This is a genomic window from Desulfosarcina cetonica JCM 12296, assembly GCF_001311845.1.
In the GTDB taxonomy this organism is placed as follows: Bacteria; Desulfobacterota; Desulfobacteria; order Desulfobacterales; family Desulfosarcinaceae; genus Desulfosarcina; species Desulfosarcina cetonica.
The window spans coordinates 1-40614 of sequence record NZ_BBCC01000039.1 but is presented as its reverse complement, the minus strand read 5'-3'; the positions used below and the strand labels follow the sequence as shown (position 1 = coordinate 40614).

Below are 40614 nucleotides of genomic sequence, written 5' to 3'. Positions count from 1 at the left end.
CGGGTCCACATCGCCGACGGCACCGGCGGCCAGAAGCGCGGCCGGGATGCGGATAAAGGTATGGATCGTATCCCAGCCGGTATCCACACCAGGCATTTTATCGGCAAAGAACTCGACCACGTACATCACACCGGCCGCGCCGATGACCAGCGGGTTGGCCAGCACCTGCAAATCCGGCGGCAAGGTGATATTGCCGGTCGCTCCCAGAAATCCCAGGGTGGCGATGGTGGCGTATAGATTGATTCCGGCGGCCCAGGCCGCGCCCATGGTCAGGGCAATGATGTTGGTGATATGGGTAACGTTTTCCATGGTTGTTTACCTCCTCATGAGGTCATCCCGTTCAAACCGCCGCTCAAACATCCACCAGCCGCCGATTGGCCGTCGACCGTTCCAATATTTCGCGAAAAGCGGCCAAATCATCGGCAAGCCGCTGAACGACCGGCAGATGCATTATCGGCAGATCGTTGTCGCCCACCCGGTCCAAGGCCTCCAGCACCCACGCAAAGGTCATCCCGTCGGTATCCCGGGCCGGTTGTAGAGCGGCTTCCCCGGTCGCATCGTTTTCGATGCGCACAAGAATCCCGCCTTTTACCAGACGTTCGGTCAGATTGTCCACCAGCACCGCCGACAGCCCGATGGCGGCGGCGATCCGGGTGGGTGTCTCGGCCGGTTGTCCCTGATGAAAGCGGTGGACGACGTGGCGGCAGATCGCCAGGCAGAGCAAGCGGGTCTGCCGGATACTGAGCCGTTGCCCGCCGGCGGTGTCGTCCGCATGGTCCGAACGCTGATAGGCGTGAGAAATCTCAGCACCCACGAGCACGATCAGCCAACTGACCTGCAACCAGACCAAAAACAACGGCAAGGCGGCAAAGCTGCCGTAAATGGCGTTGTACTTGGCCACGAAAATCTGAAAATGGATGTACGCCGCCTGAACGGCTGGTAAGCGGTGCCGGCGATCACACCGGCCAGCAGCGCACCATCGAAACGCACCCGGGTGTTGGGCATAATCAAATACACCAGGGTGAACAGAATCCAGATCAGGGTAAAAGGCAGTAGCTTGAGGCCCAGATAGATCGCCGGACCGACCATCTGCAGCAGATGAAACCGGCCGGAAATGGCCGACACCTGGGACGTGATGTAAACGGTCAGGCTGCCGGACATGATCACCAGCAGCGGACAGATCAGCATGATGGTAAGATAGTCGCTGAGCTTGCGGATCGGATGCCTTGAACGCACCCCCCAAATATGGTTGAAGGCGTTCTCGATATTGCTGAGGACCTTGATTACCGCCCAGAAGAGCACCACCACGCCGATACCGGCAATCATGCCGCCTTTGGTGTTGTCCAGCATGTTCTGGGCAAAGGTGATCACCTGCTGAACGACCTCCTGCTGGGCCGAGAAGCTTTCCATCAACTCCTGCTGGAGACGGCGTTCAAACCCGAATCCCTTGGCGATGCCGAAGGCCATGGCCGCCACGGGCACCAGGGATAGCAGGGTGAAGAAGGTCAGGGCCGACGCACGCAAGGTTCCCTGGTGGCGACTGAAACCCTGAACCGAAAGAATCAGCGTCCGCAGCAAGCGAACCCCCATCCAACGTATCAGTGACAGCTGGTCGCGACGCAGGGACCAGAGGGTTCGCGTGAAAAAAGCGTGGCCGTTCTTTACCCGTGTTTTGAGTTTGTCCATGGTCGTGGGTGCATTTCAGGTTGTTGGCCAGGTAAGCGTTCACAGGTACCACATCTGCTTTGTTGCCGGACACTTGAAGTATGACCAATACGTCTGCGTGCCCGGCGCCGCACATCTGCGGCACCCTGTAAACGCTTACTGATCCGGAAGTTACAAAACATTGGTTATTTCAACCCTGTGAACGCGTACTTGGCCAGAATCGCGCCAATTCCGGCGAGCGGTTTCAAGGAACCCTACCCACCGGGCCATTCCGCCTGCCTGGCGTTGTATACAGTGCTCCCTGATCCAGATAAAGCGCCAAAACCGCCGCCGCATCCTGACGTTGGACGTCTTGAATCACCGCGATGCCCCGGCTTTCAAGCGCGGCCACCCATTCGGCCGGCTTGGGGCCCTCGTCAAAACCGATCCGGCGGGCATCGGCGTCGCGGGCACCACACACCAATTGGCGTACGCCCGACCAGACCACCGCGCCCAGACACATGGCGCACGGCTCGGTACTGGTCACCAGCCGCAGGGGGGCCAACCCCTCACCGCCGAGATCCCAGGTCCCCAGGATTTTCTGGGCAATCATGATGGCGGTGATTTCGGCATGCGCCACCGAGCAGTTCGCCGCCATGACGCGATTGACTCCCGGCGCCACCAGCCGGCCGGTGTGCATGTCGAAAATCGCGGCGCCGAACGGACCGCCGGTGCCGGCCGCCACATTGCGGCGGGCCAGCTCGATCGCAAAAGCCATCTGCGCGTCAAGGTCCGGATAGACCGCCGCCGGATCGGACACCACGGCATCGATCCAGGCCGGCAAGGCGACTTCAACCAAGGGAAACCGCATCGTCAGCGGGTCAGTTGGCGGTATTTGATCCGATGGGGCTGATCGGCCGCCGCGCCCAGGCGTTTCTTGCGGTCCGCTTCGTAATCCGAGTAGTTGCCCTCGAACCAGGTCACCTGGCTGTCTCCCTCGAAGGCCAGCATATGGGTGGCGATGCGGTCCAAAAACCAGCGATCGTGGCTGATCACCACGGCGCAGCCGCCGAAATTTTCCAAGGCTTCCTCCAGGCGCGCATGGTGTTGACGTCCAGGTCATTGGTCGGTTCGTCCAGCAGCAGCACGTTGGCGCCGGATTTAAGCATGCGCGCCAGGTGCACCCGGTTGCGCTCGCCGCCGGAAAGCACCCCCACCTTTTTTTGCTGGTCGGTGCCGGAGAAATTGAACCGCGCCACGTAGGCCCTGGAATTGACCTGCCGATCCCCCAGCGCCAGCGTGTCCTGATCGCCTGAGATCATCTCCCAGATGTTCTTTTCCGGATCGAGCACGTCGCGGCTCTGATCCACATAGGCCAGCTGAACGGTTTCGCCGGTGGTGAAGGTGCCGCTGTCCGGCTGTTCCTGACCGGTGATCATGCGGAACAAGGTGGTCTTGCCCGCGCCATTGGGACCGATCACGCCGACGATCCCCCCCGGCGGCAACGAGAATTCCATGTTTTCCACCAGAAGCTTGTCGGCGAACCCCTTGGACACCCCTTTGGCCTGGATGACCACATTGCCCAGACGCGGTCCCGGCGGGACATAGATCTCCAGCTCCTTGGCCAGGCGTTCGTTCTCCTGCCCGAGCAACTGCTCGTAGGCGGTGATGCGCGCCTTGGATTTGGCCCGTCGCCCCTTGGGCGCCATGCGAATCCACTCCAACTCCCGCTCGAGGGTCTTCTGGCGCTCGCTGGCCGACTTCTCCTCGCCGGCCAGACGGGCCTGCTTCTGCTCCAGCCAGGAGCTGTAATTGCCCTTCCAAGGGATGCCATGGCCGCGATCCAGTTCCAGAATCCAACCGGCCACGTTGTCCAGAAAATAGCGGTCGTGGGTGACGGCGATGACCGTGCCGGCGTACTGCTGCAAATGCTGCTCAAGCCAGGCCACGGTCTCGGCATCCAGGTGGTTGGTGGGTTCGTCCAAAAGCAGGATGTCGGGTTTTTTCAGCAGCAGGCGGCACAGGGCCACGCGACGTCGCTCACCGCCGGAAACCACATTGACCGGCGTGTCGCCGGGCGGGCAGCGCAGGGCATCCATGGCCATCTCCAGGCGGGCATCCAGGTCCCAGGCATCCAGCGCGTCGAGCTTCTCCTGCACCTCGCCCTGGCGCTGAATCAGCTTGTCCATCGCCTCGTCGGACATGGGTTCGGCGAACTTTTCGTTGATCCGGTTGAACTCCTCCAGAAGATCAACGGTTTCCTGAACGCCTTCCTGAACGACCTCGCGCACGCTTTTGGTCTCGTCGACCAGCGGCTCCTGCTCCAGGTAGCCCACCGTATACCCCTTGGAGAGGATGGTTTCGCCGTTAAATTCCTTGTCCACGCCGGCCATGATCTTCAGCAGGGTGCTTTTCCCCGAGCCGTTGAGGCCCAAAACACCGATCTTGGCGCCGTAGAAGTAGCTCAGGGAGATATCCTTGATGATCGGCCGCTTGTTGTAGAATTTGCTCACGCGGATCATCGAGTAGATGACTTTATTGGGATCGGTAGGCATCGATCGTTATTTCCTTTGTGCTGGTATGGGTCTTTATTTCAGAAGCGGCGGCGACTTCGCCGGCAATCGGATCTGTTCATGAATAATCGCTGGTAATGGCGGTTGGCAGTGATGATAACATCATTTTTACCAAAGTGGAACGTGCATTTTAAGCCGCGCCAGCCTGCAATGGCCGGTTATTCAACGTTCAAGGACGAGCCGATCAAGATAAACCCGCCGCGGTTCGGGCAGCCTGACGCTAAACAGGTTGAATTCGGTAATCCGCGACAGGTCCATGCGGCGGCCCTTGGGCGCCGTGGCAACGGCCTCAAGGGGGATGCGGATGCGGTTCCATCCAGGGTGCATCGCATAAGTTTGGTTGAAGCGATCCGCGTAGCGGTAGCCGGAGACATCATGCGGGTGATCGTTGATCTTGCAGACCAGGCGGATCGGTTTGTCATCGGGATTGTAGACACGGAAAACGATCCATCGCCACCCGCGCCAGTCGCCGGGAAAGTAGCTCAAACTTGCACCGCTGTATTGGGCCGTGTTGAGATCGATGCAAAGGGAGGCCCGCCCGCTGGCGACGATGGTGTGATCAACGGAAAGGCGAGCGTTGCCCGACCAGCGTTCCAACTCAAACGGCGCTTCGAAATCGGCCAATACCGGAAACGCACGGACCATGTCCCATTCATCCACCAGGCGCGGCCCACCGGCACCAACGCCAGCAGCAGCCAGCCGAGAATCGCCACCTGGGCCAGGCGTCGCCAGTGGGTAGGCAGGTGAAATCGGCCGGGAGCCCCAAAAAAGAGCGCCAGGAGACTACCGAGGATGTCGTGCTCCACATCCAGCCATCCGGGATAGCGGCCAACCGCACCCTGGGCGATCTCTACGGCACCGCCGACACTTACCGTCAACAAAACGACCACCACCACCTGCGTCACCCACCCCAGGGTTGCCAAGCGTGGCCATCCGCGCAACAGCAGCAGCGTCCAAACGGCGAAGGCAGGGATGTGCCCCAGATCCCAGGCGCGCTTGAAGGAACGCGCATGCACCAGATCCGGTCCGCCGACAAACAGCAAAATGGCGCAGACGATGGCAAAGAGAACCAAAAGCGACTGCCGTAGGTTGGCCACCGTGGGCATGGTTACCAGGTCACACTCATCATCGAACAGTTCAGGCCGCTGCCGATACCCATCAGGGCCACGTGATTGCCCGGGCGAATACGGCCGGTCTCGGCCGCCTGACCCAGGGTGATCGGCACGGCCGCCGGACCGATATTTCCCAGGGTGGGAAAATTGAGGTGGTGCTTTTGGGGGGTAAGCCCCAGTTTGGCATTGAGCACGTCCATGTTGCGCTGGCTGACCTGGTGGGGAATGTAGGCATCAATCTCCGCATCACTCCAGTTGGCCAGCACCTGGCTGGCAAAATCCCAGGTTTGTTTGGCCAGGTCCACTCCGAAAATCATCACCTTGGACGCATCGGCGGTCATGTAATCCCGCTGGCCGAGGCAAAGGCGGCAGTGCCGGGTGGCGGCACGCGTCACCGCGCCGTTGAGTAAATGGCCGCTGGTGGAAAGATCGCTCCGGCACAAAATCATGGCCACCGCGCCAGAGCCGAGGGTCAGGGTGGCGAACTGATCCCGGAAAGCCTCGGCCGCCGCATCCGGTTTGCGCAACCGGTCGAGGGTGGCCGCGACCACGTCACGGGAATTCTCGCCGTCCACGATCAGCCCGTAATCGACGAAACCGGCGTCGATCATCATGCCCAGGCTGGCCATGGCATTGACGAATCCCAGGCAGGCATTGCCGATATCATAGCTGATGCAGTGGTCGGCCAGCCCCAGGTTGCCATGCACCAGGCTGGCCACGGACGGCTCGATATAGTCCTTGGAAACCGAAGTGCTGATCAGGCAGCCGATGGCCTCGCGGGGAATGCCCGTTCGGGCCAGCACTTTTTCGGCCGCCAGGGTGGCCACATCGCTGGCCTGCTGGCCGGCTTCCCAGAAACGCCGTTCCCGAATGCCGGTGAGCCCCTGCAACATGCCCGGTTTCATGCCCAGCGCGCCATGGTGGCGGCCAGTTGCGATTCGATCTCGGTGGAGGTGACCACCTTGGTGGGGAGAACATATGCCACTGCTTCGATGGCGACATTGTTGAAAAACAGCGGTTTCATGGCATTCCTTTCGGCACTGGCGACGATGGGGGCACCCATAGCATGCTTGCGGCGCGGGGAAAACAGCCAATCGCTATGGCCGATCGGTACCGGCTACGGCCATCGTCGGCAAAATCCGCAGGAATCCCTTTAAATTCAAGACAAAATAGGATACCGAGAAATGACCTTGAACACCTCTTTGAACCGTTTCGCGAGAAAGCGCCTGCACCCATGAACCACCCATTTGCAACACTGCCCTTCATTCACCCGGTGGCCAAAAACGTCTATCTGGCCGGCGGACCGGGAAAAGCCCGCTTCCCCCATTGCAACGGCTTCCTGTTGATGGGGAATCGAACCGTGCTCATCGACAGCGGCATCGGCGCCGACCGGATCCGGCAGATCGATGAAAACATCCGCATCGACGCCTGATCATCAGCCACTCCCACCCCGATCACATTCTGGCCTGGCATGTGTTGCGCGATCGTCAGTTGTGGTTGCCGGCCGAAACCCCGGAAACAGTGGAGGATCTGGTTCTTTTGGGCCGCCGCTTCGTGGAAGGGGAAGCCGATGCCCGTTATTGGACCGATGTGGTGCGGGATCGTCTGGGCATCCATCCCTTGCGCCCGCCTGACCGCCGCTTCACCGATGGCGATGTCCTCGATTTCGGCGCCATTCAGCTAAGGGCCATTCACGCGCCGGGCCATTTAAGGGATCACTACTGTTTTCTGGAGACCACCACCCGAACACTGTTGACCACGGATATCGATTTCACCGGTTTCGGCCCCTGGTACGGCAACCCGGAAGGCGACATCGACCGGTTTCGGCAAAGTGTCATGATGCTGCGGGATATGGTCTGTGAATGGGTCGGATCCTCGCATAAGCGTCCGATCGCCGGCAAGAAGGCGGATGCGGCCTTTGCGCAATTTCTGGAACGGTTCGAACAACAGAAGATGGCCGTGCTGGCCCTGTGCCAGGGAGTGGATCTGGAGGCGATGATCCAAGCCTCGCCGTTTTACAATAACCGCATGCCCGATCCGAGGATGCAGCGCATCTTTGAGACCCAGATGATCCGCAAAAACCTGGCACGGCTGCTCGACGAGGGTCGCATTATCGAAAAATCGGGATATTATTTCAGCCGAGAGGAATTGAACCGCACCCGGTAGGGGCGAAAAATCTTTCGCCCCTACGCCACCGATGGCCGCTCAAACCGTCAGAATCATCAACCTCGGAAGCCGGTTCGTCGAAACGGCAGCTCAGCATCAGCATCTCATCCGCCATCTTGTGCTCGATCCGGTAGGGTAATTTCTCGAAGAGGCGGATCATGGCCGGGTTGTCGGGGTCGGTATAGGCGAACAGACCGGCGATGCCCTTATCCCGGGCTCCCTCGGCGAGCTTCTTCTGGATCAAGCCGCCCAACCCCTTGCCCTGCCATTCTCGTGACACCGAAAAGGCCACTTCGGCCATGTTCACGCCCGGATCGAGCAAGTACTCTCCGATGCCCACCACCCGGCCGAAGCCGAACTCGCCCACCACGGCGACGATGGTCAGGTTGCTGATATAATCCACCTGGGAGACCTCGCCCGCCTCCCGGGCGTCGAAGCGCTCGCGGCGGTGGAAAAAGCGTGCGACCACATCCTCGGGATCCAGGTCGTAAAAATGTTCCTGGATGCGCCGCGCATCCACCGGCTTGGCCGGGCGGATGGTCACCGATTCACCGTCGATCTCGAGGGTCTCTTCCAGGCGCAGGGGATAGACGCCGGTAATGGCGCCTTTCTGAACCTGCTCGGCGCCCAGGATGCCCATGCGTTTGGCTTGGCTGAAAAGTTCGTCGCGAAAATCCGGATGGGCGATGCTGATCATGGCCAGGGCGCGTTCCTGAAAACTCTTGCCGAACAGATTGACCACCCCGAATTCCGTGCAGACGTAATGCACGTCACTGCGCGGGACAACCACGGCCGTATCGCTGAGCATCGGCACGATGCGGCTCTTCTTGCCCTGCATGGCCGTGGCGGGCAACAAGAGAAGCGATTTGCCCCCCTCGCTCATGGCCGCCCCGCGCACGAAGTCGAGCATGCCGGTGACGCCCGAAAAATGGTTATAGGGCAGCGCGTCGGCCGCCACCTGACCGGTCAGATCGATGGCCATGGCCACGTTGATCGCCACCATGCGATGATGGCGGGCGATGATCGACGGATCGTTCACGTATTCCGACGGATGCAATTCGATGACCGGGTTGTCGTTGATGAATTCGTAGAGGTCGGCCGAGCCCACGGCGCTGGAGGCCACGATCTTGCCCTCGTTGTACCCTTTTCTGCGTTGGTAATCACCCCGCGCGAGAAGAGATGCATGATCGGGCTGGTCAGATACTGGGTATGAACGCCCAGGTCGTTCTTGTCCTTCAGCGCCGCCAGGGTGGCTTTGGGCGTGGTGCCCGGGCCGATCTGGATCGTGGATCCGTCGTCGATGAGCCGGGCGATCAACTGGGCGATGGTATCGGCCGCGTTTAATTCAGGCGTCGCTGCCAGGGTGATCAGGGGCTCCTCATACGGCACAAACAGATCCACATCGTTGACGTGCAGGAAACTGCGCCCCAGAACGCGCGGCATGCGCGGGTTGACCTGGGCGATCACCAAATCGGCGGACAGGGCGGCGGACAGGGTGATGTCCACCGACACCCCCAGGCTCAGACAGCCGAAATCGTCCGGCGGGGTGGTCTGGATCAAGGCCACATGAATGGGCAGGCGCCGGCTCTTGAACAGCCGGGGGACCGCCGACAGGTTCATGGGCGTGATGAAGCGTGAATGGCGGGCGATGGCCTTGGGCTTGGCCGACCCGGAGTAGAACTGGCGGATATTGAGACTGGCGCCCTTGCTTTTGCTCGCAATCAGCGACAGGGGCGTGGTCTCCAGGGACATGAGACGGATGATCTCCAGATCGGCCAAGCGCTCCGATGCATTGGAAAGCGTCCGCACCAGATGCTGGGGCTCGCCGCAGGAAGAGCCGATAAACACCCGCTGGCCGGGCCGGATCCGGTCGATGGCCTCGGCCGCCTTGCAGGTTTTTCGGACGTAGTCGTCTGCCCAGGAGGGGTGTGTTCCCATGGATTTCCCTTGACGGATTCGTAAGAAGCCCGATATCGGCGTTACGCGAATTCTTCGTCACTGCGGCGTACGCTTAAGTATGCCTCCCTCCTCAGAATTCGCAAGCCTTGATCTCGGGCTTCTTACGAATCCGTCGGATACGCAATTTCTTACGAGTTCATCACGCTTGCCCGTGTTGTTCGCCGCCGTACCGTTTTTTGACTTCATCGCGATCGATAACGCCGTTTTTCTCCGGCAAGGCGTCGACAAATTCGACATACTGCGGCTTCTTGTAGCGGGCGATGCGCTGACCGACGAAGTCGATCAGGTCCCTGGCGGTGAGCGACTGGCCCGGCGCGAGCACGCAGACCGCCTTGATGCCTTCCTTCCATTTGGGGTCCGGCACGCCGATCACCACGGCTTGGCTGACCGCCGGATGCTCGAGAATCACCGCCTCCACTTCCGCCGGATAGACGTTTTCACCGCCAGGCTTGATCAGTTCCTTTTCCGGTTTGCGCCCGGCAAACCACAGAAAGCCATCCGCATCCATGCGGCCCATGTCGCCGGTGTGATGACGCCCGTTACGAAAGGTGTGGGCATTGTCCGCCGCCAGATTCCAATATCCCTTGAAAACCATGGGGCCGGTGAGGGTGATTTCTCCCACCTCGCCGGTGGGCACCGGGTTGTCGGCCTCGTCGACCAGGGTCACAACGCCCATGGCAATCGGTCGGCCGGCCGCGCCAGGGCAATCGTCGTAAGGTCCCAGGGCCGCCAGGCAAGCGGTCTCGGTCTGGCCGTACATGCTGTAAAAGGTGCCGCCGGTGACCTTTTGGTAGCGTTCGATGGTATCGCTGCCATCGAGCCCCATCACGGCCCGCAGCGAGGAGATATCGGCCCCGGTCTTTTCCTGTTCATCCAAAATGGCGCCCAGAATCGGCGAAAAATCGAAAAAGACGGAGGCCCGTTTGGATTGGATCAGCGCGACCGCCTCGGCCGCATCGAAACGCTTCATGTTGACGTTAAGGACGCCCGTGTGGAAGGCGGCAACGGCCATGAAGAGACCGGCCACATGAAACAGGGGCAGCAAATTCAGGTGCACGTCATGGGTCGTCAGGCCGAAGCAGTGGTTGAAGTGCAGGCTGGCGCAGAGCAGATTGGCATGACTGAGCAGCGCGCCGCGCGGCCGGCCGGCCACCGCGGCGGTATGAATGATGACCAGGCCGGTGTCGGCGTCGACAGGCTTGGGGACAGAGGGCGCATCGCTGGTCAAGGCGTCAAAGGCCTCGAAGGGGCCGGCCTCGGTCAGATTGACGAATCGCCTGACCGAGGGCAGTTGATCGCGAACACCGCTGATCACCGGAGCGAATTCATCATCCACGAAAACCATCACCGGCGTGCCGTCGTTCAGGTTGAAGGCCACCTCTCCGGCGGAAAGACGCCAGTTGACCGGCAGCACGATGGCACCCAGGGCGGCGGCGGCGCCCACCAACTGAAAGAAGCCCAGGCTGTTCTTCCCCACGATGCCGATGCGATCCCCCGCCTGAACGCCGGCCTGCTGCAGCCCGGCGGCCAGCCGATCCACCTGGGTTTTGAAATCCCCAAAATGAATCGTCTTTCCCGTTTCGGCCTCGAACCAGGCCGGCAGACCGGCGTAGCAAACCGCATTGCGCCGGATGAGATCATACACGCTGAAATCGTAAAGCCCCATGCCCCCTCCTGAGCCAACCCATTTGTTTTTATTGTTTTTGATGGGTTATACCACAAATCCGCATGTCGATGCCAGCCATGGTTAGCTTCGGCACAGGCCGCGTTTCAGGGAAAGGTCGCCTCGAAGGTGGATACCTTGACCAGGCCGTCGGCCTTGAAAACAGCGGAACCGCCACCGACCGTTACCGGAATTTCGTAATTCGGGATACCGGTCCACCATTTTTCCAGGGCAGACCAGGCGTCGGTGCCTTTTTCCTTGAGCTTGAACCCGCCGGTCACCAGCAGGCTGAGCAGGGATTGCCGCACATCAAAATGGGCATGTACCCGCACCTGGTTGGTCATCCCCGGCGGAATCCACTGGGTGGCATCGGTGCTCACCGTGTTGAGTTCGAATTCTTCAAACAAGACGGAAAACTTCAGACTTTCCATCTGCACGGGAAAGGGGTTGGGATTTTTCAGATTGAAAGTAAAGGCCAAATCCAGGGGGGCGCCCACATCATCGGCCTTACCCTTGGTGGGCGCGACTTTCTTGGAGTAGTACCAGTACCCGAAGGCATGGGTGACCTCCATGTTGTCCAGGGTGACCACCGGTGCCTGAAAGTTCTTCTCGGTCGGCTTGGCCGGCATTCCGGCACAGCCCGAAAGCATGAATAGGATCGTCAGCACGCACCCCATCACCCGCCATATTCTTTTTCTCTGCATCTTCTCCCCCCCTTTAATTGTAAGTGTCTATCCGGAAATAGACACGATTTAGGCAAGCCAGCGCTTCCGGCGTTTATAGTGCTTGACCTCGCGAAAGCTTTTTCGACGCCCGAAGTCGGTCATGCCGAGATAGAAATCCTTGATGTCCGGATTCTCACGCAGTTTCTCGGCCGAATCGTCCATGACGATCCGGCCGGTCTCCATCACATAGGCATGGGGCGCCACATTGAGCGCCAGTTTGGCGTTCTGTTCCACCAGCAGAATCGAGATCTTCTCATCGCGGTTGAGTTGCTGGATGATGTTGAAAATTTCATGGATCAGCAAGGGCGCCAGCCCCATGGACGGCTCGTCCAGCAAAATCAGCTTGGGGCGGGTCATCAACGCGCGTCCCACAACGGTCATCTGCTGCTCGCCGCCGCTGATAAATCCGGCGGTTTCGTGGCGTTTTTCCCACAGACGCGGGAAATAATGATACACCTTGTCGAGCCCCTCCTTGATGGAACGGCCGTATTTTCGCATGTGGGCGCCCACCTTGAGGTTCTGCTCGACGGTGAGATGTTCGAACACCCGGCGGCCTTCGATCACCTGGACAATCCCCATCTTGGCGATCTTCTCGGCCCCCAGTTTGTCAATCCGCTCACCCATGAATTCGATGGAGCCATCCGTCACCGCACCGTTCTCGTGTTTCAACAGACCGGAAACCGCCTTCAGGGTCGTGCTCTTCCCGGCGCCATTGGCCCCCAGGAGGGCAACGATGCCACCTTCGGGCACCTCGATGGAGACCCCCTTCACCACAAGGATCACCTCATGGTATTTGACTTCGATGTTGTTGATCTTCAGGATCATGTTCTCTGCGGACAAGGGCTAACCCTCCATGGGACGCGAATTTACCAACCCAGCCACTCTTTTTCCCACTTCTCCGGCCAGCGCTTCTTCAGGTCAACCGCGTCGATAAGCGCAAACTGGCCATTTTTGTACTCGTAGATTTTGGCCTCGCTCTGGGAACGGTGGTCCGTGGCCGTAAACGTTGCCGGCGCGATGCCCAGGCCGATTTCATAGCCCCGCATGGTTTCGAATCCCTTTTTGAGAATCCCCTCGCCACTCAGGTCGCCGGCCTTGTCGGCAAGGCGCAACGCCTCGGCCAGGCCAAGGGCATTGGCCCAGGCCTGAACCGTGTGAATGGTCCTTTTCTCCTGGGGGATGCCGGGGTTGTATTTCTTGGCATATTCGATGACCTTGTCCATCAGCGGCACATCCAGGCCGTAAAAGGCCCAGGGCGCACATCCGATGGCGCCTTCGGCGGCCTTGCCGGCCAGCTTGGGCAGGTTCTCGTCAAAGCCCCAGCACTTGATCAGGTTGTCCGCGCCGAGCCCCAGGGCATAGGCATCCCGCAGGTCGCGGCAACGGACATGACCGTGTTGGTATGCAGGAGCACATCCGGCTTGAACTCCTTCAAGGCCAGGATCTGGCTCTTGGTATCGATGGCGAACAGGGATACATCCTGATCCGGACCGATATCGAAACCGAGCATTTCCGCCTGCTGCTTGGCGGCTTTGATGGATGAGCTGCTGAAGGGGGACGCAAACATGTAGCACATGGCGATGCGCGGCTTGCGTTTGCCGTAGTCGGGCTTGGTTGGCCATTTCTTGTCGAACCAGGACGTGATCAACCGCGGGACTGGGTCGAGTAGTCGGTGGCAAAGAATAGATTGTAGGGCGTCTTCTCCGGCTTGCACAAGTGGCCTGAATAGGAGGCCGAGACATAGGGAATCTTATCCTTGGCCACCGTCGGCGCCAGGGCTTCGGTGTCTCCGGTCCCCCAGCCCAGGATCGCCACGCATTTCAAGCGCTTGAATAGGTTGTACTTGGTGAGGGCCTCGGGAATCCGATAGCCATAGTCAAACTGGTAGAGCTTGATCGTCTTGCCGTTGATGCCGCCCGTATCGTTGATGTAGTGGATGGCTTCGGCGATGCCCAGGGCGTAATCCTTGCCGACATCGGAAGTCGCCCCGGTCATGTCACTGAGCGCGCCGATCTTGATCACCTCGGCCCCCGCCAAGGGGGAACCGCCAAAAACCAGCGCCGTCACCATGATGAGTATTGTGGTCCATACCCGTTTTGTGTTCATCGTCCTCCCCTTTCGTTCGTTCCGATCCGTCAATATGAAAACGGCCAAAGATTGAAGTAGTTCTTCCCCTGCCACCACCGGTAGGCCAACCCGTTGGGTTCGAAAATCATGAACATGCAGATGGCCAGGCCAAAGGCGGCCTCCTTGATAAAGAGAAAATCCATCAAAAGCTTCGGGAAACTGTCCGCCAGGGGCATCACCGCCAGTTGCAGGAGTTCCATGATCGCCACCATGAAAATCGAGCCGAAGATCGCCCCGTGAATCGAGCCGACGCCGCCGATCAGAATCACCCCCACCAGCCACAGGGACCAGAACCAGGGAAAATGCTCGGGACTGACCGCGGCCAGATTGCTGATCCAGAAGGCCCCGGCGATGCCGCCGATGAAACCGGCCACGAAAAATGCCAGCAGCTTGTACTTAACCACGTTGATGCCCATTACCTCGGCCGAAACATCGTTGTCGCGGATGGCGACCCAGGCCCTTCCGGCCCGTGAGCGCAGAAGGTTGGCCAGTACGGTCACACAACCGATCACCAGCACGATCATCATGAAATAGACCTTCAGATCGCTGTCGATTACCCAGGGGCCGACCTTGATGGTGCCGGGCGGGAGCGAAAACGCCTGGCCCCGGCCGCCAATCTGGCTGATGTATTGGGTGATGATGAAGTCCACGGTGATAAACTGGGCCGCCATGGTGGTCAAAATCAGATAGAAGCCCTTGACCCGCGCCGATGGCAGGCCGAACAGCACGCTCCAGAGGCCGGCCACGATGGCCGCCGCGACGATGCTGATCGGATAGGCCAGGCCCCACTGCATCATCCAGGCAGGCCAGGGAAACTCCAGGATCAAGAGCGTGCTGGTATAGGCCCCCACGGCCAGAAAGGCCGCATGCCCCAGGGTGATCTGGCCGCAAAACCCGATCAGCAGCTGGACACCGAGCGCCCCCAGAATCGTGTAGCCGATCTGGTTGCACACGCTAAGCTCGTAGGAATCCGCGAAAAACGGAATGACCCCGAAGAGAAGCACTGCCAAGAGGACCATCTTGCCGCAAATGAAGCGGGTCTGCCACCAGGCATGATCCTGGGCATAGGTTTCATGGTAAACCCCGCAGGGAAGCCAGGTTGTCGACATAACGACTCCGTTTTCGATTAACGATTCATGTTCGTTTCATAAAATTTTTCGTATAACGCCGATATCGGGCCCATTGGCCATTTCTGGACGCCAACTAAACTCTTTCGATCCGCTCCCATCCCCACAGCCCATAAGGTTTGAACAGGAGAAAAATCGCCATGAAGGCAAAGGGCGCGATCTCCTTGACGGCGCCGGGAAAGTAGCGGTCGAGGTAGGTGCCGCACAGGTTTTGTAAAACGCCGATGATGATGCCGCCGACGATGGCGCCGGGCACCGAATTGAGCCCGCCGAGCACCACCGCGGGCAGCACCAGAAGCCCGAGATAGCTGACCGAGATGTTCAATCCGTTGATGTTGCCCAAAAGCGTCCCCCCTACCCCGGCGGCCATGAAGGCGATGGCCCAGGCGGCCGCGTAAACGTAGCGGGCGCTGACGCCCACGGACAAGGCGGCCATCTCATCATCGGCGGTCGCCTGCATGGCCAGTCCCCAACGGGTGTATTTGAAGAAACAGACGAAGACGATCAGAAGCACGATGGCCGCCACGAAACTCCACAGGTAGACCTGGCCGACAATCAACGGACCGATGTGAATGGGCTCGATGGAGAAGACCGGCGGCGTGAAGACCCGGGTGTCGGTTCCCCAGATGAACTCGACGGTGCCCTTGAAGAAAAAGGAGAGCCCCACGGTGACCATGATCACCGTGAGCACCGGCTCGCCGATCAGCTTGTCCAGAAAAATCCGTTCGGTGAGGATGCCGAGAACGAACCCGATGATCAGCGAAATGGCCAGCGCCAAGAGGAAGGGCACGCCCATGGAGTAAAAGCTGAGCGATACGTAGGCACCGATCAGCGTCATTTCTCCCATGGCCAGATTCAGCACGCCGGAGCATTTGTAGATCAATACCCATCCCAGGGCGACCAGGGCATAGATGCCGCCCACCATGATACCGGTCGTGAGCGTCATTAGAAACAGTTCCATCGGGCTTCTCCTTTTGTCTTTCTGCTTCAGTGGGGCAAGATCCGGTCATCCGTCGGCCAGGTGGATGATGCGCATGTCGGTGTTGATGTGGGCCTCGCGTCCGTCCTCGTATTTGATGGTGGTGTCAATATGGACGCTGTCGGCCGCCGTGTACAAGGCGTCGACAATCACGCGATAGCGCTTTTCCACGAACGCCCGGCGCAGCTTGCGGGTGCGGGTCAACTCGTCGTCGTCCGCGTCGAATTCCTTGTACAGGTTGGTGAACTTCACGACCTTGGCCGCATCGGGCAAATCCTGGTTGGCCTGGCGGATCTGTTTCTCCACCAGGGCGTAGACCTCGGGTTTCTGCGACAGTTCCTGATAACTGGTGTAATTGATCTTCTTCTCATCGGCCCATTTGCCGACCACGTTGTAGTCGATGCACAGCACGGCCGAAATGAAGTCCTTCTTATCACCGATGACCCAGGAGTCCCGGATGTAGGGCTGAACTTAAGACGGGTTTCCAGGTACTGGGGCGAGAAGGGTTTGCCATCCCTAAGGGTGAACACGTCCTTGGTGCGGTCAAAGACCACCAGATGACCGTCTTCATCGAGAAACCCCTTGTCATCGGAGTAGAGCCAGCCGTCCACCAGGGCTTTTTCCGTGGCCTCGGGGTTTTTGTAGTAGCCGAGAAACACCGAGGGGCTGCGGGTGATGATTTCGCCCTCGGCGGTGATCTTGATCTCGGTGCCGGGGATCGGGTGGCCCACGGTGTCGAACTTGATGTCGCCGTCGCGGTGGACCACCGAAATGCCGGCCACTTCCGTCTGCCCGTAGATCTGTTTGAGATTGACCCCCAGGGCATGGAAGAAACGGAAATGGTCCGGCCCCATGGCGGCCCCGCCGGTGTAGGCGTGTCGCACCCGGGAGAGCCCCAGATGATCCTTGAGCTTCTTTTGCACGGTGATGTAGGCCAGCTTTTCGAGCAGCTTCCAGATCAGCGGTACCGGTCGCTTGCCGAACTTCAGATCGGCCACGTGGTAACCGATCTTGGAGGCCAGGGTGAAGAACTGGCGTTTGATCCAACTGGCGTCCAAATGCTTGACCTGCACGGAGCGGGTCATCTGTTCGTACATGCGCGGCGGGGCGAACATCACGTGGGGACCGATCTCCCGAATATTCTCCTGGGCGGTCTCGGGCTCCTCGGGAAAATTGATCGTGTAGCCGATCTGAAGCCCGCAGGAAATGGACATCATCTGCTCGCCGATCCAGGCAAAGGGCAGGTAGGAGACATAATCGTCCGTGTCGTAGCACGGATCCACGGACATCAGGTGCTGTCCCATGGTGAGCATGTTGTTGTGGGACAACAGCGCCCCCTTGGGCAGCGACGTCGTTCCGGAGGTATAAAAAAGCAGGGCCACGTCATCGCCATGCCCGCGATGGACCATCTGCGCGAAGAGATCGGGCTGCGCTTGTTCCAGCTCGCGCCCCAGGTCCATCAGGGCGTTGTTGCTGATCAGGCAATCCTGATGATAGTTGCGCATCCCCTTGGGGTTGTCCCAAATGATCTTTTTCAATTGGGGACACTCGCCAAGGATGGAAAGGGCCTTGTCGACTTCTTCCTGCCCCTCGCCAAAGAGAAACTTCGTGTCCGAATGGTCGAGGATGTACCTGACTTCGTCGATGAGGCAATCCTGAAACAGCCAGACGGCCACGCCACCGGCGCACAACGTGGCCATCTCGGCCCACAGGCCTTCGGGACGGTTGTCGCCGATCATGGCGACCTTGTCGCCGGGTTCCAGTCCGAGCCGGACCAGTCCCAGGCTCAGGTATTTGACATTCTCGAAGTAATCCCGCCAGGTGATCGGCCGCCAGAGGCCGAACTCCTTCTCACGCATGGCCACGCGGCCTTTGCCATAGCGCCGCGCCTGGTCGTAAAACAATTTCTGGATGGTCAGTTCTTTGGTGATGGAAACGCCGCCGGTCGCCGGACTATGCACGTGTTGCATACAGATCCTCTTCACCCAGATAGGCTTTGATCACTTCCGGATGGTTCTGCACCGCCTCGGGGGTTCCATCCATGATCATATTGCCGAAGTTCAGCACAAACACCCGATTCGAAAGGTCCATGACGACGCCCATGTCGTGCTCCACCAGCAGGCAGGTCACCCGCCAGCGTTTTTCCTCATTGATATCGAGGATGAAACGGGCCATGTCCTCGACCTCCTCGAGGTTGAGGCCGGCCAGGGGTTCGTCGAGGATGAGCAGTTCCGGCTCCAGGGCCAATGCGCGGCCCAGTTCGACACGTTTTTGCAGCCCGTAGGGAAGCATGCCCACGGGCTTATGGCGAATCTGCTCGATTTCAAGGAGATCGATGATCTCCTCTTCGATAAAGGCCCGATGTTCGATCTCCTCCTTTTTGGCTCTGCCCAGGTAAACGGCGCCGCTCAGAATCCCCGAGCGGTAATGCACATGCCGCCCCAGGCGGATGTTGTCCAGCACGGTCATGCCGCCGAAAACCTCGACTTTCTGAAAGGTGCGGGCGATGCCCAGTTTTGCGCGCGCATGGGGTTTGAGCGTGTTGATGCGTTTGCCCTTGAAGCGGATGGTGCCTTTCTGGGGCCGGTAGAGGCCATTGATGATGTTCATCATCACCGTCTTGCCGGCCCCGTTGGGACCGATGACGGAATGAATCTCCCCTTTTCGGATCGTCAGGTTGATCCCCGAAAGGGCCGCCACTTTGCCAAAATGCATGTGGACATCCGATAACGCGAGCAGTTCGTCCCCTTGCTTCATCCCAGCTGCCGTTCCCAAGGAATCGCCTCCGTGTGCCGTGTGGTCAGATCAGTGTCATCGTGGATGTTGACGGACGCATCCATTTTGCATGGAAATGTATGACGAACCATTAATTTATACATATGAAATAAAATGAATTTTATTCATCACCATTTAATACCCGATCCCGAGGGCGTGTCAAGTTCATAAAACGACAGGTTGGCTGTCGGGTAAAAACCGATAGCCTTTAAACCACCAGAATTTTGCGCACGGTTTCGACGATCGCCTCCGGATCGTCGAGCACCTGGATAATGTCCAGGTCCTTGGCGGAAATGCGTCCGCCGGCGAGCAATTGCCGGCGGAGCCAGTCGAGCAGGCCGGCCCAATGGTCGGTGCCCACCAAAATGATCGGAAACGGTCGGATGCGCCGGGTCTGTACCAGGGTCATCACTTCAAAGAGTTCGTCCAGGGTGCCGAAGCCCCCCGGCATGACCACGTAGGCGGACGCATATTTGATGAACATCACCTTGCGGATGAAAAAGTATTTGAATTCCATCTGGACCGAGGCGTAGGGGTTTGGCTTCTGCTCGAAGGGCAACCGGATGTTCAGTCCCACCGAGGTACCGCCGGCCTCGGCGGCGCCTTTATTGGCCGCCTCCATGACGCCACCACCGCCACCGGTGATCACGGCGAACCCGTTCTTGACGAAAAGCGCCGCCAAGGACTCGGTTTTCTTGTATAGGGGATCATCGGGCCGGGTACGGGCGGAGCCGAAGATGCTGACCGCCGGCCCCAAATCGTAAAGCCCTTCCACACCCTCCACGAATTCCCCCATGATCTTGAACAAGCGCCAGGATTCGCCCAGTTTCAGGTCATCGATCAGAAATTGTTTCTCTACCATGTCTTTCCCTTTCCGTTGATCAGGGTCTTCGGCACCCCCAGAAACCGGCTCAGCGCCCATGGAATTTCATGATACCAGAATTTTTGAGTGATCACCATATGTTGGGGATATCGTGGTGCCATGGGTTACACATTGACATCAATTGCGGCGATTGATATTTAAATTAAGTTTAAATCAAGGGGGGCAGACCCCTTTTTTATTGGTCCGGCGTAACGGAAAACACCACGCAACCTGCACTGGCCGGCGAGCAATCCGCAACTTTTTTGAAATGATGGAGCAATGAAAGCTGCCCAAACGATAACCCTCCGGATTGTAAATGCCCTGGGACTGCACGCCCGTTCGGCAGCCCAACTGGCCAAGCTGGCCGCCCAGGCCAAGGGTGGTGTGTGGATTGACAAAAATGGCAATCGGGCCGATGCGACCTCACTGCTCGACATCCTGACCCTGGCCTGCCCGCAAGGTACCGAAGTCACCGTCAGCATAGACGATGAAGCCGATATGGAAACCCTGGAACAGATGGCGGCGTTGATCCGTTCCGGGTTTGGAGAATAATCGTTCATGGAAGATCAGGAATCCCAGGAAATTATCCTCAAAGGCATTGGCGGCTCGCCCGGTATCTGCATCGGCAAGGCCTACCTGGTGGATAAGGAAGGGGTCGACGTCGTTAAACAGTACATTGTCCGTAAAGCGTTCCTCCCCGCGGAAGTGGGACGGTTTAAAACCGCCGTGAGGAAAGCCGGCGAGGCTTTGCAACGGGTTATCGACAAAACCCCCGAAGAGCTGCGCCAGCATGTCCAGATTCTGGAAACCCACATGCTGCTGCTCAAGGACAAGATGCTCTACGACCGTACCATCGAGGTTATCGAAGGAGAGCATGTCAATGCCGAATGGGCGCTGAAAAAAGTGGTCTCGCAAGTCAAGCCCATGTTCGAGAACATGTCCAACGACTACCTTAGGCAGCGGGCCGAGGATATCACCCATGTCGCCGACCGGATCATGGAGAACCTGGTGGGAGGCGAACATGTAAATATCGCCCGCATCGACAAACGGGTCATCCTGGTGGCCCGGGATCTTTCTCCGGCGGAAACCAGCCAGATCCAGTTGGAGCGAATCAAGGGGTTCGTCACCAATCGCGGCGGCCATGCATCCCACACCAGCATCATTGCCCGGACCCTTGAAATCCCGGCGGTGATGGGGGTGGGCAACGCCACTCTGAAGATCAACAACGACGATATCATCATCGTTGACGGCGGAACCGGCACGGTCGTGGTCCATCCCACGGAACAGACCCTTTTGGCCACCGAGGAACGTCGGGAGCAATACGAAATCCGCAAAGCCCAGATGGCCCGCACAAGCCATCTGCCGGCCAAGACCCAAAACGGTCAGCTCATTTCGGTCATGGGCAATATCGAATTGCCCGAGGAGGTGGTGGCCCTGCTGGATCACGGCGGCGACGGCATCGGGTTGTACCGGACCGAATTCCAATACCTCAGCCGGCCCGATTTCCCCAGCGAGAACGGACTGTTCGAGAACTACAAAGATGTGATCGACGTCATGGGGAATCGCCCGGTGACCATCCGCACCCTGGATATCAATGGCGACAAGGCGGTCAACTATATCCACGAGAACCAGGAAGCCAACCCCGCCCTGGGGCTGCGGGCGATTCGCTACTGTCTCAGAAAACCCGATATTTTCCAGACCCAGTTGCGGGCCATCCTGCGGGCCGCCGCCCATGGGAATGTTCGCATTCTGCTGCCGATGATTTCCGGCATCGAGGAGGTCGAAAAGGCGATCGCGCTCATCGATGACGCCGCCGAAAGCCTGGAGAAACAGGGGCTCGCGTACAACCGCGATATTCCCATAGGCATCATGATGGAGGTGCCCTCGGCGGTGGTCACGGCCGATATCCTGGCCGAGAAGGCCGATTTTTTCAGCATCGGCACCAATGATCTGATTCAATATACCCTGGCCGTCGACCGGGGCAACCGTCATGTGGCCCACCTGCATCAACCCCTGCATCCGGCGATTCTGCGGCTGATCAAGGGCGTTTGTGATGTGGCCAGGGAAAAGGGCATTCCCACCTACATGTGTGGTGAAATGGCCGCCGCGCCCCTCTTTGCCCCCATTTTGCTCGGATTGGGCGTGGAGGAACTCAGCATGAACCCCCAGGCGATCCCGGTCGTGAAGAGCGCCATCCGTTCCCTCAACCTGGCCGGCATCGACACCCTTATCGCCGAGATGATGCGGTTGACCACGGCCAGGGCGATCCAGGATTTTTTAACCCAACATTTCGGCGAAGCGGTGACCCGGCTCGGCGCTGCCGGATCGGATCAGTAAGACAGGAGCACGAACCCTTTGGAAAAACCCCCTATCAAGATCGTGGCGGAAAACCGCAAAGCCCGCCACGACTATACGATCGAAGATACCTACGAGACCGGAATCGTCCTGGTCGGCACGGAAGTCAAATCCCTGCGCATGGGCAAGGCCAACCTCAAGGATTCGTATGCGCGCATCAAAAATGGCGAGGTCTTTGTTTACCAGATGCACATCGGCGCTATCCCTTCGCCTATTACAACAATCATGATCCCCTGCGGCCGCGCAAACTGCTGCTGCACAATTACGAAATCAAAAAGATCTACGGCAAGGTCAACGAAAAAGGCTACGCATTGATTCCCCTGAGGCTGTATTTCAAGGCCGGCAAGGCAAAGTTGTCCCTGGCCCTGGCCAGGGGCAAGCGCAGCCACGACAAACGCGAATCGATCCGTCAGCGCGACCAGAAGCGCGAACTCGACCGGGAGCGAAAAAACAACCGATGATGCCTGAAGCGGAACATATCATCCCCTCTCCGCCCCAGATGATGTCGACTCGATCTGCAGGAACGGCTGCCAGCATGAACCCTTCGCGCAAGCGCCTGACTAAAAAACCGCCAGCATTCACAGGCCCCCGGGAACGTCTCAGCCAGATGCTGGTCCGCCTTCGCCAACTGGAAGGCAATCCCCACTATATCGCCATGGGCATGGGGTTGGGCATCTTCGTATCCATCCTGCCCATCATCCCGTTGCAGACCCTTGTCGCCGTCGGGCTGGCTTATCTGTTCCGGGGTAGCAAATCCGCGGCCGCCCTGGGCACTTGGCTCAGCAACCCCTTGACGATTCCCCTGGTCTACTATGCCAATTACAAACTGGGATGCCTGCTGCTGGGCTATGAGGCGACGCTGAACAACATCACCTTCGATTCATTCTCGCAGTTGATGGCCCTGGGGATCGATGTCACCTGGGCCATGCTGGTGGGCGGCGCATTGATCGGTGCCGTGCTCGGCATCATGGCATACTTCATCACCTTGCGGATCTTTGTGACCATCCGCAATCGCTCCTGTCCCTGGAACCCCGGCACAGGCCCGCGCCAATGACGTCGCCCCGTACTCTTCTGACCGCCTGGAATATCCAGGCCAGGAAGCAACTGGGCCAAAATTTCCTCAGCGATCCCAATGTGGCGCGGGCCATCGTCACCCATGCGGCGATCGGAGACGACGATGTGGTTTTGGAGATCGGTCCCGGCCTGGGCGCCATTACCCTTCCCGCCGCCCAGGCAGCCCGGAAGGTCATCGCCGTCGAGAAGGACGCCCGCATCACCGAGCTTTTGCGCACCGAACGCCTCGCCGCCGGTATCGACAACCTGGATATTCGCGAGGCCGACATCCTCAGGACCGATCTTGGGGCCATTGGCCGGGAAACGAATGCACCGATGATCGTGATGGGCAACCTGCCCTATAACATCTCATCCCAGGTAATCGTTCAGCTGATCCATGCCCGGCACTACATTCGCCGGGCTGTGCTGATGCTGCAAAAAGAGATGGCCGAACGCATCTGCGCGGGACCGGGATCAAAAACCTATGGACGACTGTCGGTGATGCTGGGGTACTGCGCGCAGACCGCCGTTTGCCTGCAGGTCCGGGCGCATCAATTCTTCCCGGCACCCAAAGTGGATTCGACGGTGATCAAAATTGATTTTATTGACCCGCCCCCCTTTCCCGCCGATGATGAACGGCTGCTCTTCCGGGTCGTCAAGGCGGCCTTTGGCAAAAGGCGCAAGACAATGCGCAACGCGGTTTCCCAAAGTGATCTGAAGCTGGATCCGGCAACGTGTGAACGGCTGTTGATTCAATCCGGGATCGATCCCATGCAGCGGGCGGAAAGTCTGCCCGTGGCGGCGTTTGTCCGGCTGAGCAACCAAATCGCAAGCAATGGATAACAACAGGCAGGACAAAATGCGCAAACTCCGAATTCTCCTGGTCGACGATGATCCGTACATCCTGAGCGGTATTGGCAAGGATCTTGAGAGCGAAGGCTATCATGTCAACACGGCGGAAAGCGGCGAAAGGGCCATTGCCCGTCTCCAAGAGACCCATTTTGATTTGGTCATCACCGACTTGCTGATGGATCACATCGATGGCATCCAGGTGCTCAAGGCGGCCAAGGCGAGAAGCCCGGAAACCATGGTCCTGATCCTCACCGGCTACGGCGACATGTCGTCGGCCATCGACGCCCTGCGGCTGGATGCCGACGATTACATGCTCAAGCCGTGTGAACCCGAGGAGATCAAATTCAGGGTTTCCCGTTGCTTCGAACGTCTGGAAGCATCGCGCAAGATCCGACTCTACGAAAAAATGCTGCCGATCTGCTGTGTCTGCAAAAAAATCCGCGACGACAGCGGCCAAGAGCCGGGCACGGGCCAATGGGTGTCGGTGGAGAAGTATGTCTGGGAAAAGGCCGGCATCGCCCCCACATCGACCTACTGCCCGCAATGCGCCGCCGCCGTCAAGAAGGAGATGGGGCTGGAATAGGACGGGGCGTTCTATCCGTCCGTCCCCATCGCCACCGCATCATCCGGCCATGTCACCGTATGGACGACGATCGTCTTGGCACCCACCGTCCAGCGCACGTTGACATCATACAATCGCACGCCATACTCGCTACGGCCCGACCGGGCCTCCGCATAGGCCGGTCGCGGATCCGCCCCCAGCACCTGGGTCACCAACCCGGCAAATCCCGGATAACGGCGTTCGATCGTCACGAGGGCCTGCCTTGCCGCATCGGTGAAGTCGACCCGCAGGCAGGCACGGGGCGGCTGAGCGGCAAATCCGCCGGTCGCTTCCGCGATCCGGTCCGCATAGGGCAGGTACGGCTTGATGTCCAGCACCGGCGTCCCATCCAGAATGTCAACCCCGGACAGCTCGAGCAAAAGCTGCCCCCGTTCGCGACGCATTCCTTCCAGGACCACACTCGACATGCCGATGGGATTGGGTCGAAAACCGGAACGGGTGGCGAACACCCCCATGCGTCGGTTGCCCCCCAGTCGCGGCGGTCGGACCGTGGGCTGCCATTTCCCGGGCGGATTGCCATGGAAAACGAACAGAATCCACAGGTGTGAAAATTGGTCGATGCCGCGGAAGGCTTCGTCGCGGTCGTGGGGTGGCAGGATCTTCAGGGTGGCCCGGGCGGCCGGCACCAGACCCGGCTGACGGGGAATGCCGAACTTCTCGGTAAAACATGAGTGGATCACGCCGATGGGCTTAAAGGTGAATGACCGCGCCAATGGATAATGCCTCACAATAGATGGCTCGAAAAAAACATGACTTATCGCATCTCAAATAACTCTTGATGATAATTCCCTGACGGTAGACCCTGACCCAAAAAATTATTTCGCAAGGAACGACCGAAAGCAATTGGCCCGCAAAACCATAGGCTTGCTGAACGCCATGCTGGTACCGCCGCACGAATCTGTTCAGGTGTTAAGCGGCCATCTTTTGGAGGTACGATGATGTGCAATTTGATGTTCGCGGCTTTAGCATCGGCGGTGATTTTATCAATAGCTCTTTGGTCGTAATCACTGGTCACATGGAACAAATCAATATTCTGCTGACCACGAAACTGCGACAGATAATTCATCCTCGCAATAAAAGGCGTAATACCGACACCCGCACCAACCCATATCTGGTGTGCGAGGGTATCATTGAAATCGAAGCAACCATAGGGACCTTCTATGGAGACAGGCATGCCAACATTTAACCAATTTTGCAGTTGTTGGGTCCAGTCACCCAGCTCTTTCACAATAAAGGTTAAATCTCGCTCATCCGGGTTCCATGCCGATGCAATGGTGTAGGGGTGTGTCCCTTCGGAGTTTTTTGACGTAAGAAAAGCAAACTGGCCAGGTACGTGCCCCTGCCATCCATTTTCGAGCTGAATACAACCTTCAACAACCCGCACTCCGGGATAAGTGGTTATTGATTTAATCGTTCCTTGTACTTTGCGCTTACGGCCAACACGTCCCGTCAAAACCAGAAATGTCGCCAACGTGCCGATCAAGAGTAAGATCGCCATAACCCAGCCAACAGGTTGGGTCCAATATTCAAATTCTGTCAGAACAAGCGTGTGATATACCAGCGTTAGATAAGCAACCGCCAACCATTTATGCGTCTTCCTGAACAAGTGGTAGGGAAACGACTTGACCAAAGCCAGGGTAATCAATACGACTACGGCATAAAATGCCCACTCGCCAATCGTTTCGGCTAAGCCACGCTGCTGTTCAGCCACTGTTCAAGTTGGGACAGAGACTCTCCAGAGGGTGGTTTTCGCGGCGGATGAGTCAACCAGCCCCACCCGACCATCCATTTGGAACCTTGGGCCCACCACCAGTGGAGAATAGAGACCACCAGTCCGGTAATCCCAATCCACTTGTGGAGACGGTACATCTTGTCTAACCCTTTCAATGGCCGTTCCATCCATTTGGGACGCACTGCCAGCAACAATGATAGACTCATCAATCCCATGCCGATAACGCCTGTGTATTGAATGAACACCGTGCGGAAAGAAAAATATGTAAAGGGATTTGGCATTAGTGTGTCCGCCAACAGCCATAACAAGCTTAATGATAGTAAGAACACCCAAAAAGCAACCTTAATGTTTTTCATAAATATCCTCTGGATTCTTGATTTAACTAAGATGTTTGTTACACATCCGTCAACTAAGGAGGGCTCCTTCTGACCAGATCAAATCCAATTCTTCAGCCTGAAAAGAAAGCGCCCTGTTATGTGCTATCGCAACACTTCAATTTTTACGCTGATTAGACCAGAAGATGTATTACCTATGGTGCGGAAGGCAGATTTTGAAAGATCGATAATGCGACCTTTGACAAACGGCCCGCGATCATTAATTTTTACAATTACACTTTTGCCATTCTTGATATTGGTTACCTTTACATTTGACCCGAATGGCAACCTTTTATGAGCGGCCGTTTTCAAATCATGCTTATAAAGTTCGCCACTAGCGGTCTTTCTATTCTGATGTTTGTCCGCATAGTATGAGGCTTTGCCAGATTCTGTAAATCCGATCCAGTTACCTCCGGCGCCAGTTTGAACGGTACTACAACCTGTCAAAATGCAGAGAAACAGCAAGAGCGGTAATTTTTTTAAGTAGACATGCATATTGGGTCTTTGATTGTTTTCTCATAACGGTTGCTTAACGCGCGGCGGCTTTTTGCCGTCACAGTTAAAGCAGAGGTTATACGCTGCTCCGATCAATTTGCTTGATATTAAAGCCTTCGTCTGCACTTGGTTCTTCAAAAAAACTTGTTACATGATGAAAGACTTCTTCAGTGTCAAAGGATGCTCTTTCTGGTTGTTCAGTGCGCCTTTGTGCGATCTGTTTAAGGCAAATTTCGTTACTAACATTCAGATAAATCAGTTCATGAGGCGCATTAATTTCAGCATATAAAGTTTTGAACCATTTTCGCTGAGAAACTGTATTGGCCGGAAAATCCATAACCACATCAGTTCCTGTGCGTAAAATATTTTGAACATGAGATGTTACCAGTGGCTTTAACTGACGAGAGAAGTTAAGATAGTCATCGAATTTTTTAATCTGTCCCGGATATAGCGATTCTAACCATTCATCTTCAGAAATAAGCACAGCATTCTGATCGTGAGCTACTTCTTTTGATTTTATCGTTTTACCAGCACCCATTTTTCCACAGAAAAATATCAATCTTCCATTTTCTTTCATTTTGTTCCCATTGTTCAATTCATATAATCCATAGAAACGTATAACAGTCGCGGCTTGCATCTCGCGGCCGATAAGCGGCGCGTAGCCCGCTTATCGGTTGAACCAATCGGTCCGGGAATAACCACATATCATACGTTCAGTATAATTAGGGCCTTAAACAAATGGCAATGTCAAAAATACTACCGCTTTTCCCGGTCCGCTTTAGTGGGCGGTCATTAACCCTACCTATCGATTTTTACTGTAAAAAATCTTCTGCCTTCATTCTCGTTGAAATCAGCTTTTTCAAGATTCAATCCAATATTTATGAATGGTATCCGTGGTATCCGCATAGGCCGGTCTCAGATCCGCCCCCAGCACATAGGTCACCAACCCGGCGAATCCCGGATAACGGCGTTCGATCGTCACGAGGGCCTGCCTTGCCGCGTCGGTGAAGTCGGCCCGCAGGCAGGCACGGGGCGGCTGAGTGGCAAATCCGCCGGTCGCTTCCGCGATCCGGTCCGCATAGGGCAGGTACGGTTTGATATCCAGCACCGGCGTCCCATCCAGGATGTCGACACCGAACAGCTCGAGCAAAAGCTGCCCCCTTTCGCGACACATGCCTTCCAGGACCACACTCGACATGCCGATGGGATTGGGCCGAAAACCGGAACGGGTGGCAAACACCCCCATGCGTCGGTTGCCCCCCAGCCGCGGCGGTCGGACCGTGGGTTGCCATTTCCCGGGCGAATTGCCATGGAAAACGAATAGAATCCACAGGTGTAAAAATATGAACGAGTAATGCCGTGGCAACGATTTACCGCCAAATACAAGCTCCGGATACGCTCAATCCACATAGAAAGAATCCCCCCGAACATGCGTATAAATTGCCTTGATTTCTACTGGGAAAATATGTTCTTTTGATCAGATATCAATTATTATTGATCTGTCGACGGCGTGCTCCATAGACCATCCCATATAACAGAATTTTGAAGGAATCAGTCATGCAAAATGAAACCCCTTCCTGTGCCCGTTGTCCTTTTAAAGCATCAGACCGATTATGCCAAAAAAAGGATGGTAAAGCTCCCCATTTCTGCCCTACTCGAAATTTGGCAGAACTTGCAGAACAAAGCCTGAAGGAATATGACAAGCCCAGTATTTCTGAATTTGCCAAACAATCTTCGATACAAGAATCGGAAGGTTATTTGAACAAGGATCTCGGATATGAAAATCTTAGAGCATCAAAAACCCGAATCGAAGAAACAATGGAATTTGCGGCGAGGATGCACTACAAACGTTTAGGCATCGCTTTTTGCCTTGGTTTGAGAAATGAAGCAAAGGTTGTAGAGAAGATTTTTTTATCGAGAAAGTTTGAGGTCGTTTCGGCAATATGCAAAGTTGGAAGAATTTCTAAAGAACGGATTGGTGTCGGCAAAGAACATCATATCGCATTGGATAGGGCTGAGGAGGCCATGTGCAATCCGATCTTGCAGGCCATGATATTGAACACGGAAAAAACTGATTTTAATGTCCTTTTGGGCCTTTGTGTTGGTCACGATTCCCTGTTCCTTAAGTATGCTGAGGCTCCCTGCACAATACTTGCCGTTAAAGACAGGATGCTTGGCCACAACCCTCTGGCGGCCGTTTATAATGTAAACAGCTATTATCGCTGTTTGAAGTAGCTTGCGATGCTAGCGCTCCTCATCTACTACCCCAGTCTCCGCCGCTTTAAGGAACTGAGACCAGAAAGCATCCAAGATGTCCTGAGTATCAAGGGAATGCGTTCGAACCAAAAACACCTCACGGTCCTCGTGTTCACATTCATCAACTCCGGGAACGGACGCGAACCGCTCCCGGAGGCGAAAAAATTCCTCCGATCCCAGATACTGTTCTGCGGCTTCATGGACGTGAATTTCGTAGTCCCATTCACTACCAATCTCCCTTACAGAAAGCCATTGCCGACCTTCCTCCCGGCAGGGACTTGCACCCTGCAAGATGCGCCGAGCATGAGGGACTGGGCGGCATGTCGACACTCGAAAGGCAGCTGCCCTGCAGCTATATTTTTTTCCCGATATAGAATACATACCCATAGAATTTCTTATACTTCTCGTATAGGCGCTGCTCGTGCCTCTGATTTTCAATAAACCCTTTTACGGATGCATCTTTAGGGTGTTTCGCCAAAAATATCTTCTGCGCTTCAGCTTGCGGTGAGTAGAAGTGATCAAGCCAGCAGGATTCCGGCAAAGCGAAACATGCCACCGGCATATAGCCCGCCGTCTGCACTTGCGCCAATTTCACAGGAATCGTATTAATCTCAGGATATGCTTCCATCCAGAAGTCCTCAATTTCGTCAGGACGCTTATCCGTGAACCATGACACCTCCGAAACAGCGATGTAACCCCCTATTTTTATATACTGTCTCCACTCACGAAGGCCACGTTCAAAACCAATATTGTAGATTGCGCCTTCAGACCATATCAGGTCTATCTTGCCTGGATCGAATGGGAGATTATCCATAGAACCAACGCATCCCGTCACCCGATCATTCAGCCCATGCTGCCTGGCATTGGCATTAAATAGATCGATAAATCTCGGAAACAGATCTATCCCGGTGATCTTGCCGGAAACTCTCTGAGCCAAGACCATCGTCTGTCCGCCTGTGCCGCAGCCAATATCGGCAACATGGGAATCAGAATTTATCCCATCTATGAAGTCAAATGCCCTATTAGTGATTTCAGGGCTACCAGGTCCCTGGCGAGTCAAGGCCGAGAAATATTCACAGATCATATTGAGGTCAAATTCGTGTATTGATTGGATGTCAGACATCACGCTCTCCTTCTACTGTATCCCAAATATGATGCAGTCTCAGTGGCAGCGCTTTCGCCGCCGAACGGTGAAGTGAGGGCGCGATGAAAGATCTACAAGAAAAAATGCCAGCGTCCCCTCAACTGACTGGTTGGCGAGTTATACTGCGAATGGCAATAAAATGTGAAAATTACCGCCGATATTAATTTTCTACGGGACAAAAGTGGTATTATTTGCCATACTACCCTGGATGCATTGAACCTTCAATGAGCCGCCAGGGAGAGACTAATGATTAAAGTAGTATTTTCTGACCAGGATCTTAAAGCTATTGACTATGAAAGGTTTCATCATCCCATTCCCCGAGTTCAGCGCAGGATGGAAGTCCTCTGGCTAAAAAGTCAGGGGCTTCCACACAAACAGATTGCGAAAATATCGGGTGCTTGTGACAATGCCGTGACAAAATACTTGCGACTTTACCGTCAAGGCGGCCTTGATGAAATTAGAAAAGTCAATTTTCACCGTCCTCAAAGTGAACTTGAAAAATATAGCGATTCGATTGAACAGCATTTTCGGGAGAATCCGGTTGCCAATATTGCGCAAGCTGCTGCTGAAATCGAAAGGCTGACCGGAATTCGACGCAGCAAGACCCAAGTTGGTGTATTTCTAAAAAAGCTTGGCATGAAGTACCGCAAAGTCGGATCAGTCCCTGCGGGTGCGGACCTCGAAGCCCAAGAAGAATTTAAAAAAAAGACCTTGAACCAAGAATAGAACAGGCAAAGGCCGGTCAGCGCCACCTGTTCTTTATGGACGCCGCGCATTTCGTATTTGCACCGTTTTTGGGTTACCTTTGGTGTTTCGTCAGACTATTCATAGAGGGCTATCGCAGTCCTCCCACCAGACGTTGGAACTCAGCATTTCACAACTGTAATGAACCATCTTTCTTTGCCTGGAACCTTTGGGGCTTCCCGAGTTCTCCGACGCATCTCTTCCTGCATGCCACGGCCTGTGGACTCCGGCGGACCTCCACATCCTCGCCAAAACGGATGCTTCTGTGTTGCCTTCGGCGACCGTTAAAACCCTCGGCGTCCGCAACTGTAATTTCGAAGCTGTACCAGCACTTCAGGGTGCGCGATCTCCCCTGCGGCCTACAGGATTCTCTGCCTACGCTTAGCCCATCTTGTTCAATACCCTACTCCATTGATCGGTCAGTGGGGTGAGACCTTCCGCGAATGGCACCGGTTGCCCGGGTCGCGGCTCGTTTCCAGCCAATACATCGGCGTCCAACACTTACAATGAGTAGAAAGTATCTCCGCCATGGACCAAGGCTCGATACGGGTGGGTGGCTAACCCTTACAGAAAGCCATTACTGACTTTCCTCCCGGCAGGGACTTGCACCCTGCAAGATGCGCCGAGCTTTGCTCGCGCGATAACGCCAGCCTCAGCAGCCGCGGCGATCTTCCCGCGGTCTGCTGAAGGCAGATGTTCTGTCTGAATATATATTAATGGTGCAATTCAGAATCGATTCGTTCAGACAAAAAAATCTTCAGTAGAGACTGATACGGAACATCACGCTTATTAGCTAACAATTTTAAATCTTCGAGCATTGATTCCGGGAGGCGTATGGAAATGGTGCGCGTCGAAGGTTTTAGCTTTGAAAAAACAGCCTCTTCAGCCTCAGACCAATCGATATAATCAGAAGAATCGTTTTGCTGCCAAAAAAGGCGTTCCTCTGCCTCATTTTTGAATTTAGGAATCTTCTTCTTTTTCATTTTAAGTACCCTTCCGTTTCCCCTTCCGTCATGTCTCTTGCTGAAATAATCCGAATTTTATCATCGCGAACAGTGAAAACGGCAAAAAGCAATCGATTCATGTTGGTGCGGCCGAGTACATAATAGCGATTTTCAGATAAAGAGTGCACTTTATCACGTTTTACAATAATTGGTTTATTGAAAAATATTTGTTCGCATTCCACAGTTGAAACATCATGCCGCTCCCAATTCTTAGGAATATTCCCATGGTCCCATTCGAAACCAGTGCAATTCGCCAATATTTTGGTCGGTTTAACCATGTGGTTTTGTATATCATGGTTATATACAATTGTCAATTGGTAGCTGGGACAGAACGGGGAGTTGAGGGGCCAGGCTTTTAAACCCCAAAACTTCCGGTAAAAAAGTTAAATTTTCCTGAACCAAGGGCTTCCGAAAGGCCGCGCAGTAAGCCTGGTCCCTCTCCAACGATTTGTTCGCATTTTATTGTTCAGTCGTATTACGTGCAGCAAGTTTCTTTCTTTCATTCTCCCAATCCGTAATAAACATGTTTAGGAAATCATCTTCTGAACATGTTGAATCGGGATGAAGAAGGTCTCGCCGCATTTGTAAAACCAATTCCCCAAACCGTATTAACACATCATGAGGATTTCCACTTGCATCTGGTTGGGATGTCGCTCTAAATCCAAGATATTTTTTTACTGTTTTATCAGACCCAAAAATAAAGAGCCATATCCCGAGAGAAACCATTTTCTTATTAAATTCCATCTGTTTCTTAGGGTTTGATGCAATCTCTTTTTGAACCTTTCGATCCGTCCACACACTATTAAAATAATCTATAAATTCAATATATTCCTCAGCCATTCTGGCTTGGCTTTCTTGATACCTAATTGTTTGCAATTGATTTTCTTGAGTTAAAGATGCTTTTATTGCTTCTAAGTCTTTTTTGAAACCATATTCATATCTGATCTCACCTTCTTTATGCAGTCTTCCAGGCAATTTTTTTATATAATTTATTCCGACCCCTATCAAAATTATGAGAAAGAATTGAGCTATAAATAATGCAATATCCATTAGTCGGTATCCATGCGAACAGTGACAATAAGTGGAAAGTTTTCCACGTATTGCGGTTATAGAATGGACTATTTTCCACGTATTGGCATATTACTTGTGAAAAGTGGAAAATAAACCCAGAAATTTTCCACTTTTCATTTTTAGGATATACTCATATCCAAAGCCCCTCCATGTCAACAAGATTATTACTGAAAATCAATACATTATCCTATTTTGCAATGTACAACTGCCATGAAACCATCAAAAGCAGGGGCAATCCCATCCACCTGTCATTGTGCCGTATCATTTGGGATACCGCCCCATTCCCATCAATCACAACAATTGACACGGGAAGGCGGTGCAAGGTAATCTCAATACACTATCATAGCTCAATTTAGGATTATCCGATCAGCCTTTACGTATTCAGGTATGCACCCGACACGGTCAACTGAGAAACAAAAGGAGGGATCAATGAGCGAAAGTGACTACAACGTCATCGAATTGGTGGGAACCAGCCAGGCGTCCTGGGAAATTTCAGCAGACAACGCCCTGGAAACCGCATCAGCCTCTTTGCAGGATCTTAGAGTGGCGGAAATTTCCAAATTGGATATGACGCTGGAAAATGGTAAGATCATCGACTATCGCGTACGGATAAAGGTGTCATTCAAACATGCAGCGGATTGATATTGGGAAATTGCCATTCATTTTTCAGGCGAGGCATTTTCGATGAGAGAGCAAAAAAGTCGGCCTCAACTGGTAGCCGATCATGAGGCGCTGGAGCGCATCTTCCACCGGCCGGAAAACGAACAGTCGCGAAACGTGCTCACCAAGTACATGGAGCAGATCCTGTTTGGCCTGCACGATTTTCTGGGCAAGCACGTGGGAATCACCGAAGAGATTCCCTTGAAAAAGCTGGCTACGCAGTTTACCTCATCGAAAATCGAACGTACCCCGGTTAAAAAGCTGGCGGAGGTTATCACCGAGATCATCGAGGAGATCGCCCCCCAGGCAGTCAATATCTCCTCCCCCTATTTTATCGGCCACATGACCTCGGCCATTCCCTTTTTCATGGTGCATCTGAGCACCATCGTTGCTGCACTGAACCAAAATCCGGTGAAAATCGAAACCTCTAAGGTGGTGAGTGTTTATGAGCGCCAGGTGCTGGCCAAGGTTCACCGGCTGTTGTTCGATCTCGACGAAACTTTCTACGATACACATATCCAGAAGCCGGAAAGCACCCTGGGGTCATTCGTGGAAGACGGCACCTTGGCCAATCTTACCGCCCTCTGGGTGGCTCGGAACCGACTGCTGCCCGCCACATCGGGCGGCGCCGGAGCCGAACGCGATGGATTGGCCGCTGCCCTAAAAGACCGTGGCCTCCGCAGGCTGACAATCATGGTATCTCAATTGGGGCACTACTCCATCCGCAAATCGGCCGGGGTGTTGGGGCTGGGCTACGATGCGGTAACGCCGATTCCCGTGGACAGCGCCAACCACATGGATCTGAAAGTGCTCGAACGCACCCTCAAGGCGCATCACCGGGATCCGGAAACATCCGTCATGGCCGTTATCGGCATCGCCGGTACAACGGAAACCGGCGCCGTGGACCCCCTGCCGGCCATCGCCGACCTGTGCCGCGAATTCGGCGTCCACTTTCATGTGGATGCGGCCTGGGGCGGGCCGGTGCTGCTGTCCGAACGCTATCGTGGATTGCTCAAAGGCATCGAGTTGGCGGATTCGATCACCATTGACGGCCACAAACAATTCTACCTGCCCATGAGCAATGGCATGGTGTTCTTCAGGGACCCCCAGGCCATGGATGCCGTGGCTTACCATGCCGCCTACATCAACCGTCCGGGCTCGGTCGATCTTGGCATTCACTCCTTGGCGGGTTCGCGTTCCGCCACTTGCCTGGTGCTGGGAAGCGCTTTGGATATCATGGGGGCCGGCGGATATGCGTTGCTCCTCGACCACGGCATCGACATCGCCCGCGCGTTTGCCGAAGAGATCACCCGTCGCCCCATGTTCGAATTGATCACGGCTCCCGAGCTCAACATTTTGACCTACCGTCTTGTACCCGACGCGCTGCGTGGCGCCAACGACGCTAAGGGACCCTGAACGAAGACGTCCGTTTGCGGCTGTTGAATAAAATCAATATCAAGCTTCAGCGGATGCAACGCGAGGCCGGCAACAGTTTCGTTTCCCGGACCACGTTGCGACGATCCGGCCGGCCCGACATGGTGGTTTTGCGCGTGGTGCTCATGAACCAACGCACGACCCCGGACATCCTCAACGAGATCCTGGACGAACAGGAAGCGATTTATCGAGACTGCATTGCGCCAACGCTACGTCTGAAATAAACCCTTCATGGAGCGCTTCCGGCCGGCTACGCCAGCCCCAGATAATCCAGCACGCCCTTGCCATAGCGGGCGGTAAAAGCCGCGTCCACCTTCTGCACGGGATTGGCGCCGAGAAAAGCCAGCAGGTCGTCCATGCGGGCCTTGCGTTCGACGCCATCTTTGATGTCCGTCAACCCGGCCAATCGGTTCTCGATGGCGAAGTAGGCCATCTTGTCGTCCAGGGGTAGCTGCCAGAAGAGCAGGAATCCACGCTCGGGGAAATCCACCCCCAGGATCCCGTAGCAATAGGTCATGAAGTCCCGCTCCAGGCGCTGTTGGATGTCGATGATGCCGGCCTTGGCGGCCTCGCCCACAGCCCGTTCAAACGGCCGGCCAAGGACTTCGATGTAGATCTTGAACTTGGGCTCGGTGCCCGACGGCCGCACGGTCACGCGGATGCCGCGGGTCTCGGGCGTCGGCTGGAGTTTCAGAATCAAGACATTGCGCGAGGCGGTATCGGTGGACGACAAATGGGGCTGGGGATCGCCCTGCCAGCGGTCGATCTTCTCCGTCACGACAAACCTCCCGATACGTTCGATGGCCGTTTCCCTCAGGTGCTGCATGATGCGGTTGATCTGCCCGATGCCCTTGGCGCCCAAGAGGCGAATTTCGGTGAGATAATTGTGGCAGTAGCCGTAGCGGGCGTAGATGTCGTCCAGGTAGTCCACCAGGCTGCGCCCCTCGGCCTTGAGCATGGCGGCCAGCTCGGCCAGCCAGACGGCCGCGCTGGCGGCATCCTTGTCCCGCACGTAGTTGCCCATGATGAAGCCGTGACTCTCCTCGGTGCCGAGGATGAAGTCGGCCGAGTGGCCGGCTGCCTCCAGGCGGTTCATCTCCTCACCGATGTATTTGAAGCCCACAAGCAGATCGCCGATGCACTGAATGCCGTTTTCCGCGGCGATCGCCTCAATGAGCGAGGAGGTGACATCGGTCTTGATGATCACGTGACGCGGCGTGAGTTCCCCCTTGGCCCGGTAGCGGTCCAGGGCGTAGGCGCAGAGCACGATGCCGATCTCGTTACCGTTGAGAAATCGCCAGGTGCCTGCGTGGCGCACCATGATGCCGATGCGGTCGGCGTCCGGTCGGTGCTCATGATCACGTCGGCGGCAATGGCATCGGCACCCGGCAGGGAGGCGTCGAAGGACTGGATCACCTCGGGGTTGGGAATGTTGAAGGTCACGTTCTCGAAGGCGCCGCTGGGATTGGCCGTGGCCGGATCCAGATGAATGTCGTGCCCCAATTGCTTGAGCACGGGGTAGACCGAGGTCAGGCCCGTGCCGTGCAACGGGCTGTAGAGAATTTTGATGCCACGCGCCGGGCTGAGGGTCAGCTCGGCCACGGCCGCCTGGTAGGCCGCGTCCACCGCCTGGCCGATCAGGGTCAAGAGACCCTTTTCGCGGGCGACGTCCAAATCCAGGGTCTGGATGGCGGCCACATTGCCGGTGACTTCGTCCACCAGATCCTGGTCGTGGGGCGGGATCAACTGGCCGCCGTATTGGTCGTAAACCTTCTTGCCGTTGTCCGTGGGCAGATTGTGGCTGGCGGAAAAAACGCATCCGGAGACGGCATCCAGATGGCGGATGACAAAGGAGAGTTCCGGTGTGCTGCGCGGGCCGTCGAACAGGTGCACCCGGATGCCGTTGGCCGTGTAGACCTGGGCCGCGGCTTCTGCCAGTTGCCGGCCGTCCAGACCGGCCACCGGGTTGGGCCGGTCGGCGGCATAGCATCGGGTATCGGTGAACCGGCGCACGTCATAGGCCAGCACCACGCCCCGCTTCCGGGCCGCCTCGCCGTGGGCACTGACCAGGTACTGACTGTGCCCCTGGGCCGAGGCCTGGATGGTCCAGGGGTTGATGCGGTTGGGGCCGATGCCCACCAACCCCCGCCGGCCGCCCGTGCCAAAGGGAATCACCTGGTAAAAGGCGTCCAACAGAAAATCCCACTGGGCCGTCTCCACAAAATGCGCGATTTGGGGAACATAGACGGCAAACAGGGGGTCCTTCAGCCAGGTCGAAAGCCCTTTCAGGCGTCGGCAACAAGGGAATCGGGAACGTCGAGCGCGCGGAATCCTTTTTTTGCTTTTTCCATCAGGGTCTGGTATGGGTCCATGCCGTTGTCCTCGTAATTCGTGTCCATCCGGAAATGGGCAATGAACAATGCCCGCCTGCTGGGGTAAATATTGTATTTTACCGTCATTGACAACGGTTTTACCGGCACCTTCTCAAAGAAGCGGCACCTGAAAGCCCCATGAACAGCGTCCATCGCAGAGTCTTCGCCACCCTCTTCTTCTCCATCTTCACCGCTGTCACCGGGGTGGGCATCGTGGTGCCCCTTTTGCCGGTCTATGCCCACGACCTGGGAGCGTCCGGCCTCTATATCGGCCTGATCTTCGGTGCCTTCTCCCTTTCGCGGACCTTTTTCCTGCCCCTGTTCGGACGCCTTTCGGATCGCAAGGGCCGCAAGCCCTTCATCGTTGCCGGTCTCTTCTCCTACGCGGTCATCTCGGTGGCCTTCATCTTCTCAATCAACGTGGAGACCCTGATCGGGATCCGCTTCATCCAGGGCATCACCTCGGCCATGATCATGCCGGTGGTCCAGGCCTACGTGGGCGACATCACGCCCAAGGGCAAGGAGGGCTGGATCATGGGGCTCTTCAACATGTCGCTGATGATCGGTCTGAGTGCCGGGCCCATGATCGGCGGGGTCATCAAGGACCGCTTCAGCCTGCGGGATGCCTTCATCAGCATGGGGGCTCTCTCCATCATCGCCTTCGTCTGCAGCCTGGTGTTTCTGCCGCCCACCGCCAAGGAAAACGTCGTCCAGAAAGGCCGCGTGCCGCTGCAGTGGTCTCGCCTGATCACCGATCCCACCCTGGCCGGGCTATGTTTCTTCCGCCTGGCCTACACGGCCTGCATCGGCATCATCTGGGGGTTCCTGCCGGTCTTCGCCGATACCCAGTTTTCCATCTCCGCATCGGCCATCGGCATTCTGGTCACCCTGGGCATTTTCGTCAGCGGGGTGATCCAGGTTCCCATGGGCTGGGCGGCGGACCGCTTCGAGCGCAAGCGTCTGGTCCTTTTGGGAGGCGCCATCGTCACCGCCTCGGTTTACGCCTTCAGTCATGCCACGGGGTTCTGGTATATGTTCTACGCCAGCATCGTCTTCGGTTTGGGCGGAGGCATCTGCATGCCGGCCCTGATGGCCGTGGCCGTGCTGTGGGGCAGCCGCAGCGAGGCCATGGGCTCGGTGATGGCGCTTTTGACCGTGGCCCACAGCCTGGGCATGCTCCTCGGATCGGTGCTGGCCGGGGTGATGATGGACCTCTTCGAGCTGCGCCACGCCTTCATGCTCGGCAGCCTGACCATGGTGGCGGGCATCCTGGTCTTCCTGGTCTGCACCTGGCGCAGGGATTTGAACCACGGCACGGCACATCGCGCGGCCCAGCCGATCCCGGAAGGTTGAGAAGAGGTCTATTCGCTTTCCTGGTAGGCCTCGGGAACAAAGCGCGGCGTGCAAACGGCCAGAAAAACCAGATCGACATCACCGGTGTTGGTGATGCGCTGGGGGCACTGCGGCGGAATGGTCACCACGTCGCCGGGACCGACCGTCCGGGGCGGCTGATCGCCCACCGCTACCTGTCCCCGGCCTTCGAGGATCACATAGCGCTCGGTAATCCCCAACAGGCGGTGCCAGCGGGTGGTCACGCCGGGCGTGACCCGCGCCCGGGCGATGGAAACCGCCGGATCGTCGGCGGTGTTGGCCAGCTCGAGGATAAAGCAGCCCTCCTGGAAGAAGTACTCCGCTTCCGGCCGCATCCGGCGAATCGTTGGCGACGCAGGGCCATCCGGCATGGATTCACCGGCAACCATCACTGTTTGACCGTGGCCAGTTTCAGGGCCAGCCCCACGAAAACCGTCCCGGCCAGGCGATTCATGATCACCTGGGTGCGCGGCGACCGGTTGAGCCAGCCGCCGATGGTGCCGGCCAGAAGGGCGATGCCGCCGAAGATCAGGATCGTCGAAACGATGAAAACCCCGCCCAAAAGAAGCATCTGCAGGGTCAGCGAGCCACGGGCCGGATCGGCGAACTGGGGCAGGAAGGCCAGGAAAAAGATCGACACCTTGGGGTTGGTGACGTTCATGATGATGCCGCGCCGATAAAGCCGGCCATAGCTCAGTTCGCTGCGTTGGCCGGTGGCGATGGTTTCCGCCGAGGCGCGGAAAATCCGCCAGGCCAGGTAGAGAAGATAGCCGGCGCCGACCAGCTTCAGGGCGGTGAAGGCCAGGGCCGAGGCCTTGAAGATCGCCGCCACGCCAAAGGCCACGGCCGTGGTGTGAACGATCAGGCCGGTGCACAGCCCCAGGGTCACCAGCAGGCCGGCCAGCTTGCCCCGTAGGGCCGACTGGGTGAGAACGAAGATGTTGTCCGGCCCGGGGGCCAGGGCGAGCAGGATCGATGCCATGAAAAACGCGATCAGCGTATCGTTGGATATCATGGGTGGTCTTTCGTCAAGGTTCGCGGTAGCGGATTATCGTTGTTCGAGTGGCTGCCATCCGCTACCATCCAGATGCGACAATGTCAAATGTCCAATGACAAATGCCAATTGAAAGCATTCTATCCATCTACAATCGATACAATCCTTCAATTGACATTCGGATTTTGGCATTTGGCATTGACGCGTTGGGTTCTGCCTGAACCCGCAACAAAATGAGGTGGTCTAAAGCGTTGCGATCGATTCACACGTTTCCCACCACCCGCACCTCGCGCGCCAGCCGAATCCCGAAGGTCGCCTGAACCGACTCGGCCACGGCCTCGGCCAGGGCCAGGATGTCCCGCCCCGTGG

50 protein-coding genes and 3 pseudogenes are annotated in these 40614 nt (G+C 56.5%); 14 read left to right on the top strand and 39 right to left on the bottom strand.

From position 1 onward, the window contains the following. The 9 genes and pseudogenes from JCM12296_RS11410 to JCM12296_RS41710 form a co-directional block, all read right to left on the bottom strand. Positions 1–309 (bottom strand): DUF4126 domain-containing protein (locus JCM12296_RS11410; RefSeq protein ID WP_157067545.1); only part of this gene is annotated, 309 nt, incomplete at its 3' end. A 43-nt stretch (positions 310–352) separates the two neighbouring features. Beyond that, the gene (locus JCM12296_RS47355; protein ID WP_172683863.1) at positions 353–901 is read right to left on the bottom strand and encodes a YhjD/YihY/BrkB family envelope integrity protein; all 549 of its coding nucleotides are present in this window, start codon (positions 899–901) and stop codon (positions 353–355) included. Continuing rightward, entirely contained in the window at positions 823–1686 is an 864-nt protein-coding gene (locus JCM12296_RS47350) for a YihY/virulence factor BrkB family protein (protein WP_054692847.1), read from the bottom strand. Before JCM12296_RS47350 ends, JCM12296_RS47355 begins: the two co-directional genes overlap by 79 nt. Positions 1687–1909: 223 nt before the next feature. Then, on the bottom strand, positions 1910–2503 hold the full coding sequence (locus JCM12296_RS11395) for a nucleoside deaminase (protein ID WP_218188050.1): 594 nt from the start codon (positions 2501–2503) through the stop codon (positions 1910–1912). 14 nt (positions 2504–2517) lie between these two features. Next, positions 2518–4199: pseudogene (gene ettA / locus JCM12296_RS11390) on the bottom strand (energy-dependent translational throttle protein EttA). Between the two features lie 180 nt (positions 4200–4379). Further along, on the bottom strand, positions 4380–4703 hold the full coding sequence (locus JCM12296_RS11385; RefSeq protein WP_054692841.1) for a hypothetical protein: 324 nt from the start codon (positions 4701–4703) through the stop codon (positions 4380–4382). Continuing rightward, entirely contained in the window at positions 4700–5323 is a 624-nt protein-coding gene (locus JCM12296_RS11380; RefSeq protein WP_054692837.1) for a hypothetical protein, read from the bottom strand. Before JCM12296_RS11380 ends, JCM12296_RS11385 begins: the two co-directional genes overlap by 4 nt. A 2-nt stretch (positions 5324–5325) precedes the next feature. Continuing rightward, positions 5326–6234 carry a 3-oxoacyl-ACP synthase III gene (locus tag JCM12296_RS11375; RefSeq protein ID WP_218188049.1) on the bottom strand — a complete coding sequence of 303 codons (909 nt, stop codon included), beginning with the start codon at positions 6232–6234 and terminating at the stop codon, positions 5326–5328. After that, positions 6231–6392, bottom strand: a complete 162-nt coding sequence (locus JCM12296_RS41710; protein ID WP_218188048.1) for a hypothetical protein — start codon at positions 6390–6392, stop codon at positions 6231–6233. The genes JCM12296_RS11375 and JCM12296_RS41710 overlap by 4 nt, the downstream gene beginning before the upstream one ends. A 171-nt stretch (positions 6393–6563) precedes the next feature. Here JCM12296_RS41710 and JCM12296_RS11370 point away from each other — a divergent pair, with 171 nt between their 5' ends. Together JCM12296_RS11370 and JCM12296_RS11365 are read left to right on the top strand one after the other, a co-directional pair. Then, the gene (locus tag JCM12296_RS11370; protein WP_054692834.1) at positions 6564–6761 is read left to right on the top strand and encodes a hypothetical protein; all 198 of its coding nucleotides are present in this window, start codon (positions 6564–6566) and stop codon (positions 6759–6761) included. Between the two features lie 41 nt (positions 6762–6802). Beyond that, positions 6803–7495, top strand: a complete 693-nt coding sequence (locus tag JCM12296_RS11365; RefSeq protein ID WP_246804165.1) for an MBL fold metallo-hydrolase — start codon at positions 6803–6805, stop codon at positions 7493–7495. Here the strand turns inward: JCM12296_RS11365 and JCM12296_RS49015 are convergent. The 14 genes and pseudogenes from JCM12296_RS49015 to JCM12296_RS11305 all read right to left on the bottom strand — a co-directional run bounded on the left by JCM12296_RS49015 (position 7464) and on the right by JCM12296_RS11305 (position 19712). Then, positions 7464–8618, bottom strand: a complete 1155-nt coding sequence (locus tag JCM12296_RS49015; protein WP_306304009.1) for a GNAT family N-acetyltransferase — start codon at positions 8616–8618, stop codon at positions 7464–7466. The genes JCM12296_RS11365 and JCM12296_RS49015 overlap by 32 nt on opposite strands. Further along, entirely contained in the window at positions 8531–9433 is a 903-nt protein-coding gene (locus JCM12296_RS49010; RefSeq protein WP_306304008.1) for a hypothetical protein, read from the bottom strand. Before JCM12296_RS49010 ends, JCM12296_RS49015 begins: the two co-directional genes overlap by 88 nt. A gap of 160 nt (positions 9434–9593) precedes the next feature. Continuing rightward, on the bottom strand, positions 9594–11120 hold the full coding sequence (locus tag JCM12296_RS11355) for an AMP-binding protein (RefSeq protein ID WP_054692828.1): 1527 nt from the start codon (positions 11118–11120) through the stop codon (positions 9594–9596). A 104-nt stretch (positions 11121–11224) separates the two neighbouring features. Next, positions 11225–11821 (bottom strand): hypothetical protein, encoded by a 597-nt coding sequence (locus JCM12296_RS11350; protein ID WP_157067542.1) that lies wholly within the window; start codon positions 11819–11821, stop codon positions 11225–11227. A 48-nt stretch (positions 11822–11869) separates the two neighbouring features. Beyond that, on the bottom strand, positions 11870–12682 hold the full coding sequence (locus JCM12296_RS11345) for an ABC transporter ATP-binding protein (RefSeq protein WP_306304007.1): 813 nt from the start codon (positions 12680–12682) through the stop codon (positions 11870–11872). Between the two features lie 26 nt (positions 12683–12708). Beyond that, positions 12709–13065, bottom strand: a complete 357-nt coding sequence (locus JCM12296_RS44205; RefSeq protein ID WP_054692820.1) for a type 1 periplasmic-binding domain-containing protein — start codon at positions 13063–13065, stop codon at positions 12709–12711. A 107-nt stretch (positions 13066–13172) separates the two neighbouring features. Next, positions 13173–13490 (bottom strand): type 1 periplasmic-binding domain-containing protein, encoded by a 318-nt coding sequence (locus JCM12296_RS44200; protein ID WP_054692816.1) that lies wholly within the window; start codon positions 13488–13490, stop codon positions 13173–13175. Further along, positions 13487–13948: an ABC transporter substrate-binding protein gene (locus JCM12296_RS41700; protein WP_054692812.1), complete on the bottom strand. Its 462-nt coding sequence runs from the start codon at positions 13946–13948 to the stop codon at positions 13487–13489. Before JCM12296_RS41700 ends, JCM12296_RS44200 begins: the two co-directional genes overlap by 4 nt. Before the next feature lie 29 nt (positions 13949–13977). Beyond that, positions 13978–15078 (bottom strand): branched-chain amino acid ABC transporter permease, encoded by a 1101-nt coding sequence (locus tag JCM12296_RS11325; RefSeq protein ID WP_054692809.1) that lies wholly within the window; start codon positions 15076–15078, stop codon positions 13978–13980. Between the two features lie 94 nt (positions 15079–15172). After that, on the bottom strand, positions 15173–16057 hold the full coding sequence (locus tag JCM12296_RS11320) for a branched-chain amino acid ABC transporter permease (RefSeq protein WP_054692806.1): 885 nt from the start codon (positions 16055–16057) through the stop codon (positions 15173–15175). A gap of 45 nt (positions 16058–16102) precedes the next feature. Next, positions 16103–16486, bottom strand: a complete 384-nt coding sequence (locus JCM12296_RS41695) for a hypothetical protein (RefSeq protein ID WP_479690857.1) — start codon at positions 16484–16486, stop codon at positions 16103–16105. Between the two features lie 290 nt (positions 16487–16776). Next, positions 16777–17934: pseudogene (locus JCM12296_RS11315) on the bottom strand (AMP-binding protein); the annotation flags it as partial. 94 nt (positions 17935–18028) lie between these two features. Next, the gene (locus tag JCM12296_RS11310) at positions 18029–18850 is read right to left on the bottom strand and encodes an ABC transporter ATP-binding protein (RefSeq protein WP_246804164.1); all 822 of its coding nucleotides are present in this window, start codon (positions 18848–18850) and stop codon (positions 18029–18031) included. Between the two features lie 208 nt (positions 18851–19058). Next, positions 19059–19712 (bottom strand): LOG family protein, encoded by a 654-nt coding sequence (locus JCM12296_RS11305; RefSeq protein ID WP_054692801.1) that lies wholly within the window; start codon positions 19710–19712, stop codon positions 19059–19061. Positions 19713–19991: 279 nt separating this feature from the next. On the opposite strand from JCM12296_RS11305, the gene JCM12296_RS11300 reads away from it, so the two are divergent. From JCM12296_RS11300 to JCM12296_RS11275, 6 genes and pseudogenes are all read left to right on the top strand, one after another. After that, the gene (locus JCM12296_RS11300) at positions 19992–20264 is read left to right on the top strand and encodes an HPr family phosphocarrier protein (RefSeq protein ID WP_054692799.1); all 273 of its coding nucleotides are present in this window, start codon (positions 19992–19994) and stop codon (positions 20262–20264) included. A 6-nt stretch (positions 20265–20270) separates the two neighbouring features. Further along, complete coding sequence (gene ptsP / locus JCM12296_RS11295; RefSeq protein WP_054692797.1) at positions 20271–22049, top strand: phosphoenolpyruvate--protein phosphotransferase; 1779 nt, start codon at positions 20271–20273, stop codon at positions 22047–22049. Between the two features lie 42 nt (positions 22050–22091). Beyond that, a pseudogene (gene smpB / locus JCM12296_RS11290) lies at positions 22092–22528 on the top strand (SsrA-binding protein SmpB). A 74-nt stretch (positions 22529–22602) separates the two neighbouring features. Further along, the gene (locus tag JCM12296_RS11285; protein ID WP_054692794.1) at positions 22603–23121 is read left to right on the top strand and encodes a DUF2062 domain-containing protein; all 519 of its coding nucleotides are present in this window, start codon (positions 22603–22605) and stop codon (positions 23119–23121) included. Beyond that, positions 23118–23963 (top strand): 16S rRNA (adenine(1518)-N(6)/adenine(1519)-N(6))-dimethyltransferase RsmA, encoded by an 846-nt coding sequence (rsmA, locus tag JCM12296_RS11280; protein WP_054692792.1) that lies wholly within the window; start codon positions 23118–23120, stop codon positions 23961–23963. Before JCM12296_RS11285 ends, rsmA begins: the two co-directional genes overlap by 4 nt. 16 nt (positions 23964–23979) lie before the next feature. Next, positions 23980–24555 carry a response regulator gene (locus JCM12296_RS11275; RefSeq protein ID WP_054692787.1) on the top strand — a complete coding sequence of 192 codons (576 nt, stop codon included), beginning with the start codon at positions 23980–23982 and terminating at the stop codon, positions 24553–24555. Between the two features lie 11 nt (positions 24556–24566). Here the strand turns inward: JCM12296_RS11275 and tsaA (JCM12296_RS11270) are convergent, their stop codons facing one another. From tsaA (JCM12296_RS11270) to tsaA (JCM12296_RS11255), 6 genes are all read right to left on the bottom strand, one after another. Beyond that, positions 24567–25307, bottom strand: a complete 741-nt coding sequence (gene tsaA, locus JCM12296_RS11270; protein WP_054692784.1) for a tRNA (N6-threonylcarbamoyladenosine(37)-N6)-methyltransferase TrmO — start codon at positions 25305–25307, stop codon at positions 24567–24569. Between the two features lie 41 nt (positions 25308–25348). Beyond that, positions 25349–26305: a ferredoxin reductase family protein gene (locus JCM12296_RS11265; protein WP_246804163.1), complete on the bottom strand. Its 957-nt coding sequence runs from the start codon at positions 26303–26305 to the stop codon at positions 25349–25351. Further along, positions 26281–26682 carry a ferric reductase-like transmembrane domain-containing protein gene (locus JCM12296_RS44195; RefSeq protein WP_246804162.1) on the bottom strand — a complete coding sequence of 134 codons (402 nt, stop codon included), beginning with the start codon at positions 26680–26682 and terminating at the stop codon, positions 26281–26283. Before JCM12296_RS44195 ends, JCM12296_RS11265 begins: the two co-directional genes overlap by 25 nt. Before the next feature lie 123 nt (positions 26683–26805). Next, the gene (locus JCM12296_RS36275; protein WP_083456069.1) at positions 26806–27195 is read right to left on the bottom strand and encodes a septal ring lytic transglycosylase RlpA family protein; all 390 of its coding nucleotides are present in this window, start codon (positions 27193–27195) and stop codon (positions 26806–26808) included. Positions 27196–27271: 76 nt separating this feature from the next. Beyond that, the gene (locus JCM12296_RS11260; RefSeq protein WP_054692856.1) at positions 27272–27772 is read right to left on the bottom strand and encodes a P-loop nucleotide/nucleoside kinase family protein; all 501 of its coding nucleotides are present in this window, start codon (positions 27770–27772) and stop codon (positions 27272–27274) included. Between the two features lie 282 nt (positions 27773–28054). Further along, positions 28055–28561, bottom strand: coding sequence for a tRNA (N6-threonylcarbamoyladenosine(37)-N6)-methyltransferase TrmO (tsaA, locus tag JCM12296_RS11255; RefSeq protein ID WP_083456068.1), 507 nt, complete (start codon positions 28559–28561; stop codon positions 28055–28057). Positions 28562–28752: 191 nt separating this feature from the next. Here tsaA (JCM12296_RS11255) and JCM12296_RS11250 point away from each other — a divergent pair, with 191 nt between their 5' ends. After that, complete coding sequence (locus JCM12296_RS11250) at positions 28753–29430, top strand: DUF1847 domain-containing protein (RefSeq protein ID WP_054692776.1); 678 nt, start codon at positions 28753–28755, stop codon at positions 29428–29430. A gap of 373 nt (positions 29431–29803) precedes the next feature. Here JCM12296_RS11250 and JCM12296_RS11240 read toward each other — a convergent pair whose 3' ends face one another. After that, positions 29804–30574 carry a class I SAM-dependent methyltransferase gene (locus JCM12296_RS11240; protein WP_246804161.1) on the bottom strand — a complete coding sequence of 257 codons (771 nt, stop codon included), beginning with the start codon at positions 30572–30574 and terminating at the stop codon, positions 29804–29806. A 267-nt stretch (positions 30575–30841) separates the two neighbouring features. Between JCM12296_RS11240 and JCM12296_RS11235 the strand changes: the two genes are divergently transcribed. Then, positions 30842–31321 carry a helix-turn-helix domain-containing protein gene (locus JCM12296_RS11235; RefSeq protein WP_054692773.1) on the top strand — a complete coding sequence of 160 codons (480 nt, stop codon included), beginning with the start codon at positions 30842–30844 and terminating at the stop codon, positions 31319–31321. A gap of 731 nt (positions 31322–32052) precedes the next feature. Here the strand turns inward: JCM12296_RS11235 and JCM12296_RS11230 are convergent. The 3 genes from JCM12296_RS11230 to JCM12296_RS11225 form a co-directional block, all read right to left on the bottom strand. Beyond that, complete coding sequence (locus JCM12296_RS11230) at positions 32053–32322, bottom strand: BrnA antitoxin family protein (protein ID WP_054692772.1); 270 nt, start codon at positions 32320–32322, stop codon at positions 32053–32055. Continuing rightward, positions 32319–32621 (bottom strand): BrnT family toxin, encoded by a 303-nt coding sequence (locus JCM12296_RS36270; protein ID WP_083456067.1) that lies wholly within the window; start codon positions 32619–32621, stop codon positions 32319–32321. Before JCM12296_RS36270 ends, JCM12296_RS11230 begins: the two co-directional genes overlap by 4 nt. A gap of 181 nt (positions 32622–32802) precedes the next feature. Then, a complete protein-coding gene (locus JCM12296_RS11225; protein WP_054692769.1) occupies positions 32803–33393 on the bottom strand; it encodes a hypothetical protein in 591 nt (196 codons plus the stop codon). A gap of 450 nt (positions 33394–33843) precedes the next feature. On the opposite strand from JCM12296_RS11225, the gene JCM12296_RS11220 reads away from it, so the two are divergent. Genes JCM12296_RS11220 through JCM12296_RS44190 form a run of 3 tightly spaced genes read left to right on the top strand, consistent with a single transcriptional unit; the run spans position 33844 to position 35732 of the window. Next, entirely contained in the window at positions 33844–34056 is a 213-nt protein-coding gene (locus tag JCM12296_RS11220) for a dodecin family protein (RefSeq protein ID WP_054692766.1), read from the top strand. Positions 34057–34098: 42 nt separating this feature from the next. Further along, positions 34099–35490 (top strand): aminotransferase class V-fold PLP-dependent enzyme, encoded by a 1392-nt coding sequence (locus JCM12296_RS11215; protein WP_246804160.1) that lies wholly within the window; start codon positions 34099–34101, stop codon positions 35488–35490. A 14-nt stretch (positions 35491–35504) separates the two neighbouring features. After that, positions 35505–35732, top strand: coding sequence for a hypothetical protein (locus JCM12296_RS44190; protein ID WP_246804159.1), 228 nt, complete (start codon positions 35505–35507; stop codon positions 35730–35732). Between the two features lie 26 nt (positions 35733–35758). Here JCM12296_RS44190 and JCM12296_RS11210 read toward each other — a convergent pair whose 3' ends face one another. The 3 genes from JCM12296_RS11210 to JCM12296_RS47345 all read right to left on the bottom strand — a co-directional run bounded on the left by JCM12296_RS11210 (position 35759) and on the right by JCM12296_RS47345 (position 37928). Further along, on the bottom strand, positions 35759–36829 hold the full coding sequence (locus JCM12296_RS11210; protein ID WP_083456066.1) for a phosphohexomutase domain-containing protein: 1071 nt from the start codon (positions 36827–36829) through the stop codon (positions 35759–35761). After that, entirely contained in the window at positions 36712–37728 is a 1017-nt protein-coding gene (locus tag JCM12296_RS11205; RefSeq protein WP_054692760.1) for a phosphohexomutase domain-containing protein, read from the bottom strand. Before JCM12296_RS11205 ends, JCM12296_RS11210 begins: the two co-directional genes overlap by 118 nt. Before the next feature lie 65 nt (positions 37729–37793). Further along, complete coding sequence (locus JCM12296_RS47345) at positions 37794–37928, bottom strand: hypothetical protein (RefSeq protein ID WP_281491975.1); 135 nt, start codon at positions 37926–37928, stop codon at positions 37794–37796. Between the two features lie 90 nt (positions 37929–38018). On the opposite strand from JCM12296_RS47345, the gene JCM12296_RS11200 reads away from it, so the two are divergent. Beyond that, positions 38019–39233: an MFS transporter gene (locus JCM12296_RS11200; protein ID WP_054692757.1), complete on the top strand. Its 1215-nt coding sequence runs from the start codon at positions 38019–38021 to the stop codon at positions 39231–39233. Positions 39234–39241: 8 nt separating this feature from the next. On the opposite strand, the gene JCM12296_RS11195 is transcribed toward JCM12296_RS11200, so the two are convergent. The 3 genes from JCM12296_RS11195 to JCM12296_RS51355 form a co-directional block, all read right to left on the bottom strand. Then, a complete protein-coding gene (locus JCM12296_RS11195) occupies positions 39242–39622 on the bottom strand; it encodes a cupin domain-containing protein (protein WP_054692853.1) in 381 nt (126 codons plus the stop codon). 17 nt (positions 39623–39639) lie between these two features. Then, entirely contained in the window at positions 39640–40266 is a 627-nt protein-coding gene (locus JCM12296_RS11190; RefSeq protein ID WP_054692754.1) for a LysE family translocator, read from the bottom strand. A 241-nt stretch (positions 40267–40507) separates the two neighbouring features. Next, positions 40508–40600 (bottom strand): hypothetical protein, encoded by a 93-nt coding sequence (locus tag JCM12296_RS51355; RefSeq protein WP_479690858.1) that lies wholly within the window; start codon positions 40598–40600, stop codon positions 40508–40510. Positions 40601–40614: the final 14 nt, after the last annotated feature.

Coding starts and splice junctions, on each gene's coding strand:
- ptsP (WP_054692797.1), top strand. CDS start 20,271: ATGGAAGATCAGGAATCCCAGGAAATTATCCTCAAAGGCATTGGCGGC.
- JCM12296_RS11350 (WP_157067542.1), bottom strand. CDS start 11,821: ATGCAGAGAAAAAGAATATGGCGGGTGATGGGGTGCGTGCTGACGATC.
- JCM12296_RS11225 (WP_054692769.1), bottom strand. CDS start 33,393: ATGGATATTGCATTATTTATAGCTCAATTCTTTCTCATAATTTTGATA.
- JCM12296_RS11320 (WP_054692806.1), bottom strand. CDS start 16,057: ATGGAACTGTTTCTAATGACGCTCACGACCGGTATCATGGTGGGCGGC.
- JCM12296_RS11200 (WP_054692757.1), top strand. CDS start 38,019: ATGAACAGCGTCCATCGCAGAGTCTTCGCCACCCTCTTCTTCTCCATC.
- JCM12296_RS11370 (WP_054692834.1), top strand. CDS start 6,564: ATGAACCACCCATTTGCAACACTGCCCTTCATTCACCCGGTGGCCAAA.
- JCM12296_RS11215 (WP_246804160.1), top strand. CDS start 34,099: ATGAGAGAGCAAAAAAGTCGGCCTCAACTGGTAGCCGATCATGAGGCG.
- JCM12296_RS11210 (WP_083456066.1), bottom strand. CDS start 36,829: ATGGTGCGCCACGCAGGCACCTGGCGATTTCTCAACGGTAACGAGATC.
- JCM12296_RS11355 (WP_054692828.1), bottom strand. CDS start 11,120: ATGGGGCTTTACGATTTCAGCGTGTATGATCTCATCCGGCGCAATGCG.
- JCM12296_RS11375 (WP_218188049.1), bottom strand. CDS start 6,234: ATGAAACCGGGCATGTTGCAGGGGCTCACCGGCATTCGGGAACGGCGT.
- JCM12296_RS41700 (WP_054692812.1), bottom strand. CDS start 13,948: ATGAACACAAAACGGGTATGGACCACAATACTCATCATGGTGACGGCG.
- JCM12296_RS11325 (WP_054692809.1), bottom strand. CDS start 15,078: ATGTCGACAACCTGGCTTCCCTGCGGGGTTTACCATGAAACCTATGCC.
- JCM12296_RS44195 (WP_246804162.1), bottom strand. CDS start 26,682: ATGAAAAACATTAAGGTTGCTTTTTGGGTGTTCTTACTATCATTAAGC.
- JCM12296_RS11260 (WP_054692856.1), bottom strand. CDS start 27,772: ATGAAAGAAAATGGAAGATTGATATTTTTCTGTGGAAAAATGGGTGCT.
- rsmA (WP_054692792.1), top strand. CDS start 23,118: ATGACGTCGCCCCGTACTCTTCTGACCGCCTGGAATATCCAGGCCAGG.
- JCM12296_RS11235 (WP_054692773.1), top strand. CDS start 30,842: ATGATTAAAGTAGTATTTTCTGACCAGGATCTTAAAGCTATTGACTAT.
- JCM12296_RS49010 (WP_306304008.1), bottom strand. CDS start 9,433: ATGGGAACACACCCCTCCTGGGCAGACGACTACGTCCGAAAAACCTGC.
- JCM12296_RS11285 (WP_054692794.1), top strand. CDS start 22,603: ATGAACCCTTCGCGCAAGCGCCTGACTAAAAAACCGCCAGCATTCACA.
- JCM12296_RS41710 (WP_218188048.1), bottom strand. CDS start 6,392: ATGGGTGCCCCCATCGTCGCCAGTGCCGAAAGGAATGCCATGAAACCG.
- JCM12296_RS11195 (WP_054692853.1), bottom strand. CDS start 39,622: ATGCCGGATGGCCCTGCGTCGCCAACGATTCGCCGGATGCGGCCGGAA.
- JCM12296_RS11190 (WP_054692754.1), bottom strand. CDS start 40,266: ATGATATCCAACGATACGCTGATCGCGTTTTTCATGGCATCGATCCTG.
- JCM12296_RS11250 (WP_054692776.1), top strand. CDS start 28,753: ATGCAAAATGAAACCCCTTCCTGTGCCCGTTGTCCTTTTAAAGCATCA.
- JCM12296_RS47350 (WP_054692847.1), bottom strand. CDS start 1,686: ATGGACAAACTCAAAACACGGGTAAAGAACGGCCACGCTTTTTTCACG.
- JCM12296_RS36275 (WP_083456069.1), bottom strand. CDS start 27,195: ATGCATGTCTACTTAAAAAAATTACCGCTCTTGCTGTTTCTCTGCATT.
- JCM12296_RS11305 (WP_054692801.1), bottom strand. CDS start 19,712: ATGGTAGAGAAACAATTTCTGATCGATGACCTGAAACTGGGCGAATCC.
- JCM12296_RS44205 (WP_054692820.1), bottom strand. CDS start 13,065: ATGGACAAGGTCATCGAATATGCCAAGAAATACAACCCCGGCATCCCC.
- JCM12296_RS11220 (WP_054692766.1), top strand. CDS start 33,844: ATGAGCGAAAGTGACTACAACGTCATCGAATTGGTGGGAACCAGCCAG.
- JCM12296_RS11230 (WP_054692772.1), bottom strand. CDS start 32,322: ATGAAAAAGAAGAAGATTCCTAAATTCAAAAATGAGGCAGAGGAACGC.
- JCM12296_RS36270 (WP_083456067.1), bottom strand. CDS start 32,621: ATGGTTAAACCGACCAAAATATTGGCGAATTGCACTGGTTTCGAATGG.
- JCM12296_RS11275 (WP_054692787.1), top strand. CDS start 23,980: ATGCGCAAACTCCGAATTCTCCTGGTCGACGATGATCCGTACATCCTG.
- JCM12296_RS11300 (WP_054692799.1), top strand. CDS start 19,992: ATGAAAGCTGCCCAAACGATAACCCTCCGGATTGTAAATGCCCTGGGA.
- JCM12296_RS11380 (WP_054692837.1), bottom strand. CDS start 5,323: ATGCCCACGGTGGCCAACCTACGGCAGTCGCTTTTGGTTCTCTTTGCC.
- JCM12296_RS11240 (WP_246804161.1), bottom strand. CDS start 30,574: ATGTCTGACATCCAATCAATACACGAATTTGACCTCAATATGATCTGT.